51 protein-coding genes (2 of these 51 running past the window's edge) are annotated in these 57671 nt (G+C 26.9%); 14 read left to right on the top strand and 37 right to left on the bottom strand.

The window, feature by feature from the left end; genetic code table 11:
* The 12 genes from nuoM to ndhC all read right to left on the bottom strand — a co-directional run.
* Positions 1 to 233 carry the beginning of an NADH-quinone oxidoreductase subunit M gene (gene nuoM, locus U0T55_00760; protein XBC42952.1) on the bottom strand. Its footprint begins 1306 nt before the window's first position, so the window shows 233 of its 1539 coding nt (coding positions 1-233); its start codon is at positions 231 to 233; its stop codon lies beyond the left edge, outside the window.
* 93 nt (positions 234 to 326) lie between these two features.
* On the bottom strand, positions 327 to 2165 hold the full coding sequence (gene nuoL, locus U0T55_00755) for an NADH-quinone oxidoreductase subunit L (protein ID XBC42951.1): 1839 nt from the start codon (positions 2163 to 2165) through the stop codon (positions 327 to 329).
* Positions 2162 to 2464, bottom strand: coding sequence for an NADH-quinone oxidoreductase subunit NuoK (gene nuoK, locus U0T55_00750; protein ID XBC42950.1), 303 nt, complete (start codon positions 2462 to 2464; stop codon positions 2162 to 2164). Before nuoK ends, nuoL begins: the two co-directional genes overlap by 4 nt.
* Before the next feature lie 19 nt (positions 2465 to 2483).
* A complete protein-coding gene (locus tag U0T55_00745; GenBank protein ID XBC42949.1) occupies positions 2484 to 2963 on the bottom strand; it encodes an NADH-quinone oxidoreductase subunit J in 480 nt (159 codons plus the stop codon).
* Positions 2964 to 3003: 40 nt separating this feature from the next.
* Positions 3004 to 3537, bottom strand: coding sequence for an NADH-quinone oxidoreductase subunit NuoI (gene nuoI, locus U0T55_00740; GenBank protein XBC42948.1), 534 nt, complete (start codon positions 3535 to 3537; stop codon positions 3004 to 3006).
* A 16-nt stretch (positions 3538 to 3553) separates the two neighbouring features.
* A complete protein-coding gene (gene nuoH / locus U0T55_00735; GenBank protein ID XBC42947.1) occupies positions 3554 to 4486 on the bottom strand; it encodes an NADH-quinone oxidoreductase subunit NuoH in 933 nt (310 codons plus the stop codon).
* Positions 4487 to 4526: 40 nt separating this feature from the next.
* Entirely contained in the window at positions 4527 to 7253 is a 2727-nt protein-coding gene (gene nuoG, locus U0T55_00730; GenBank protein ID XBC42946.1) for an NADH-quinone oxidoreductase subunit NuoG, read from the bottom strand.
* A 146-nt stretch (positions 7254 to 7399) separates the two neighbouring features.
* Positions 7400 to 8704 carry an NADH-quinone oxidoreductase subunit NuoF gene (gene nuoF / locus U0T55_00725; GenBank protein XBC42945.1) on the bottom strand — a complete coding sequence of 435 codons (1305 nt, stop codon included), beginning with the start codon at positions 8702 to 8704 and terminating at the stop codon, positions 7400 to 7402.
* A complete protein-coding gene (gene nuoE, locus U0T55_00720; GenBank protein ID XBC43063.1) occupies positions 8701 to 9165 on the bottom strand; it encodes an NADH-quinone oxidoreductase subunit NuoE in 465 nt (154 codons plus the stop codon). The genes nuoF and nuoE overlap by 4 nt, the downstream gene beginning before the upstream one ends.
* Positions 9166 to 9199: 34 nt before the next feature.
* Positions 9200 to 11002 (bottom strand): NADH-quinone oxidoreductase subunit C/D, encoded by a 1803-nt coding sequence (gene nuoC, locus U0T55_00715; protein ID XBC42944.1) that lies wholly within the window; start codon positions 11000 to 11002, stop codon positions 9200 to 9202.
* Positions 11003 to 11093: 91 nt separating this feature from the next.
* A complete protein-coding gene (locus tag U0T55_00710; protein XBC42943.1) occupies positions 11094 to 11768 on the bottom strand; it encodes an NADH-quinone oxidoreductase subunit B family protein in 675 nt (224 codons plus the stop codon).
* A gap of 35 nt (positions 11769 to 11803) precedes the next feature.
* Positions 11804 to 12205 carry an NADH-quinone oxidoreductase subunit A gene (ndhC, locus tag U0T55_00705; GenBank protein XBC42942.1) on the bottom strand — a complete coding sequence of 134 codons (402 nt, stop codon included), beginning with the start codon at positions 12203 to 12205 and terminating at the stop codon, positions 11804 to 11806.
* A 247-nt stretch (positions 12206 to 12452) separates the two neighbouring features.
* Between ndhC and dnaK the strand changes: the two genes are divergently transcribed.
* Positions 12453 to 14366 (top strand): molecular chaperone DnaK, encoded by a 1914-nt coding sequence (dnaK, locus tag U0T55_00700; protein XBC42941.1) that lies wholly within the window; start codon positions 12453 to 12455, stop codon positions 14364 to 14366.
* 93 nt (positions 14367 to 14459) lie between these two features.
* On the top strand, positions 14460 to 15599 hold the full coding sequence (gene dnaJ, locus U0T55_00695; protein ID XBC42940.1) for a molecular chaperone DnaJ: 1140 nt from the start codon (positions 14460 to 14462) through the stop codon (positions 15597 to 15599).
* 87 nt (positions 15600 to 15686) lie between these two features.
* On the opposite strand, the gene rpsT is transcribed toward dnaJ, so the two are convergent.
* The gene (gene rpsT / locus U0T55_00690) at positions 15687 to 15950 is read right to left on the bottom strand and encodes a 30S ribosomal protein S20 (protein XBC42939.1); all 264 of its coding nucleotides are present in this window, start codon (positions 15948 to 15950) and stop codon (positions 15687 to 15689) included.
* A gap of 219 nt (positions 15951 to 16169) precedes the next feature.
* Here rpsT and ribF point away from each other — a divergent pair, with 219 nt between their 5' ends.
* The 8 genes from ribF to folA all read left to right on the top strand — a co-directional run bounded on the left by ribF (position 16170) and on the right by folA (position 27319).
* On the top strand, positions 16170 to 17117 hold the full coding sequence (gene ribF / locus U0T55_00685) for a bifunctional riboflavin kinase/FAD synthetase (protein XBC42938.1): 948 nt from the start codon (positions 16170 to 16172) through the stop codon (positions 17115 to 17117).
* A 25-nt stretch (positions 17118 to 17142) separates the two neighbouring features.
* On the top strand, positions 17143 to 19959 hold the full coding sequence (ileS, locus tag U0T55_00680) for an isoleucine--tRNA ligase (GenBank protein XBC42937.1): 2817 nt from the start codon (positions 17143 to 17145) through the stop codon (positions 19957 to 19959).
* The gene (gene lspA / locus U0T55_00675) at positions 19959 to 20447 is read left to right on the top strand and encodes a signal peptidase II (protein ID XBC42936.1); all 489 of its coding nucleotides are present in this window, start codon (positions 19959 to 19961) and stop codon (positions 20445 to 20447) included. Before ileS ends, lspA begins: the two co-directional genes overlap by 1 nt.
* A 69-nt stretch (positions 20448 to 20516) precedes the next feature.
* Positions 20517 to 21464, top strand: coding sequence for a 4-hydroxy-3-methylbut-2-enyl diphosphate reductase (ispH, locus tag U0T55_00670; protein XBC42935.1), 948 nt, complete (start codon positions 20517 to 20519; stop codon positions 21462 to 21464).
* A 23-nt stretch (positions 21465 to 21487) separates the two neighbouring features.
* A complete protein-coding gene (gene dapB, locus U0T55_00665; GenBank protein ID XBC42934.1) occupies positions 21488 to 22309 on the top strand; it encodes a 4-hydroxy-tetrahydrodipicolinate reductase in 822 nt (273 codons plus the stop codon).
* A gap of 87 nt (positions 22310 to 22396) precedes the next feature.
* Complete coding sequence (carA, locus tag U0T55_00660) at positions 22397 to 23584, top strand: glutamine-hydrolyzing carbamoyl-phosphate synthase small subunit (protein XBC42933.1); 1188 nt, start codon at positions 22397 to 22399, stop codon at positions 23582 to 23584.
* Positions 23568 to 26816: a carbamoyl-phosphate synthase large subunit gene (carB, locus tag U0T55_00655; protein ID XBC42932.1), complete on the top strand. Its 3249-nt coding sequence runs from the start codon at positions 23568 to 23570 to the stop codon at positions 26814 to 26816. Before carA ends, carB begins: the two co-directional genes overlap by 17 nt.
* 8 nt (positions 26817 to 26824) lie before the next feature.
* Positions 26825 to 27319, top strand: coding sequence for a type 3 dihydrofolate reductase (folA, locus tag U0T55_00650; protein ID XBC42931.1), 495 nt, complete (start codon positions 26825 to 26827; stop codon positions 27317 to 27319).
* A 16-nt stretch (positions 27320 to 27335) separates the two neighbouring features.
* Here folA and U0T55_00645 read toward each other — a convergent pair whose 3' ends face one another.
* On the bottom strand, positions 27336 to 28160 hold the full coding sequence (locus tag U0T55_00645; protein ID XBC42930.1) for a symmetrical bis(5'-nucleosyl)-tetraphosphatase: 825 nt from the start codon (positions 28158 to 28160) through the stop codon (positions 27336 to 27338).
* A gap of 63 nt (positions 28161 to 28223) precedes the next feature.
* Positions 28224 to 29018 (bottom strand): 16S rRNA (adenine(1518)-N(6)/adenine(1519)-N(6))-dimethyltransferase RsmA, encoded by a 795-nt coding sequence (gene rsmA / locus U0T55_00640; GenBank protein XBC42929.1) that lies wholly within the window; start codon positions 29016 to 29018, stop codon positions 28224 to 28226.
* Between the two features lie 466 nt (positions 29019 to 29484).
* On the opposite strand from rsmA, the gene U0T55_00635 reads away from it, so the two are divergent.
* Positions 29485 to 30234: a DedA family protein gene (locus tag U0T55_00635; GenBank protein XBC42928.1), complete on the top strand. Its 750-nt coding sequence runs from the start codon at positions 29485 to 29487 to the stop codon at positions 30232 to 30234.
* A gap of 199 nt (positions 30235 to 30433) precedes the next feature.
* Here U0T55_00635 and rplY read toward each other — a convergent pair whose 3' ends face one another.
* Both rplY and nfo read right to left on the bottom strand, forming a co-directional pair.
* Positions 30434 to 30721, bottom strand: a complete 288-nt coding sequence (rplY, locus tag U0T55_00630) for a 50S ribosomal protein L25 (GenBank protein XBC42927.1) — start codon at positions 30719 to 30721, stop codon at positions 30434 to 30436.
* 114 nt (positions 30722 to 30835) lie between these two features.
* Complete coding sequence (nfo, locus tag U0T55_00625) at positions 30836 to 31672, bottom strand: deoxyribonuclease IV (GenBank protein XBC42926.1); 837 nt, start codon at positions 31670 to 31672, stop codon at positions 30836 to 30838.
* 502 nt (positions 31673 to 32174) lie between these two features.
* Between nfo and glyQ the strand changes: the two genes are divergently transcribed.
* A complete protein-coding gene (gene glyQ, locus U0T55_00620) occupies positions 32175 to 33065 on the top strand; it encodes a glycine--tRNA ligase subunit alpha (GenBank protein XBC42925.1) in 891 nt (296 codons plus the stop codon).
* Between the two features lie 31 nt (positions 33066 to 33096).
* The gene (glyS, locus tag U0T55_00615; GenBank protein XBC42924.1) at positions 33097 to 35163 is read left to right on the top strand and encodes a glycine--tRNA ligase subunit beta; all 2067 of its coding nucleotides are present in this window, start codon (positions 33097 to 33099) and stop codon (positions 35161 to 35163) included.
* Between the two features lie 12 nt (positions 35164 to 35175).
* Here glyS and secF read toward each other — a convergent pair whose 3' ends face one another.
* The 11 genes from secF to ydiK all read right to left on the bottom strand — a co-directional run bounded on the left by secF (position 35176) and on the right by ydiK (position 48509).
* Positions 35176 to 36045, bottom strand: a complete 870-nt coding sequence (secF, locus tag U0T55_00610; GenBank protein ID XBC42923.1) for a protein translocase subunit SecF — start codon at positions 36043 to 36045, stop codon at positions 35176 to 35178.
* Positions 36046 to 36110: 65 nt separating this feature from the next.
* The gene (secD, locus tag U0T55_00605; GenBank protein XBC42922.1) at positions 36111 to 37967 is read right to left on the bottom strand and encodes a protein translocase subunit SecD; all 1857 of its coding nucleotides are present in this window, start codon (positions 37965 to 37967) and stop codon (positions 36111 to 36113) included.
* Between the two features lie 33 nt (positions 37968 to 38000).
* Complete coding sequence (yajC, locus tag U0T55_00600; GenBank protein XBC42921.1) at positions 38001 to 38339, bottom strand: preprotein translocase subunit YajC; 339 nt, start codon at positions 38337 to 38339, stop codon at positions 38001 to 38003.
* Between the two features lie 448 nt (positions 38340 to 38787).
* Positions 38788 to 41172, bottom strand: coding sequence for a phenylalanine--tRNA ligase subunit beta (pheT, locus tag U0T55_00595; GenBank protein ID XBC42920.1), 2385 nt, complete (start codon positions 41170 to 41172; stop codon positions 38788 to 38790).
* Between the two features lie 16 nt (positions 41173 to 41188).
* Complete coding sequence (gene pheS, locus U0T55_00590; GenBank protein XBC42919.1) at positions 41189 to 42172, bottom strand: phenylalanine--tRNA ligase subunit alpha; 984 nt, start codon at positions 42170 to 42172, stop codon at positions 41189 to 41191.
* Positions 42173 to 42388: 216 nt separating this feature from the next.
* Positions 42389 to 42742, bottom strand: a complete 354-nt coding sequence (rplT, locus tag U0T55_00585; protein XBC42918.1) for a 50S ribosomal protein L20 — start codon at positions 42740 to 42742, stop codon at positions 42389 to 42391.
* 39 nt (positions 42743 to 42781) lie between these two features.
* Complete coding sequence (gene rpmI, locus U0T55_00580) at positions 42782 to 42979, bottom strand: 50S ribosomal protein L35 (GenBank protein XBC42917.1); 198 nt, start codon at positions 42977 to 42979, stop codon at positions 42782 to 42784.
* 87 nt (positions 42980 to 43066) lie between these two features.
* Complete coding sequence (infC, locus tag U0T55_00575) at positions 43067 to 43606, bottom strand: translation initiation factor IF-3 (GenBank protein ID XBC43062.1); 540 nt, start codon at positions 43604 to 43606, stop codon at positions 43067 to 43069.
* Positions 43607 to 43609: 3 nt separating this feature from the next.
* A complete protein-coding gene (gene thrS, locus U0T55_00570) occupies positions 43610 to 45538 on the bottom strand; it encodes a threonine--tRNA ligase (protein ID XBC42916.1) in 1929 nt (642 codons plus the stop codon).
* A gap of 211 nt (positions 45539 to 45749) precedes the next feature.
* Positions 45750 to 46796 carry a 3-deoxy-7-phosphoheptulonate synthase gene (locus U0T55_00565; GenBank protein ID XBC42915.1) on the bottom strand — a complete coding sequence of 349 codons (1047 nt, stop codon included), beginning with the start codon at positions 46794 to 46796 and terminating at the stop codon, positions 45750 to 45752.
* Between the two features lie 594 nt (positions 46797 to 47390).
* The gene (ydiK, locus tag U0T55_00560) at positions 47391 to 48509 is read right to left on the bottom strand and encodes an AI-2E family transporter YdiK (GenBank protein XBC42914.1); all 1119 of its coding nucleotides are present in this window, start codon (positions 48507 to 48509) and stop codon (positions 47391 to 47393) included.
* 447 nt (positions 48510 to 48956) lie between these two features.
* On the opposite strand from ydiK, the gene U0T55_00555 reads away from it, so the two are divergent.
* Positions 48957 to 49334, top strand: a complete 378-nt coding sequence (locus U0T55_00555; protein XBC42913.1) for an iron-sulfur cluster assembly accessory protein — start codon at positions 48957 to 48959, stop codon at positions 49332 to 49334.
* Positions 49335 to 49382: 48 nt separating this feature from the next.
* Here the strand turns inward: U0T55_00555 and tyrS are convergent, their stop codons facing one another.
* The 9 genes from tyrS to U0T55_00510 all read right to left on the bottom strand — a co-directional run.
* Positions 49383 to 50657 carry a tyrosine--tRNA ligase gene (gene tyrS, locus U0T55_00550; GenBank protein XBC42912.1) on the bottom strand — a complete coding sequence of 425 codons (1275 nt, stop codon included), beginning with the start codon at positions 50655 to 50657 and terminating at the stop codon, positions 49383 to 49385.
* 384 nt (positions 50658 to 51041) lie between these two features.
* The gene (gene nth / locus U0T55_00545; GenBank protein XBC42911.1) at positions 51042 to 51674 is read right to left on the bottom strand and encodes an endonuclease III; all 633 of its coding nucleotides are present in this window, start codon (positions 51672 to 51674) and stop codon (positions 51042 to 51044) included.
* Positions 51675 to 52364 (bottom strand): electron transport complex subunit E, encoded by a 690-nt coding sequence (locus U0T55_00540; protein ID XBC42910.1) that lies wholly within the window; start codon positions 52362 to 52364, stop codon positions 51675 to 51677.
* Positions 52357 to 52986, bottom strand: a complete 630-nt coding sequence (rsxG, locus tag U0T55_00535) for an electron transport complex subunit RsxG (protein XBC42909.1) — start codon at positions 52984 to 52986, stop codon at positions 52357 to 52359. The genes U0T55_00540 and rsxG overlap by 8 nt, the downstream gene beginning before the upstream one ends.
* Before the next feature lie 5 nt (positions 52987 to 52991).
* A complete protein-coding gene (locus tag U0T55_00530; GenBank protein XBC42908.1) occupies positions 52992 to 54050 on the bottom strand; it encodes an RnfABCDGE type electron transport complex subunit D in 1059 nt (352 codons plus the stop codon).
* A 42-nt stretch (positions 54051 to 54092) separates the two neighbouring features.
* Positions 54093 to 55667 (bottom strand): electron transport complex subunit RsxC, encoded by a 1575-nt coding sequence (gene rsxC / locus U0T55_00525; GenBank protein XBC42907.1) that lies wholly within the window; start codon positions 55665 to 55667, stop codon positions 54093 to 54095.
* 88 nt (positions 55668 to 55755) lie between these two features.
* The gene (locus tag U0T55_00520; protein XBC43061.1) at positions 55756 to 56214 is read right to left on the bottom strand and encodes an RnfABCDGE type electron transport complex subunit B; all 459 of its coding nucleotides are present in this window, start codon (positions 56212 to 56214) and stop codon (positions 55756 to 55758) included.
* Positions 56215 to 56275: 61 nt separating this feature from the next.
* Complete coding sequence (gene rsxA / locus U0T55_00515) at positions 56276 to 56857, bottom strand: electron transport complex subunit RsxA (protein XBC43060.1); 582 nt, start codon at positions 56855 to 56857, stop codon at positions 56276 to 56278.
* A 345-nt stretch (positions 56858 to 57202) separates the two neighbouring features.
* A protein-coding gene (locus tag U0T55_00510) for a riboflavin synthase subunit alpha (GenBank protein ID XBC42906.1) crosses the window boundary here: on the bottom strand, positions 57203 to 57671 show its 3' portion. The gene runs 140 nt beyond the window's last position; the window shows 469 of its 609 coding nt (coding positions 141-609); the start codon falls outside the window, past its right edge; the stop codon is at positions 57203 to 57205.

Below are 57671 nucleotides of genomic sequence, written 5' to 3'. Positions count from 1 at the left end.
GTAATTCCAAATCGTGGTATCCAAGGAGTTTCATATTCAAAATTCCAATGAGATCCATATATACTAGGAACATAAACTGTCAAATCGTAAAAAAACAATGAAATAGATAATACAAACACTATACTCATTGATATCAATGCAATATAATGAGAAATTTTTAAACTATATTGATTACATAACAAACACAATATTCCACCTAAAAAAGGAACCATAATAAATATAGGAAGTAACATGTTAATTATATTTTCCTTATTTTAGTTTATTCGTTTAATAAATCGAACTATATCTATAGTTAAAACATTAATTTTATTAATTAAAAAATACAACTATAAAAATAATTTTATAGCGATCAAAAAGATCAAGCAACTAGAAATTACTAATATAAGATATGTCCGTAAGTATCCATTATGCATAGATAACAACCTACGATATAAAATAGGTAACAAATTTTTTGGATAACGAAAAACAATATCAATAGGATCAGGCGTAAAAATTTTAGCAACATAAAAATAAGGTTTTACAAACATAAAATTATATAAAACATCAAATCTCCATGCATTAAACAAAAAAGAATGTATAAACCTTCCAATACTAGTGCATAGTATATTATTAACAATTGTTTTATTTACAACCCACAAGTAATAAGATAAAACTATACCCAATAAAGACACGGAACTAAAAACGATTTCCAAAAATAGGTTAGAATGAAACAATATTTCTTTAGGAAATACAAAAGATAACGGTAAAACTATATAAGATTCAACAAAAGTAGAAAATATCATTAATATTATTAATGGAAAATTATGACTAAATTCTTTAGGAGATTGAAATTTTCTCTTCTCTTTTCCATGAAAAACTACAAAAATCATTCTAAACGTATACAATGTAGTTAGCAGCAAACCTAATAAACCTGATATAAAAAATACTATATAATCATTTTCCCAAGCAAAAATTAAAATGTCTTCTTTACTATAAAAACCAGAAGTAATAAGTGGAAGTGATGATAAGGAAGCTCCACCGATCAAAAAAGATATATATAAAAATGGCAATTGATTTTTTAATCCACCCATCTTAAAAATATCTTTTTCATTTTTTAATAAAAAAATGATAGATCCGGCAGAAAGAAAAAGTAATGCCTTAAAAATAGCATGAACAATTAAATGTCTAATAGTTAAAGTCCAATTTTGCATACTTAATGAAATAAACATATAACCAATCTGACTCATAGTAGAATATGCTAATATGCGCTTTATATCACTTTGAACTAATGCTGAAAAACTAGAAAAAATCAAAGTAAAACTGCCTATTATTCCTAAAAGAAACAGTATATTTGGACACAATGAAAAGAAAAAAAAAGTTCGTGTTATTAAATAAACTCCAGCAGTTACCATGGTAGCTGCGTGTATTAACGCAGATACTGGAGTGGGTCCTACCATTGCATCTGCTAACCAAGTGTGCAACGGAATCTGGGCAGATTTTCCAATAGCCCCAATTAACAAAAAAAGAGTAATCCATTGCATAAAGTCTACATGTTCTTTTACTGTAACTGTTTTTAAAATTAATTTTAATTCTTCAAAATTTGTAGTTCCGAACTCTCGATAAATAAAAAATATAGATAATAATAAAAAAATATCTCCCACGCGAGTAACAATAAATCCTTTTAAAGCAGCATAACCGAAATTAACATTTTTAAAATAAAATCCTACCAATAAATAAGAACAAAGCCCAACACCTTCCCAACCTAAAAACATAAATACTAAATTATCAGATAAAACTAACAAAATCATATTAAAAATAAATAAATTCATATATGCAAAAAAATTTGAAAATCCATTTTTATGATGCATATACCAAGCAGAAAATAAATGAACTAGAAAACCTATGCAAACTACCATTATTAGCATAGTAAGTGATAAACCATCTAATAAAAATCCAAAATTAATTTTAAAATCATCTACAAAAATAAACGTCCATAGTTTTTCAATTAATATATTTTTATCTTGATATAAAAACATTATAACTAAAAAAACCGAAAATAACATTGATATAAAAATAGATCCAATAGAAATTGCTATAACTTGACTATAAGACAATATATCTTTAAAAAAAAGTAATATAAGACAACTTATTAACGGAAATAAAATGATTATATGAATAATGTTCATCCATGCATCTCACTTAACTTGTCAACATTCAAAGTTTTAAACTGTCGATAGCACTGCACCAAAAGAACCAATCCTATTCCTGATTCTGAAGCTCCTAAAGTTAAAATCAATATATACATTATCTGTCCATCTACTTGATTCCAATAACTGCCTACTACTACTAACGCCAAAGCTACTGCATTAATCATAATTTCTAAACTAATTAACATAAATAATACGTTTTTATGCATCATTAAAGAAATCAAACCTAAAATCAATAAAGCTGAAGACAACATTAAACCGTGAGATAAAGGAATCATAGACAATTTTCCTAAATAATTAATCAAATTTATTATATCTTTTTTTATCTTTTCCAATATGAAAAACCACTACTAAAGCACTTAACAATAATATTGATGCTAATTCAACGATTAAAATATATTCACTAAATAATTTTCTACCCACTTCATGCATATCAATAACAACGTTAAACAAATATTTATGATTTAAACTAGACAATATAAAAATCATAAAAAATATTAAAATTAAAAATAACATAAAAAACATTATTAACTTAATTATAGATTTATCAGATATTATTGAATAATTAACAAAATCGTCAAAATTAAACATCATAACAACAAATACAAATAGAACCATAATAGCACCAGAATAAATTATTACTTCTAATGCAGCCACAAACAATGCACCTAATGAAAATAGTACACCTGATATAGATAAAAATGATGTTATCAAGTATATCAATGAATGCATTGGATTTCTGCTAAAAATAGTTAATATAGTGAATACAACTGACATAAGTCCAAAAAAATAAAAAGCAACTTCCACGTTATTATCCTCAAGGTAACAATGTTTTTACATCAATAGGATTCGATTCATAATCTAAATTACCTTTCTTTTTTCCTTCTATTTCTACGCCTGAAAATTGATAAAAATCATAATCAGAATATTTTCCTGGTCCTGAAATTAATAAGTCCTCTTTCTCATATACTAAATCTTGTCTTTTGTATTCCGACAACTCAAAATCAGGAATAAGTTGAATAGCAGCTGTTGGACAAGCTTCTTCACATAATCCGCAAAATATACATCGAGAAAAATTGATGCGAAAAAACTTAGGATACCAACGATTAGTTTTTGAAATAGATTTCTTCAAAGAAATGCAACCAACAGGACATACAGCAGCGCATAAGTTACAAGCAACACAACGTTCTTCACCATTTAAATTACGAGACAATATCACGCGTCCTCTATACCTTGGAGCAAGATAAACAGATTTTTCTGGATACATTATAGTTTCGCGTTTAGAAAATATATTAATAAAAGTTAGCCAAATACTACGTATTTGGCTAACTAAAGTTTTTATAATACTCATATTAATTAATCTCTTACTATGCTTTGCATAACATAAAAAATGCAGTAAATATCAAATTTATTAACGTTAACGGAAAGCAAAATTTCCACCCAAACAACATAATTTTATCATAACGAGGTCGAGGTAGCGAAGCTCGAATCAAGATAAATAAAAACGCAAAAAACATAGTTTTAAAAATAAACCAGAAAATCGCAGACAAACCAAACCCAAACCAACCTCCAAAAAACATAGTAGTAATTAAACTAGACACTATTATGATAGAAATATATTCTCCAATAAAAAATAAACCAAACTTCATTCCTGAATATTCAATATGATAGCCATCCGATAATTCTTGTTCTGATTCAGGTTGATCAAAAGGATGCCTATGACACAAAGCTAAACCTGCTATAAAAAAAGTTATAAAACCAAAAAATTGAGGAATACAATTCCACAATAGTATCTGACTATTGACAATATCAATCATATTAAAAGATTGTGCACGCACTACTACTCCCATCAAAGATAAACCTAAAAAAACTTCATATGTTAAAGTTTGTGCTGTAGCTCTAATAGCTCCTAATAATGCATACTTGTTATTACTAGACCAACCTGCAAATAAAACAGGATATATAGACAACGATGCCATCATTAAAAAAAATAAAATACCTATGTCTAAATTAATAATAACAAAATTAGAACTAATAGGTACAATAGCTATAACCAGTAACAAAGATACAAATGATAACATTGGAGCAAACACAAATATTGCCTTCCTGCTAAACATAGGAATCCAATCTTCCTTAAACAATATTTTAATCATATCTGCTACTATTTGTAATGTTCCTTGCCAACCTACTCTATTAGGTCCATAACGATTTTGTAACAAACCTAATATTCTACGTTCTACAACACTCATTATTGTTGCACATATTAAAGTTAAAAATAATACTAAAATAGATTCTATCATTAACACTTTAGCTTCCAAAAAAAACTTATAAAAAATACAATCATACAGTTATCTTTTGTAGATCTACAACTTTTTTTCTCGATAAAGCAATAGGAAAATTCAAACAACCTAGAGGTAGGCCCAATTGACCAGATGGAATTTTAGAAGAAACATGAATTACAACCGTAAATTTCATACCAATACAACTAAATTTTATTTTAGATCCAGATTGAATAAATAAAGCATCGGCATCACATTTATTCATAATCCCTACAACGTTACGCACGATGTTTTTGACATCTGGAGAGAATTGAGATAATTGTTCGCTACCAAATAAAAGATAATATGGACTAATATAATAACCATCATTATTAACACAAACTGGTTGATATTCAAACCACGGAATAAACTTGTTACAGTCATATTTCAATAAATGTTTACCAGGATTTCCACAATATAATTCTCCGTTGATTTCTTTTTGAAATTTATTCCATGCTTGTAAAGAATTCCAACCGGGACTCCAAGCAAAAGGTATATAAGAAGAATACTTATAAAACTGCTGACAACCTTCCATAGAAAAAGAAAACATAGAATTTTCATCTTGAGGTTGACTAATTTCATGAACATTAATATCAGATCTAACTGACGTTCTACCACTCAACCGATGTGGAGATCTAGCTAATTTTTGCCCAAAAATTTTAAAAGATGAATCAGGAGCTACAAATTGCAACCGTTTCAAAAGATAATTTTCAGCAGACATACTATAAATAACATCATCTAATTTATTCCATATTCGACTCTTATTGTACAATTTACACTCTATATCATGCAACCACATCCAACTATCTAAAACATGAAAATCATCATTATAAAATTTTGGATCATATACTTGAAAAAAACGTTGAGCCCTTCCTTCATAATTTACAACCGTTCCTGAACTTTCAAAACAATTAGTTGCTGGTAACACTATGGTTCCTTTTGTAACAGTCTTAGTGTTGAGATGATCTATTACTATAGTAGTTTTTATAGTACTAAATAATTCTGTAATCTGAATCTTTGATAGATAACGATATAGATCATTTTCTAAAATTATTAAAGAATCGCATTGCTTTTTTAAAGAACTATCAACAACGCTTTCTAAAGACATACCTCCTAATAGTCCAATACCTAAACTATTAGAATTAGATGTTAATAAAATTAATCCTACTTTTTTCTTTTTATTTTTTAACGCTTTAGCTATATTATGCGCAGCTTGAATTAATTCAACACTATTAGAATGAGTACCCGAAATAATAAGAGCATTATTAGAAGACAACAATGCAAAAACGATTTTATTTATTAATAAAATCATACTTTGACTTAAATTTCGAACATGAGGAGAATACTCATCAATTTTATGAGCAATTTCAAAACTTAATTGAACTTGATCATCTATTGTAGAAAAATACGTTTCTTCAGAAATATCATCTAATTTAGTTTTATACACATTAGTAATAAATAACTTATATCTCAAATTTTGCGAAATATTCTTAACCGCTAATGTATGCCATTTGGGAATGTTATTAAATTTTGCTATATCTCGAGATCTTCCTTTTACTGCCTGTCGAATAGATAAAGCCATCATAGGAGATGTTTGTGTAATATCCTCTCCCAAAATAAGAATGACATCATAATCCTCTACTTCTTTTAATGTAGGTACATAAATTCCGCTGTTAGCAATAATTTTTGCGATCAATTGTATACAATCTAATTCTTTTTGTAATAGTCCTACCGAAAAATTATCCGATCCAACCAGCTTTTGAAGAGCATAATTACTTTCTAAACTAGCACGGCTAGAACCAATTCCTATTATCCTAGATGAAGATGTTAAATACTTTGCTGTTAATTTTACAGAATCATTTACATTATATAAAACGCGTTCTTTATTTTCAATTCGATGAACAGAATGTTTAGGTCGATCTTTTAAATTAGAGTAACCATAACTAAATCGACCTAAATCACATAAAAAATAACGATTAATGTTCCCATGATATCGATTTTCTACTTTACATATTTCTCCATATTTTTCACCCGCACTAATATTGCATCCAATGCAACAATGTTGACAAATACTCGGAGCATATTGCAAATCCCACTTTCTTACATATGTTTTTGATTGAATTTTATCAGTAAAAACTCCAGTAGGACAAACATCAATTAAATTTCCAGAAAATTCGCTATCTAATGATCCTTCTTCAAATCTCCCAAAATAAACATTATTACTAATTCCATATACTCCAAAATCAGTACCATCAGCATAACCTTTGTAATAATGAATACATCTATAACAAGCAATACATCGATTCATTTCATGTTTAATAAAATGACCTAAATACTGGTTTTTATGAGTTCTTTTTGCAAACCTATATCGACGAACATAATGTTTGTTCATAACAGTCATATCCTGAAGATGACAACTTCCACCTTCTTCACAAACAGGACAATCATGCGGATGATTAGTCATTAAAAGTTCAGTAATACCTTTTCTAAAATTCGTCGCTTCACTATCATTGACAGAAACAATTAATCCATTTGTAATAGGAGTCATACAAGATACCACTAACCTACCAATTTTATCTTCAAAATTATGATACTGTTTAACCATACACTGACGACATGCACCAAAACTTCCTAATGTGGGATGCCAACAAAAATACGGTATGTCAAATCCAAGAGACAAACAAATGTGCAATAAATTCTCCGAATCACTAACATTATATTCTTTATTATCTATAAAAATTATAGCCATAAACTAATCTTTGTTTCCATTTGGTAAAAGCTTTATGCAACAACGTAATGTTGTAAGCAATAAAACTTATTAATATTCGTCTAAAATAATAATTTCTAACGTATTTTATTAAACTAATCACGCATGTTTCGTTAGATTGAATTCCATTAAATAGATGAGATATTAATGATTGATGTTTTTTTAATACCACTTTCAAATTCTGATCGAAAATATTTGATAGCACTTTTTAATGGTGAAACAGCTCCTGGTGCATGCGCGCAAAATGTTTTTCCCGGACCTAATTTACAGCATAACTCTTCTAAAATATCCATATCATTTTCATGACCTTGATGAACTTCTAAAGATTTTAAAATAGAAACAATCCAAGGCAAACCATCACGACATGGAGTACACCATCCACACGATTCGCGAGAAAAAAATTCTTCGATGTTTCTTACTAAAGAAACTATATTCACAGTATCATCAATTGCCATAGCTAAAGCAGTTCCTAATCGACTACCTGCGTTTTGAATAGTAGAAAAATTCATTGGCAAATCAATATGTTTAAACGTTAATAATTCTGTACTCGCTCCTCCTGGTTGCCATGCTTTCAAATTAAGTCCATTATTCATGCCACCAGCATAGTCTTCTAATATTTCACGCGCCGTAATTCCAAAAGGTAACTCCCATAATCCAGGATTTTTAACTTTTCCTGAAAATCCCATCATTTTAGTACCAGAATCGATACTTTTTGACAAATTTTTATACCATTTTGTTCCATGCAAAATAATAGATGGTATATTAGATAATGTTTCTACATTATTTATGCAAGTGGGTTTCCCCCAAGCTCCAACATAAGCAGGAAATGGGGGTTTATATTTCGGATTAGCACGTTTACCTTCTAAAGAATTAATTAACGCAGTTTCTTCTCCGCAAATATAACGACCAGCACCACTATGCAAAAAAATTTCAAAGTTTAGGCCAGATTTCAATACATTACTTCCTATATATCCGTACTGGGTGGCTTCAAAAATAGCTTTTTTTAAAATGCGTTCAGCTTGAACATATTCGCATCTCAAAAATATATAACTTTTACTAACGTTAAGAGCTAAAGAGCTAATTAAAATACCTTCTATTAATTGATGAGGAATTTTTTCCATTAAAAATTTATCTTTATACGTTCCTGGTTCCATTTCATCTGCATTACATAATAAATAACGAACATCAAAACTACTTTTTTTAGGCATTAAACTCCACTTTATTCCTGTAGGAAAACCTGCTCCACCACGCCCTTTTAATCCTGACTCTTGCACTATACTTATAATATCTACAGGTTGCATAGTTTTAAGTGCCTTCTCAAAAGCCAGATAACCACCATTTTTTTTATATTCTTTAATCCACACTACATCTTCTTTTTCATTTAACCACCAAGTTAATGGATGAGTTTCTGAAGTACGTAATATTCTTTTCACTTATATAATTCCAATAATTCTACTACTTGTTTTAAACTTAAACGAGAATAAGTGTTATCATTAATCATTATAGTAGGAGCGTTATCACAATTTCCTAAACAACATATTGGTAATAAAGTAAAACGGAAATCTTTTGTAGTTCCACCAATAGAAATGTTTAAAGCATTTTCTAAACACGATTTAATATCTTCACAACCATACATGTAACAAACTACACTATCGCAATAACGTATTATATTTCTTCCAACTGGCTTTCTGAAAATCTGACTATAAAATGTAGCAACTTCTTCTAAATTACTTTCAGGTATTTTAAGTACTTTTGAAATTTCACGAATAGCTTGTTTTGACACCCAACCTCTGCTTTTTTGAACAATTTTTAATGCTTCTATAGAACTAGATTGAGCATCTTCATAATTGCTCTTACTTTTTAAAATGTCTATTTCTTCTTCCTTACTTAACATAAAGACATTACTCAACGTATTTTTTAACATTTCTTCAACGATCAACATCAGACATAACAAAATCGATACTACCTAAATAAACTATTAAATCTGATATTAAGCTCCCACGAATAACTGACGGTATCTGTTGTAAATGAGGAAAACTAGGTGTTCGTATTCTAGTTCTATAACTTATAGTGTTACCATCACTAATCAAATAATAACTATTAATTCCTTTAGTTGCTTCAATCATTTGAAAACTTTCATTAGGAGGAAGTATCGGACCCCAAGAAACTTGTAAAAAATGAGTGATCATAGTTTCAATATGTTGCAGCATGTGTTCTTTAGGAGGAGGAGTAGTTAATGGATGATCAGCCTTAAAAGAACCTTCTGGCATATTATTTAAACATTGTTTTAAAATATTAAGACTTTGCCAGATTTCTTCTATTTTTAACATAACTCGAGAATAACAATCACTAATTCCATTTCCTATTGGTATTTCAAATTCAAAATTATGATAACCTGAATAAGGCCGTTTCTTTCTCACGTCAAAATCTAAACCAGTAGCACGTAATCCAGATCCTGTAATGCCCCATTTTAAAGCTTCGTATTGACCATATTGCGCTACGCCCTTCGATCGGCTAATTAAAATACTATTTTTCAATGCAGAATTAGTATATTTAATTAATCTTTTTGGAATCCAATCAAGAAACTGTTTTAATAATTTATTCCATCCTTTAGGTAGATCATGAGCTACTCCTCCAATTCTAAACCATGCTGGATGCATACGAGCACCAGTAATAGCTTCAATAATATCGTAAATCTTTTGACGATCAGTAAAAGCTAAAAAAACAGGAGTCATAGCTCCAACATCTTGAATAAAAGTGGAAATATACAATAAATGACTATTGATTCTAAATAATTCTGATAACATAACACGAATAACTTCTACTTTTTTTGGTACTATAATACCTGCTAATTTTTCCACTGCTAATACATAAGGCATTTCATTAACGCATCCGCCTAAATATTCAATACGATCAGTATATGGAATATAACTGTGCCAAGTTTGGCGTTCCCCTATTTTTTCGGCTCCGCGATGGTGATACCCAATATCTGGTACACAATCTATAATCTTTTCTCCGTCTAATTGTAAAACAATACGAAAAACTCCATGCGCAGAGGGATGATTTGGACCTAGATTTAAAAACATATAATTACTGTTTTTATTTTCTTTTTTCATTCCCCACTCTTCTGGACGAAATCGCAATGCATCCATTTCTCTATCTTCTTTATATTGATTTAAAGTAAAAAAATCAAATTCAGTAGCTCTGCATGGATAATCTTTTCGCAACGGATGACCATTCCAATTCCTTGGCATAATAATTCTGGTTAAATTCGGATGGTTATCAAAAACTATTCCAAACATGTCCCATGTTTCACGCTCATACCAATTAGCATTTGAATACAATTTAGTTAACGTAGGCAAATTAAGTTTATTATTAAATAACGCAATTTTAAACATCACATCATCATTTCGAGAAAAAGATATAAAATGATAAAATACTGAAAAATCAGCTAATGGCAATGTTTGACGATAAGAACGACATCTTTCATCTACACCGTGTAAGTCAAATAAAGTCGTATATGGATTTTGGATGCTGAGTAAAAACTTACCAATTTTTAATAACATGCTACTACTAATCCACAACACAGGTATTCCTATTAAAGTAGATTGAAGTACAAATTGATTTCGTCCAAAAAACTTAAACAATTCTTTCACAATATCGTTATAAACATAATCGCGAGGAATGTTTTGAATCGTATTACTAGCTTTTTCTGAAATGTTTTTTTTCATAAATTACATAACGATCTCATATTATCTCATTAACAAATATAAAGAAATTACTAAAAGCAACGAACGACACACCACAGTGTACATAAGCATTCTAAACTTGATCTAGTGAACGAAGATGTTTAATAGAAATATACTTCTCTCGACGTTTACTTTTTTCTGAAGGCATATTAGCACGATAGACTCCTTGTTCTCCTATCATCCAAGACAATGGACGACGCTCTTTAGAAATAGATTTCTGTAACAGCATTAATGCTTCTATGTATGCTTCCGGTCTAGGTGGACAACCAGGAATATAAACATCTACAGGCAAAAATTTGTCTACTCCTTGAACAACAGAATAAACATCGTACATTCCCCCTGAATTAGCACAAGAGCCCATAGAAATCACCCACTTTGGCTCTAACATTTGATCATACAAACGTTGAATAACAGGAACCATTTTAATAAATGGTGTTCCTGCTATAACCATAAAATCAGCTTGCCTAGGAGATGCGCGTAATACTTCAGATCCAAATCTTGACACATCATGTATAGAAGTAAAAGCAGTTACCATTTCTACATAACAACAAGACAAACCAAAATTGTAAGGCCATAAAGAGTTTTTTCTTCCCCAATTTACTAAGTTATGAATATATTTATTTATATTTCCCATATAAATATTTTTATGTACATAATCTTCAATGGGATCAGATACAACATATTCTTTTTGAGAAGGATAATTTTTATCTTTTTCTGAAATATCTACTTTAGTTAACGTATATTTCATAAAGTAACTCACTCTAAAATCATTCTAATATTACATTAATATTTTTTGCAAAACTCTTTGGAACTCCAATTTAATGAGTTCAAACGAATTAAATAAACTAACCCAGACAATAAGAATAAAACAAAAAATATAACCTCTATAAAAGCGCTCCAGCCTAATTTAATAACATTTATCGACCACAAATATAAATACAATGATTCAACATCAAATAAAACAAAATATATTGCTACTAAATAGAACTTAATACATACATTTAAATACAGATTATCAACAGGATCTATTCCCGATTCAAACGGAGTATGTTTATATCGCGATTGAGACTGTCCACCTAGCATTGAGCTTAATGATAGCATTAGTAAGCTAATTCCAATAGCTATTATGCAAAACATAAAAAAAGCCCAATTTTGATCAGAATGAAATATATTTTCAAAATTCATAAATTTATAATTTTAGTATATCAATTAAAGTATAAATATACTAAGCTAAAAAATAAAAACTTTCTATTCAAATAAAATATTTTAATATTTTTAAACTAGTTTTGTTTTTAACCTTGATGATTGAAAAATTGACCCCATTTATTTATTATTAAACTAAATAATTGATGTTAGATAAATTTTTAAAAAAATTAAAATAATAAAATAGTTGAATCATTTAAAGTATGTTTATTTTAACAAGGAAATTATGATGAGTAAAATAATCGGTATTGACTTAGGAACTACTAATTCTTGCATTGCAATCATGGATGGAAGTAAAACTCGCGTATTAGAAAATGCAGAAGGTGATCGTACAACACCGTCAATTATTGCATATACTAACGATGGAGAAATATTAGTAGGAAAACCTGCTAAACGTCAAGCAATAACAAATCCAAGTAACACACTATTTGCCATCAAGCGTTTAATTGGAAGAAAATTTACTGATGAAGAAGTACAGCGCGATATCAAAATAATGCCATATAAAATTGTCAAATCTGATAATGGAGATGCATGGATTAATGTCAAAAACAAAAAATTAGCACCTCCTCAAATTTCTGCAGAAGTATTAAAAAAAATGAAAAAAACTGCAGAAGATTATTTAGGAGAAGCAATAACAGAAGCAGTCATTACTGTTCCTGCTTATTTTAATGATGCTCAACGACAAGCAACAAAAGATGCAGGAAGAATTGCTGGATTAGACGTAAAAAGAATCATTAATGAACCAACAGCTGCAGCATTAGCTTACGGTTTAGATAAAGACAAAGGTAATAAAATTATAGCTGTATATGATCTAGGTGGAGGAACATTTGATATCTCAATAATAGAAATAGATAACGTTGACAAAGAAAAAACATTTGAAGTACTAGCAACTAATGGAGATACCCATCTCGGAGGAGAAGATTTTGATAGCAGACTAATAAATTATTTATCTGAAGAGTTTAAAAAAGATCAAGGAACTGACCTAAGAAATGATCCATTAGCTATGCAACGTCTCAAAGAAGCAGCAGAAAAAGCAAAAATAGAATTATCTTCGTCCAAACAAACTGACGTAAATTTACCTTATATAACAGCAGATTTACATGGACCTAAACACTTAAATATTAAAGTAACTAGATCCAAATTGGAATCCTTAGTAGAAGATTTAATTAATCGATCTATAGAACCATTAAAAACAGCATTAAAAGACGCAAAATTATCTATTTCAGATATCAATGATGTTATTTTAGTCGGTGGGCAAACAAGAATGCCTATGGTTCAAAAAAAAGTAGCCGATTTTTTCCAGAAAGAACCAAGAAAAGATGTTAATCCAGATGAAGCAGTAGCTGTAGGCGCAGCGGTACAAGGAGGAGTACTATCTGGAGAAGTAAAAGACGTATTATTATTAGATGTTACACCGCTATCATTAGGTATTGAAACTATGGGCGGCATAATGACTTCATTAATTAATAAAAATACTACTATTCCAACTAAGCACAGTCAAATATTTTCTACTGCAGAAGATAATCAATCAGCTGTCACAATACATGTACTTCAAGGAGAACGAAAAAGATCCATAGATAATAAATCGTTAGGTCAATTTAACTTAGATGGAATTCAACCTGCACCAAGAGGAATGGCACAAATTGAAGTAACATTTGATATAGATGCAGATGGTATTCTACATGTATCAGCAAAAGATAAAAACACAGGAAAAGAACAAAAAATTACAATTAAATCATCGTCTGGATTAAACGAAGATGAAATCAAAAAAATGGTTTCTGATGCAGAAGCTAATTCTGAATCAGACAAACAATTTGAAGAATTAGTAAAAATTAGAAATCAAGGAGATCAAATCTCTCATAGTACCAAAAAACAACTAAAAAACGCAGAAAAAAATATAGATAAAAAAGACAAAGATAATATTACAAAATCTTTAGAAGAGTTAGACATAGCTTTAAGAGGAGAAAACAAAACCGATATAGAAGAAAAAATACAAAATGTATTGAAATTTTCTTCAAAATTAATGGAAAATGCTAAAACAAACACGCAATCTAATGCTTCTAATAATAACGAAAACTCTGCAAAGCCTGAAGATAACGTTGTAGACGCAGAATTCGAAGAAATCAAAGAACCAAAAAAATAATGTTTTCTAAAAACCATACAAAATAACGAACAAAACGAGCATAAAATACTTATTATGCTCGTTAACATATATGTGAAATTGGGAAAAGAACGAATGCCAAAACAAGATTATTACCAAATTTTAGGAGTTAATCAATCATCCGAAGAAAGAGAAATAAAAAAAGCATACAAAAAATTAGCTATGAAGTATCATCCTGATCGAAATCCAGGTAATAAAACAGCTGAAGAAAAGTTTAAAAAAATTAAAGAAGCGTATGAAGTTCTAAATGATTCGAAAAAAAGAGCTGCATATGATCAATATGGACATACTGCATTCGAACAAGGAAATACAAACAACAATACGTTCACTCATAGTTTTAATACTAACTCAGACTTTAGTGACATATTTGGTGACGTATTCGGCGATATATTTAGTGGGAATAGAACACAACGATCTTCTAAAGGATCTGATTTACGTTACAATATGGTGCTAACTTTAGAAGAAGCTGTTCGAGGAACAATAAAAGAAATTCATATTCCAGTTTTACAAACTTGTCAATCATGTTATGGATATGGAACTCAATCTGGATCCAAACCCACAAATTGCCCAAAATGCTATGGAAGCGGACAAATACAAACAAGAAAAGGATTTTTTACTGTTCAACAAACATGTCCGAAATGTCAAGGTAAAGGAAATGTAATACAATTTCCTTGTCATACCTGTAACGGACATGGAAGAACGGAAAAATCTAAAATTCTATCAGTTAAAATCCCTCCTGGAGTAAATACAGACGATCGCATTCGCTTAAATAACGAAGGCGAAGCAGGAGAAAATGGAGCTGCTTCTGGAGACTTATACGTTCAAATAACAGTAAAAAAACATCCTATATTTGAACGCGAAGACAATAATTTGTATTGCGAAGTACCAATAAATTTTTCTATGGCTGCTTTAGGCGGTGAAATTGAAGTTCCAACATTAGATGGAAAAGTTAAATTAAAAGTACCATCAGAAACACAATCAGGGAAATTATTTAGAATAAAAGCCAAAGGAGTACAATCCATAAGAAACAAAAAACAAGGAGATTTATTATGTAGAGTAGTTGTAGAAACACCAGTAAATCTAAGCGAAAAACAAAAATATCTTTTATACCAATTAGGAGAAAGTTTCGGTGGTTTTAAAGGAGAAAAAAATAGTCCTCGATCAAAACGGTTTTTCGAAGGAGTAAAAAGGTTCTTTGATGATCTTACTAAATAAACTTTAAAAAATTTGCTTCTATATTACTAACCGTATGGAAGCAAATTTTAAAAAATAAATATTTAAATGTTATAAGCCTTAATAATATTAAACTATCAACTTTATTTTACGCTCTAAATTTGATTTATGTCGTGCTGCTTTATTTTTGTGAATTATACCTTTAGTAGCATATCTGTCTAAAATAGATTGAGCTTTTTTAAATTCTAACTTAGCTTTTTCTTTATTTTTCAATAATATTTCAACATTTACTTTCTTTATAAAAGTTTTTATTTTAGATTTTTTACTAGAATTAAAACATCTTTTGTTTTCAGATGTTACTGCACTTTTTTTGGATGCTTTCAAATTTGCCAAAATAACTCCCATATAAATTTTTATAAAATAATTTAAAATAAATTCATAAACATTATATGATATTGTAAAATAAAGTAAAATACATAATATCCATATATTATTGTAACACAATCACTTATGATTCTAAATAGTCCCACGAATCAATGATTAATAACATGAAATATTATTTTTTAACTTTAAAAAATTAACATAATAATTGTATTGTAAAGAACCATGACTATGAAACTAATACGTAACATAAATAACATTAAATTTCAAACTAACCCTTGTATATTAACAATAGGAAACTTTGATGGAATACATTTAGGCCATCAAAAACTATTAAATTTAATGTGCAAGAAAAAAGAAGAATACAAAAAACCTATTACTATTGCTATTTTTGAACCGCAACCTCAAGAATTTTTTTGTCCTAAAAATCCTCCTATTCGTCTCATGCAGTTTCGAGAAAAAGTAAAATACTTATCTCAATGGAATATCGATACAATATTATGTATTTATTTTAATCGAATTTTTTCTTGCATTAGTCCTATAGATTTTGTTACTAACATAATAATAAAAAAACTAAATGTATGTTTTTTAGCAATTGGAAAAAATTTTTGTTTTGGAGCTAAAAGAAAAGGAAATATTATTTTTTTAAAAAACATGGGGAAAAATTACAACTTTGAAGTTTATACAACTAAAATTCTTACAACACATGGTATAGAAATTAGTAGTACAGCTATCAGATCAGCGCTAAAAAATAATAATTTAAAATTAGCTAAAATACTATTGGGACGTTCTTTTAGCATTTCAGGAAGAGTTATTAATGGAAAAAAAAATGGATCTTTAATAGGATTTCCAACAGCTAACATTATACTACATAAAAATGCAGCTCCAATTAATGGCGTTTTTATAGTAAAGATATCCATACCCTCATCACAAAAAATATTCCTAGGAGTAGCAAATATTGGAACTCAACCCACCATGTCTGGAACTAAAAAAACACTCGAAGTACATTTAATAAATGTTTCGATAAATCTATACAAAACATACATAGAAGTCATATTTATTAAAAAAATTCGCGACGAATTTTGTTTTTCTTCTATAGAAGAACTAAAGACGCAAATTCAATGTGACATTAAAACAGCAAATTTGTATTTTAATAGTCATCCTCAAAGCACATCATAAATATGATAAAAAATAAGAGAAAACAATGACCGATTATAAATCAACCTTAAATCTACCCCAAACTAACTTTTCAATGAAAGGAAATCTATCTAAAAAAGAACCAGATATTCTTAAAAAATGGAACAAAAACAAAATTTATGAAGTCATTAGAAAAATAAAAAAAAGCAAAAAAAAATTTTTTTTACATGACGGACCTCCATATGCCAATGGAAAAATTCATATTGGACACGCAGTAAACAAAATATTAAAAGACATTATAGTTAAATCAAAAAATATGTCAGGATTTGATGCTCCCTACACTCCATCTTGGGATTGTCATGGATTGCCTATAGAGCACAAAATTGAAAAAAAAAATAAGAAAAAGAAAAAAAATAATACTGTAAATGATTTTCAAAATCAATGTAGAGAATATGCAAATGATCAAGTAAAAAACCAAAAACAAGAATTTACTAGGTTAGGAGTTCTAGGAGATTGGAATAATTCATATCTAACAATGAGTTTTAAAAATGAAGCAAACATAATGCAAACTTGCGTTAAAATGATTGAATTAGGGTATATTTACCAAGATTTTAAGCCAGTTAATTGGTGTATTAATTGTCGCTCAGCATTAGCAGAAGCAGAAATTGAATATTATTTAAAACCATCTCTTTCTGCTTTTGTAAAATTTAAAATTATTGATAATAATATAATAAAAAATATATTTAATGTTACTACCCTTAATAATATAACACATATAGTTATTTGGACTACTACACTTTGGAGTTTACCAGCAAGTAGAGCCATTACACTTAATCCTAATTTTTACTATCAACTTATTCAAACACCTGACGACATATTAATATTAGAAAAAACTCTAGTTCAAAAAACTATGGAGAAATGTAAAATTAAAAAATGGAAAATTTTGAATACAGTATCCGGAAAACTTCTTGAAAACATAAAATTTATTCACCCTTTCTTAAATATTATCATTCCCATAATTTTATCAGAACATGTAACTCTAGAATTAGGAACAGGAGCTGTACATACAGCTTCAGAATTCGGAAATGATGATTATAATGTAAGCAAAAAATACAACATTAATATAACCAAAACAATTGATGGAAGTGGAAATTTTAAAAATGATATTCATCCTAAATTAAACGGAATCAACATTGCAAAATCCATAGAAATTATCCTAGAACTATTAAAACAAAACAATTCTTTACTAAAAACCGAACTTTTTAATCATAGTTATCCGCATTGTTGGAGACATAAAACACCAATTATTTTCCGAGCTACTCAACAATGGTTTATTAACATGAACCATAGAAACTTGAAAGAAAATTGCATAAAACAAATACAAAAAGTAAAATGGATACCTAACTGGGGTAAAGAAAAAATGATTAGTTTAATATCTAATCGACCAGATTGGTGCATATCTAGGCAAAGAACTTGGGGAGTCCCTATCCCTATTTTTTTTCACAAAAAAACAAGAAAAATACATCCAAAACTATTTCTAATTATCAAAGATATTATCAAAAAGGTAAAAAACATAGGTATTAAAGCGTGGTTCGAAGTAGATCTAAAAATATTATTAGGTGATGAATCAAAAAACTATATTAAGGTAACAGATATTTTAGATATTTGGTTTGAATCTGGATCCATAACGCTATCTGACATATACCAAAATAAATTTCATCATAACAATATTTCCGATCTATATATAGAAGGATCAGATCAACATAGAGGTTGGTTTATGTCTTCTTTAATAATATCCACAGCCATTAACAATATACCCCCGTATCACGCGGTAATTACACATGGATTTATTGTAGACGAAAAAGGAAAAAAAATGTCTAAGTCTATTGGAAATACTGTTCATCCTAACAATATAATTCAGACATTTGGATCTGATATATTAAGATTATGGACAGCTTCCATTGACTATTCCAAAGAAATATCTATTTCTGAAAACATACTTAAAAAAACATCAGAAATTTATAGAAAAATTCGAAATACAGCAAAGTTTCTTCTTGCAAATTTATATGATTTCAACCCTGAAAAAGAGCTAGTTTCTCCTAAAAACATGATAATATTAGATCAATGGGCAATAGGAAAAACTCTTGACACGCAGAATAAAATCATTAATAGTTATGACAATTATAAATTTCACGACGTAATAAAAAATATAGTATACTTTTGCTCTATAGAAATGAGTGCTTTCTATTTAGACATAATAAAAGATAGGCAATATTTAATAACATCTAATCACATTTCAAGAAAAAGTTGCCAAAGTGCTATATATTTAATTTTAAATTCGCTTGTAAGATGGATAGCTCCTATTTTATCTTTTACTGCAGACGAATTATGGGATTATTTACCAGGAAAAAAAAGCGAATTTATATTTACTGAAGAATGGTTAAAAAAGCTATTTCCTTTAAACCATAACAATGTTATGAACAACACGTACTGGAATGAATTGATTACTGTCAAAAGTGAAGTAAACAAAGTTTTAGATCATGTAAGAAAAAATAAAATAATAGGAAATTCTTTAGAATCATTCATTCAACTATACGTTGACGATAATATTCAAGAAAAACTAAAGTTATTAAACCATGAATTACAATTTTTATTCTTAACATCAAAAATTCAAATAAAAAATTATTCTTCTGCTCCTAAGTATGCTATAAAAAGCAAATTAGTAAAAAACCTTAAAATACACATTACTAAAATGCATGGAAAAAAATGTATGCGATGCTGGCATATTATTTCTAACTCTAATGACATCAATATTGAATCAAAAATATGTAAAAGATGTATCTCAAATATTACCGGATTAGGAGAAATACGTAAATTTCTATAATGAAAAAATTACTAACTTTAAATAAAGTATTTTTATTCAGTATCTTTTTTATAATAATATTACTAGATATTTCAAGCAAAAGATGGATAATCAATAATTTATTATTATTTGAAATGCGAACACTAAACCCGATATTAAATATTTTTCATATACATAATTATGGTTTGGCGTTTGGTTTTTTTTCTGAAATAAGTCAAAAATATAAATATTTTCTACTCTTAGTAGGTATCATTACGATAACTGTAATATTTAAAATAATCTATCTCATACAAATAAACAAAAAATATTATAGTTTTGCTTGTACTCTAATAATTAGTGGAGCAATAGGTAATATGATAGATCGACTATACTTTGGATTTGTAATAGACTTTATTGATATCCATTTTAATAATTGGCACTTTGCGACATTTAATGTAGCAGATATTAGTATTTTTCTAGGCAGTATTTTAGTAATATATATTTATTTTTTAAAAAAAGAAAAAAAATAACATATATGTATACCACATATATAAATTCTAATAATCATATATGAAAATTATGTTGCATCCTAAACACATATGAATATTTTTTTAGCAAATCCAAGAGGTTTTTGCGCAGGCGTAAAACGAGCCATTAACATTGTTAATACTGCATTAAAAATCTGGGGAAAACCTATTTACGTAAATCACGAAATAGTACATAATACTCATGTAACTAACTTTTTAAAATCTCAAGGAGTAATTTTTAGTCCAGATATTGATCTTATTCCAGTTGGATCAATATTAATTATTTCAGCGCATGGGGTATCTAAAAACTTTAAGAATAGAGCTATAAAAAGAAGATTAAAAATAATTGATGCAACTTGTCCACTCGTCAAAAAAGTACACAAAGAGGTATCAAAAGCAAGCAATTTAGGATTTGAAGTAATACTTATAGGAACTTCCAAACACCCAGAAATAAAAGGTACAATTGGACAATATAATAATACCAACGGCAATATTTATCTTATAGAATCAATTCAAGACATTTCGCAATTAAAAATTAAACAACCAAATCACTTAACATTTATGACTCAAACTACGCTATCTTTAGAAGTTATTAACCCTATTATTTCAGAATTGCGAAAAAAATACCCTAATATTACTAGTCCTAAAAATCCAGATGTTTGTTATGCTACTATTAATCGTCAAACAGCAGTAAAAGAACTATCAAAAATATCTGATGCTATTGTAATCATAGGATCTAAACATTCTTCTAATTCCAATCAGCTTTTTAAATTAGCAAAAAAAACAAAAAAACATTCTATTTTGATAGATTCTAAAAATGATATTAATATAAATAATTGGGGTAATAATATAAAATCTATTGGAATAGCAGCCGGAGCTTCAACTCCCGATATTGTTATAGAACAAGTAATAAAAAAACTAAAAAAAATAACAAATTCCACTATCACAGAAATATCTGGAATAAAAGAAAATATCACATTTCATATGCCTAAAGAACTAAAAAATAAAAGATATTACTAACCTTTAATTAAAAGAAACATAAAATGCAGCATAAACCATTTAGAATTGCCATATCAGGCGCACTTGGAAAGATGGGAGTAAGTTTAATAAAAGAAATATGTAATGGAAATTACACAAATATATCTCTCAGCTCTGTCATAGTAAAACCAGGGAACGTATTAATTAAACAAGATATAGGAAGCGTGATAGGAATAAAAAAAACTGGTATTTTTATTTCCGATTCTTTAGAAAAAGAAATTAATAATTTCGACATTCTAATAGATTTTACCAACCCGAAAAATACAATGAAAAACCTCAATCTTTGTTCTATGAACAATAAAAACATTGTAATCGGGACAACGGGATTATCTGATGCCGACATAAAAAAAATTAAACTGTCATCTAAAAATATTGGTATTATTCTTTCACCCAATTACAGCATAGGAATTAACTTAATACTAAATTTATTACGAACAACTACTAAAGTTCTTGGAAAATACTCTGATATTGAAATTATAGAAGCACATCATCGTGCAAAGAAAGATGCTCCTTCTGGAACAGCAATAGAAATGGGAAAAACAATATCTAACGAAATGAATTGGAACTTACAAAAAAACGCTGTATATTTTAGAAAAGGTCTAATAGGGCAACGAAAAAATAACGAAATTGGTTTCTCCACTATCCGAGCTGGTGATATAGTTGGAGATCACACAGTAATTTTCGCTAATCCTGGAGAACGTATAGAAATTACTCATAAAGCAACTAATAGATTAACTTTTTCAAGAGGAGCAATAAAAGCTGCAATATGGTTAATGTTGCAAAAAAAAACAGGATTGTTTAACATGTCAAATGTGTTAAACATATAACCATATAAACATAACATATACTGCATTAAAATAAATATTTACTAAAAACAATGTAATTATATAATACCATTGGAGAATTTTCAGAACATGACAACCATGTCATCGTCAGAAGCAGTATTAGTTCTAAGTGATGGAACCACTTTTTATGGTAAATCAATAGGAATACCAGGAGAAGCACTAGGTGAAGTGGTATTCAACACATCCATGACGGGATACCAAGAAATTTTAACAGATCCTTCCTATTTTAATCAAATTATTACTTTCACTTATCCACATATAGGCAATGTTGGAATTAACAAAAACGATTGCGAATCTGACACTATTCATGCAAATGGATTAATTATCCGCGATCTTTCAATTAGATTTAGTAACTATAGAAGTGAAATAAGTTTGTCTCAATATTTAATAAAAAATAAAATTATAGCAATTTCTGATGTTGATACAAGGAAATTAACCAGAATACTTAGAATTTCTGGATCTCAATATGGTTGTATTATTACAAAAAAAACATTTGACTTTTCTGAAACATTAAATAAAATTTGTAACTTAAAAAACTTAAAAAATCAAGACCTAGCAAAAATAGTAAGTACCAAATCTGCTTATACATGGAATGAAGGACAAGTTTCCATCAAATACCATTCCAAAAAATCATCTCTTAAAAAAAAACCAATGTTTCATATTATAGTATATGATTTTGGAGTCAAAAGAAATATATTGCGAATGTTAGTAAGCCGAAAATGTCATCTAACAGTTGTACCGGCAAATACTTCTGCTCAAGAAGTTTTTAAACTATCACCAGATGGAATTTTTTTATCTAATGGACCAGGCGATCCGAGACCATGCCATTATGCTATTAATTCGATTAAAAAATTCTTAAAAATTAATATTCCAATATTCGGGATTTGTCTAGGACATCAATTATTAGCATTAGCTAACGGAGCACAAATAATAAAAATGAAGTTTGGACATCATGGAGGAAATCATCCTGTTAAAGAATTGCACTCTAATATCGTTATGATTACTTCGCAAAATCATAATTTTACAGTCAATCCTAACAATCTCCCAAATAATATCCAAATAACACATACTTCTCTATTTGATGGAAGTATACAAGGATTACGAGTAATAAATAAAAACGCCTTTAGCTTTCAAGGACATCCCGAAGCAAGTCCAGGACCTCATGATGCCATAACACTATTCGATCAATTCATAACCCTTATCAAAAACCATAAATATAACATTACACTTGAAGGGAAAAATGCCAAAACGTACTGATATAAAATCTATTTTAATACTTGGATCTGGACCAATTGTCATTGGACAAGCATGTGAATTTGATTACTCCGGAACTCAAGCATGTAAATCCCTGAAAGAGCTAGGATACAAAATTATTTTAATTAATTCTAATCCAGCAACTATTATGACTGATCCTGACATAGCTGACTCTACATATATTGAGCCTATTCACTGGAAAATAATTAAAAAAATAATTCAAAAAGAAAAACCAGATGCTATTTTACCCACTATGGGAGGACAAACTGCTTTAAATTGCGTTTTGGACCTAGAAAAAAACGGAATACTTGATGAATTTGAAGTAAAAATAATAGGAGCTACTATTGAAGCTATTCAAAAAGCAGAAAACAGAAAACTATTTGAAAAATCTATAAGAAAAATAGGATTACATACTGCAAAATCAGAAATTGTATGCAATATACAAACAGCACTAAAAGCTATAAAAAAAATAGGATTTCCAGCAATAATTCGTCCATCTTTTACTATGGGAGGCAGCGGCGGCGGAATAGCTTATAATTACGAAGAGTTTAAAAAAATTTGCGAACAAGGATTGAATTTATCTCCATCAAAACAATTGATCATTGATGAATCTTTAATCGGGTGGAAAGAATATGAAATGGAAGTAATACGAGATAAAAATGATAATTGTATAATTGTTTGTTCTATCGAAAACATAGATCCTATGGGAATACACACCGGTGATTCTATAACTGTGTCTCCAGCTCAAACTCTAACTGATAAAGAATATCAAATAATGCGAAATGCATCAATTTTAATTTTAAGAGAAATTGGGGTAGAAACAGGTGGAGCTAACGTTCAATTTGCTGTCAATCCAAAAAATGGACACATGATTGTTATTGAAATGAATCCAAGAGTATCTAGATCATCTGCACTAGCATCTAAAGCAACTGGTTTTCCAATCGCTAAAATTGCAGCAAAATTAGCCGTAGGATATACATTAGATGAATTAAATAATGATTTAATAGGATTAAATACAACAGCTTCTTTCGAACCAACTATGGACTATATAGTTACTAAAATACCAAGATTTAATTTTGAAAAATTTATAGGTTGTAATGATAGACTAACAACACAAATGAAATCTGTAGGAGAAGTCATGGCTATTGGAAGAACTTTTCAAGAATCCATACAAAAAGCTATAATAGGACTAGAAATTGGAGCAAGCGGTTTTGATAAAAAAATAAAAAAAAATACAAAAAAAAACATAAAACAAATTCATCACGAATTACGAGAAGCAGGATCTGATAGATTGTGGTACATAGGAGATGCATTTCGTATAGGAATGTCTGTCAACGAAATTTTTAACTTAACGTTAATTGATAAATGGTTTTTGACTCAAATAAAAGACATAATAGAAACAGAAATAAAAATAGAAAAAATGAATATAGAAAATATTGACTATGCTTCTTTAAGAAAACTCAAAAGAAAAGGATTTTCTGATTTAAGAATATCTATCTTAACCAAAAAATCTGAAAAAGAAATTAGACATATTAGACACAAATTAAATTTACATCCAATATATAAAAGAATTGATACTTGCGCTGCGGAATTTGAAAGTGAAACAGCATATATGTATTCTACATGGGAAGATGAATGCGAATCCAAACCGATTCATCACGAAAAAAAAATCATCATTTTAGGAGGAGGACCTAATAGAATTGGGCAGGGTATCGAATTCGATTACTGCTGCGTACATGCATCACTAGCATTAAGAGAAAATGGATTTAAAACTATTATTATTAATTGTAATCCAGAAACAGTATCGACTGATTATGACATATCAGATAGATTATATTTTGAACCAATATCGCTAGAAACAATTCTTGAAATTACAAAAATAGAAAAACCTGATGGTGTAATTATACAATATGGAGGTCAAACGCCGTTAAAATTAGCAAAAGAACTTGAAAAAGAAGGCATTCCTATTATAGGAACTAATTCTCATTCAATTGATAAAGCAGAAAACCGTAAAAAATTTCAAAAAATCATATCTAATTTAGGACTATTGCAAACAGCTAATGCTACTGTTACAAATTTACAAGATGCTGTTTTACAATCTAAAATTATAAAATATCCAATTATGATTAGACCATCATATGTGTTAGGTGGACGTTCCATGGAAGTAATTTACGACGAAAAAGCTTTAAAGACCTACTTTGAAAATTCTATCACTTCTAAAACTCAAGAACCAGTTTTATTAGATCATTATTTAGAAAACGCAATTGAAATTGATGTAGATGCTATTTGTGATGGAAAAAATGTTTTAATTGGCGGAATCATGGAACATATTGAACAAGCTGGTGTACATTCTGGTGATTCTGCATGTTCTTTACCTGCACATACCTTAGATACAACAATTCAAAACATTATTAGATCTCAAGTAAAACAACTAGCGTTTGCGTTATCTATAAAAGGATTAATGAACATACAATTTGCCGTAAAAAATAAAAAAGTATACGTATTAGAAGTAAATCCCAGAGCGGCTAGAACTATTCCTTTTATTTCAAAATCTACTGGAATAGCATTAGCAAAAATTGCTGCCAAAGTCATGATTGGAACTACTTTATTACAACAAGGTTATATAAAAGAAATTATTCCACCTTATTATTCAGTAAAAGAAGTAGTACTTCCTTTTAACAAATTTCAAGGATCCATTCCTATTCTTGGACCAGAAATGAAATCTACCGGAGAAGTTATGGGAATAGGAAAAAATTTTTCTGAAGCTTTTTCAAAGGCCATGTTAGGCACGCAAATAAATATAAAAAAATCAGGAAGAATTCTAATTTCTGTAAAAAACAGTGATAAAAATAAAATTTCTCATTTAGCTAATATACTTAACAATCTTGGATTTAAATTAGATGCAACAATAGGAACTGCAAAAGTGCTACAACAAAATGGAATAAAAGTTAGAATAGTAAGTAAAGTTCACGAAAGAAGACCGCATATAAAAGACAGACTAAAAAACGGAGAATACATATATATTATAAATACCAGTGACTGCAATCAAGCTATCATAGATTCTAAATCAATTTGCCAAAATGCTTTACAATATCAAGTACATTATGATACTACATTAAATGGTGCTTTAGCTACAATTATGGCTATTAACGAATGTCCTATAAAAAATGTAATATCTTTACAAGATAGACATAAAACTATTTTAAATGTATTTAATAAAAACATTGAAAACTAGACGGATATATGAATATTAGTATTATAGTAGCTATGTCAGAAAACTACGTAATTGGAAATAAAAATTCTATACCTTGGTATTTACCATTAGACTTAATGTGGTTTAAAAAAAACACAATTAACAAAAGCGTAATAATGGGTAGAATTACTTGGAATTCTATTAAGTTTGCATTACCAATGAGACAAAATATAGTATTAACTCATAAAAATATAAAAAATTACGATAATAATGTATACTTTGTGAATTCTATCCAAAAAGCAATGAAATTAGCAATTCATAAAGATGAAATCATGATTATTGGAGGTAGCCAATTATATTCTCAAATACTACCTATTACTAACAAAATTTATTTAACAAAAATAAAAATTCATGTCCTAGGAGATACTTATTTTCCAAAATATGAGCATATGAATTGGAACACAGTATTTAAAGAAAATCACAACATAAACTATCACAATAAATACAATTTTCAATTTCAAATTTTAGAACGTACATTAAAATAAAATAAAAAATTCTTTATCAAATACGCATTTCAGACTTTTGACGAAACCATTTTTTATCTTCAAGTCGGAACATACTAAGTGATCCACCCCAACAACATCCAGTATCCAAAGAAATGAATCTTTGTGGAGTAACACTACTGTCTAAAGAAGCCCAATGACCGAAAAATATAAAATAATCTTTTAAATTATCATTTCTCATTGAAAACCAAGGCAACATAGGAAATGTATCCATAGAAGGAGATTTTTTATTTATCATATCTAACGTACCATCACAATAACAATATCTCATTCTCGTAAAAACATTTAAACTAAACTTCAAACTATCTAAATCTAGAGATGAATTATCAATATATTTTACTACAGAACTATTAAATATACTCTTGAACAAGATGTCATAATTTTTGTGACATAAAATTGATTCTAACTTCTTAGCATAATTTTTAGCTATGTTAATATTCCAAAAAGGATGAATTCCAGCATGAACCATAATAATTTTTCTAGTCTCATCAATTTTTAATAATGATTGTTTACGCAACCAACTCATTAAATAATCGATATCTTTAAATTTTAATATATTCGAAATAATATCATTTTTAGATTTTTTGTTTTTAATGTTTGCATGAATAGCAATCAAATTAAGATCATGATTACCTAATACTAAATGTAAATTAGACCCTAAGGAAGAAACAAAACGCATAACTTCAATAGATTTAGATCCTCTATTAACCAAATCCCCGGTTAACCATAAATGATCTGATTTTTCATTAAAAGAAACTTGTTCTAATAACTTCATAAATTCATTATAACAGCCATGAATATCACCGACGAAATATGTACTCATATATTTTCCCATACATCTTTTGTTGTAAAAATTGTTATATTACATCACAAATTATAATTATAATTAACTTATATAATTTGATAGTATACAATACTGCATAATAGATATGTTTTCAGCACGCAACATAGGATCAATTGAAAGATTTTTTAAAATATCTTCGCTAAATAATTCAGACAAACTATTTCTTATAGTTTTTCTTCTTTTACTAAAAGCTAACGTAATGACTTTTTTAAAATTAATCATATTTTTAATACAGTACCGCTTTTGTTTATAAGGCACCAATCTCAAGAAAGTAGAACAGACTTTTGGAACCGGTCTAAAAGATTGAGGAAAAACATCAAATAAACGCGTTATTTTACAAAAATACTGAGACATGATACTTAACCTACTATAATATTTAGTACCTGGTAAAGCTAACAATCGATTTGCTACTTCTTTTTGAAACATAAAATGCATATCAAAAATATTATTATATCTAAAAAGATAAAATAACAAAGTAACGGAAATATTATATGGTAAGTTTCCAAAAATACGTATAGAATTATAAAAATTATTTTCTATGCACGAAAAATCAAATGTTAAAACATCTTTAGAAAAAATTTTTAAATTTTTGATTCCACATGAAGATGCATGTAATCGAGTTACTAAATCTTTATCGTATTCTATTACAAATAACTTATGTAACAATCTACACAAACCAAAAGTTAATGCACCTAATCCAGGTCCAATTTCTATCATTATATCTTTTTTTTTAGGACTTATACTATTAATAATATTATCAATGATATGACTATCTATTAAAAAATTTTGACCTAACTGCTTTTTTACAATATGTTTGTTATATTTAAACTGAATCATGATATCTTCACATTAAATTTTAAACATTATACATATAATCGAAAATTCTTTTTTTAGTTAATAACAATATTAGCATGTTACATTATAATAGGATATTGTGCATTTTACACATTTAATTCTTTTATTTTAACTAATATAATTTATCTTAAAAAATTTAATTAAAGAAAATAAAAAATCATATATAATACTACTTGAGATTACGAATGGTTTTATATACTATAAATGCAATAAATATTGCACACAACTTGAATGATTTATTCAAAAAATTAATTTTTTTAAAAAAGTTATAGTATTAGAAAATAAACAAAATATATTAGTATACGTAAAAATCGTTAAAAATAATATGATATGATAACTATTTAGTATTAAACATTAATATAATACTTTTTAAAAATTTCCAAAAATAATTCATAATCTAAAAAATTCTTATATTATTTAATTTTTTATAAATAGAAAACGAGAAAGTATGGAAGACTGGTTTTTATATTTAATAACACAATCTATTTTTTATTCATTACCTATAATAACATTAGTAGCATTTTTAGAATCTTTAGCTTTAGTAGGTTTGTTTCTTCCTGGAATGATACTTATGGCAGCTTTAGGTACATTAATCGGTAACGGAACATTGAATTTTTATCCTGCTTGGATAGCAGGATTTATTGGTTGTATATTCGGAGATTCAATTTCATATTATCTTGGATGGAAATTTAAAAAATACTTAAACAATCTTCATTTATTAAAAAAAAATAAAACAATTTTGAAAAAGATAACAGCTACTTTAAATAATTATACTGCTATTACAATATTAATAGGAAAATTTATTGGCCCTACTCGGCCATTAATCCCTATGACGTGTGGAATGCTAAACTTATCTCTAAAAAAATTCTTTTCTTCTACAATATTCGGATGCATATTATGGCCACCGGTATACTTTCTTCCAGGGATCATTACTGGATTAGCCATCAACACTACACAAATGAAAGAAAATACAAATTTTAAACTCTTGCTTTTTGCTTCTATTTCATTAATTTGGTTAAGTTTATGGTTAATTTGGACGATGTTTAAATCAAAAAAAAATAATACAATTTCAAAAAATCAATTTTTCAATATAAAACTCTTAGTTTTCCTATTTAAATTAAGTTTAGTATTAGGACTAATTAACATATTTATTTTATACCTATATCCAAAAATAATTATCATACTTAAACTATTATAAAAAATATACTTCTACACAATATAAAATTAACTTAAATAAAATAATTTAATTATACTAAATGATTTACTATAAACATAACTTATATAATGCAATAAATTACTAATACTAATTTTTATCGGCACGATATATTATAATCTTTAATTTACTAATTTTATTACATTTATATATTTCATCACTTTTTCGTGCCGATACTCTAAAATTATTGTATTTGACAAAAATCCATATGCATAATTCTAGGTTTAAAAACATGATGTTGTATCGATTTTACCTGTACTTTATATGTAATGCTATCCATTATTAAAAAAAATTGTTCTTTATAAATGTCAAATTTAAAGATAATATTTGAGATGATATTATGATCTAATTCTATGCAAACATTCGATTCAGAATCACAATATATTACCGCTGGAAATTTATTATTTAAACGTAGTCGACGACTAGAACTTTTACCTTTTTTTTGACGTTTAGTTACATTAATAGTTATCATATATTATTCCATGTATTCAGTTAAACAAACAAAAATGTATTATAAAAAATATAAAAACTATGTTTTTATCTCTTGTCACATTGTCTTTACTTACATAAGTTTAAAATATAACTTTCATAATGAATTAAGCCACTTAATTTCCTGTTTCCATAAACTTGGATCTGTAGTTTCTAATATAATTGGAAAATCATCACAGTTTACATTCTTTATAATCCAAGAAAAAGCTAACGTTCCAATACTTCCTTTTCCTAAACTATAATGTCTATCAATGTTACTATTAAAAACTGATTTAGAATCATTAAAATGCATTCCACATAAATAATTAAATCCTACAATGTCATCAAAATATTTGAAAGTTTTTTCGCACGAATGTTTTGTACGTAAATCGTATCCAGAAGAAAATAAATGACACGTATCTAAACAAACTCCAATACGAGTTTTATCTTCTATTCTATCAATAATTGATATTAAATGTTCAAAAGAATAACCAACGTTTGTCCCTTGTCCAGCTGTATTTTCTATCACTAATTTAACCGCAACAGTTTTTTCTAATGCTAAATTAATTGAATCAGAAATTCGCTCTAAACATTTTTTCTCGCTAATTTTATTTAAATGACTTCCTGGATGAAGATTTAATAGTTTTAACTCTAATTGCTGACATCTTTTTATTTCATCAATAAACGCCATTCTAGATTTATTTAAACAATCGTCAAACGGGTGACCTAAATTAATCAAATAACCACTATGAGGTAAAATTTGATTTGAACTATAATTTAAAGTTTTGCATGCAACTTTAAATTTTTCAATATGTTCATCTTTTAACATCATTGTAGTCCATCTCAAAGGGTTATTAGTAAACAATGCAAAAGCAGTAGCTTCTAATTTTTTAGCTCTCATTACTGCTTTATCTAAACCTCCTACAATACTAACATGAGCTCCTATATATCTCATTTTCGTTCCTATACTATATTTCTTTAATTTGTCTTAAACAAAAAAATAAATAAAAAAATTTATTTCAGATATCATTGGAATATAATGATATTTCAAATTCATGAAATAAAAATGTGATCTAATTTCTATATATAAATTCCATATCATATAAATTATGATTAAAACCACAATATTTTTTATTAATATTATTCCAAACGTTTAAAACTAAAATATTTAAAATACGCGTAAAAACTCATTACATGTTTTATTAAATATATTTAATAGAATCAAATTAAAAAAATAAAGATCCTTAATTTAAATTAATAATAATATTTATAACATTAAAAATCTTGCTATTTTTAGTAACTTACTTATAGCTTACTTCTTAAATAATTAGTATGATCTTAAATTACCACAAAAATTTTTAAAGTTCATCACTATTAATAGAATAACTCGATTATAAATTAATAAATACATTTTTATGAAATAATTTAATCTTAGGCAATAAAATTGGAAGAATATAATGAATGATATAACAACGTTTAATCAAATAATTTTTAAACTAAAAAACTATTGGAAAAATCAAGATTGTACGATTATTCAACCACTAGACATACCTGTAGGAGCTGGAACTTTTCACCACAAAACGTTTTTTGGAACAATTGGGCCTGAGCCAACTTCTATTGCATACGTACAAGCATCAAGAAGACCATCCGATGGAAGATATGGAAAAAATCCTAATCGATTGCAACATTATTATCAATTTCAAGTCATTGTTAAACCTGCACCAAACAATATTCAAAATTTATATTTAAAATCATTAAAATCTTTAAATATAAATTTTAAAAATAATGATATACGTTTTATAGAAGATAATTGGGAAAATCCAACATTAGGAGCATGTGGACAAGGATGGGAAGTATGGATTAATGGTATGGAAATTACGCAATTTACTTATTTTCAACAAATGGGAGGAATAAATTGCGATCCAATTGCCATAGAAATAACATACGGTTTAGAGCGAATAGCTATGCATATACAAAATCAAGATAGTATATATCAAATTATCTGGGACAATAATAAAGAATATATTACTTATGGTGATTTATTTTTACAAAACGAATTTGAAAATTCTATATACAATTTTGAATATTCTAACGTTGATATTTGTTTGAACTTATTTAAAACACATATGAAAGAAGCACAAAAGATAATATGTTTGTCTCGTCCATTACTCATCCCAGCATACGAACATGCACTATACGGGATACATTACTTTAATTTGTTAGATGCAAAGAAATCTTTTTCTACTACCGAACGTCAGCAGCATATTTTGAATATTCGAAAAATAGTCAACACTATTGCTAAACAATACTATCATTTAAGCAAAAAATCAGAATTTCCTATCTTATAATAAACATCAAGAAAAGGTGATAAAAATAAAAATGAACACAACATTTTTAATAGAAATTGGAACTGAAGAACTACCTCCAAAATCATTACGAACTATGGCTGAATCTTTTAAAAATAATATGATTATTTTATTAATTAAAAATCATATAAAATATGATGAAATATCATGGTACGCTACGCCAAGAAGAATAGCTATAAAAATAGAAAAATTAAATATAACACCACGCAAAAAAAAATATAAAGGACCTTCTATTTCTAATGCATTTGATTCATTAGGATGCCCAACTCATTCCACCCAATGCTGGATAAAAAAACTAGGCATTAAAATAAATCAAGTATCTCGTGTAAAAGAAAAAAAAAGAGAATGGCTTTTTTATGAACACTTTATTAACAATTTTCAAATAGAAGAAAAACTTGTAGAAATATCTATTTCTTCTATTAAGAATATTACTATTCCTAGTTTTATGAAATGGAACGAAAATAATATACAATTTTCTCGACCAATTCGAAATATAGTTATGTTATTAAATAACAAAATAGTAAAACAAAAATTATTAGGAATACAAACTAATAGATTACTTTCTGGACATATGTTCATGAAAAACACTAAAATTAAAATTTTTCACGCAAAAGAATATCCTGAAATATTATTACAATCTGGAAAAGTTATTGCTGATTACAATATAAGAAAAACAAAAATCAAAAATGAATCTCAAAAAATAGTCAATCTTGCTGGAGGATATTTAAAAATAAACGATTTCTTACTAGAAGAAATAACTTCATTAGTCGAATGGCCAACTATCCTTATTGCTAGTTTTGAAGAAAAATTTCTTAATATTCCAAATGAAATACTAATATATATTATGGAAAATCAGCAAAAATATTTTTCTATATACGATATAAATAGTAATAAACTTACAAATAAATTTATTATTATTTCTAACATCGAAACAAAAAATCCTCAAAACATTATTTTAGGCAACGAAAAAGTATTAAATACTCGATTTTCTGATGCAGAATTTTTTTTTCATAAAGATCAAAAGATACCATTTAATGAATATCAACCATTATTAAAAAATATTATTTTTCAACACTCTTTGGGAACTTTGCACGATAAAACTAATAGAATAAAAAAACTAATTGCTTGGATAACACAATTTACTCGAGCTAACATTAATAATTGTATTCAAGCAGCTAACTTATGTAAATGCGATTTAGTTACCGACATGGTATTTGAATTTCCTGAAATGCAAGGAATAATAGGAATGTATTATGCATTATATAATAATGAACTAGAAAACGTAGCAATAGCCATAAAAGAACACTATTTACCTCGATTTTCTAACGATATTATTCCATCAGATCCTACTTCTTATTCCTTAGCCTTATCAGATAAAACTGATACGTTAGTTGGTCTTTTCATTATTGGAAAAAATTCTACTGCTAAAGATAAAGATCCATTTTCTTTGAGACGGCTAACTATTGCAATTATTCGTATTATCTTAGAAAAAACAATATCTATCGACTTAGTTTTATTACTTAAAAAATCATTAAAAACATATAGTAATATTAAAAACGACAAAGTTATATTGAATAACATAATACGATTTATTTTAGAAAGAATTTATTTTATATACGTTAAAAAAAACTATGCTCCCGCCATAATAAAATCAGTATTAAAATGTAATATTACACATCCAATAGACATAGATTTACGTATAAAAGCTATTACTAATATGTACAACTCAAATACTCTCAAATCATTAATTTTAATGCACAAAAGAATTTCAAAAATCTTAATACTATCTCAAGAAATATTGCATACAAGCATAAATTACGAGCTTATACAAGAAACTGAAGAAAAAATTATAATATCACTGTATAAATGTATATATAAAAAAATACAATACTTTCTTTTAAAAAAAGATTACAACTCTATATTAGAAGAACTATATAATTTATATGAACCAATTTGTAATTTCTTTAAAAAAATAAAAATACACGACAAAAACATTTCTATTAAAAAAAATAGATTAGTTATATTAAAAAAAATACACATGCTATTTTTTACAACAGCCGACTTTTCACTTCTTTACTAAAACATAATAATTTTATAGTTTTATTTTGATTCCTGTTGTCTTATAAAATTGAAATGAAAAAGACGAAGAAATATAAATAGAAGATAATGTTCCAATAAATATACCAATCATCATAGTTAAAGAAAAATTTTTTATTATTTCATTACCAAAATAATATAATATTGCTGCTACTGAAAATGTAGTAGCTGAAGTCATTAATGTTCTACTATACACCTGAGTTAACGATAAGTTTAAAATATCTAGGAACAACAAATTTTTAAATTTTTTAGTATTTTCTCGAATGCGATCTGATACTACAATACTATCATTTAAAGAATATCCTATAATAGATAACAAAGAAACTATAATGATAGGACTAACTTCTATTCTAAAAATAGAAATACAACCCAAAGTCAAAAGTAAATCATGCAGTAACGATAATATAATTCCCACAGATAAATTCCACGAAAACCTGATAGTAATATAAAAAAAAATGAAACAAAGTGCTAAAAGTAAGGCGATAAAAAACATTTGTAACAAACCATTATCTGAATTAGGTCCAACATACTGAATAGAAGTAATATTATATTTAGATACTGAATATTGATCTAAAGCTAAAAGAACTTTTTTAGAAAAAAACATTATAGATGCGTTAGAAAAATAGGACGAACGTACAATAACATCATTTATTCCCCCCAAATAGTTAACTTGAATATTCTGCAATCCTATACTTTTTAATGCAAAAATCACTTTATCGATATTTATTAGTGTATCGCAATGAATATTGATTAACATTCCGCCTGTAAAATCAATGCTCCAGTTAAAACCAAACATTATAATACTAATCACTGAACATAACACACAAATTATTGATATAAAAAAAGATATATTTTTCCAATACATAAAATTATAAATTAACTTTTTTTTTTAATATATTTATATAATATAAATAAGACACCAATCAATCCTCATATAGACAACTTATTAATTCTATGTTTATGATAAAAAAGTTGAATTATAGTGCGCGTAACGAATAGAGAACTAAATAATGAAGTAAAAATACCTACTATAGTAGTTACAGCAAAATTTCTTATAATATCCGTTCCAATAATATATAAAACTATGGATATAATTAACATAGACACATTAGCATCAAATATACTAAAATATGCTTGAAAATAACCTTTTCGGACTGCTTCAAGGATATATAAATTATTTTTTATTTCTTCTCGTATACGCTCATTAATTAATACATTAGCATCAATAGAAAATGCTAACATCAATAATATACTGGCTATTCCAGGCATGGTTAAAACTATACCTGGTAATATAGACATTATTGCTATTATTAATAGTAAATTCGAAACTAGAGATATAGACACAATTAATCCAGATTTTTTATAACGCGTTATCATAATTAATATACATAACGCAACACTGATCATACAACTTAATATACCATTCTTTATATTTTCTTTTCCGATTGAAGGACCAATAACATTTTCTTCTATAATTGTTATAGGAGCGATAAAAGATCCTGTTTTAAGCAAAACAGATAATTTTTTAGCATCAGAAACATCGCGCATTCCAACAATTTTAAATGAACTACCTAATATGGAATTAATTTTAGCTATATTAATAACAGTCTCGCGCTTTTTAAACAATGAATTTTTACTATGCACATTTATATTCTTATTGACATACTCTATCCAAAGTATAGCTATGTATTCTCCAATATGATTTTTTGTAATATTAGTCATAGCTTCACCACCAAAGCGATTTAATTGTACATTCACTTCAATTTGATCGAGATTATTTATTATATAATCCGCATCTAAAATATATTTCCCTGACATAAATGCATCATTATAAAGTAATACTGAATCAAAACCATTTACGCGATATAACGTAGAACCATGAACAATATGATTGCCATTTTTTTGAAATTCTATATCTTTACTAGTATTAACTAAATGAAATTCTATCTTAAAATTAGAGCTAAGAATTTCTTTTACTTGAATACTATTTTTAAAATCAGGTAATTCTACAATAATGCAATTATTATTAGTCTGTTGTATGATAGGTTCTGCAATACCCAATTGATATATACGATTTTTTAATATATATATATTTCTTTCAATAGCCGATTGAATCATAGATTTTATGTATGAACTACTGTAATTTACTAATAATACATTTTTAGTATTACGACTAAACAATAAATCAGGATTTTTCGCAGTAAGTTCGTTTTGTATTTTATCTAGTAAAAAAAAATGTTTAGAAACAAGTTGTACACCGTAATGTTGTGTTTCTCTTATATTTATATCTGTATAATTATTTTGAGAAATGTAATCTAAAAAATATTTTTTTATATTAGATTGACATTCATGAAATATATAATTAGTATCCATTTTTAATAAAAAATGAGTTCCACCTTTTAAATCCAATCCTAAACGCATGGGTTTAGCCCCAAAAAATTTCAATAATTGAGGATAATTTATATTAGAAGAAAGTGATATAATAACTTTCTTATCTAAAAATATTTTGTTTAACTTATTAAAAGCATCAAACTGCTCATTTGTTGTATTAAAATATAAAAATATACTTTTATGTTTTATTTGAAATTTAACATAATGAATTTTCTCATTCTTCAAAATATTCAATAATTCTAGTACGCAATTATTAAAAGAACTATTATTATTTTTGACATAATTGAGTTCTATTGATAGAGTATTTTGATAAAAATTTGGACATGCATAAATGAATCCTAATAATAAAACTATTACTATAGTACATAACTTCAAAACAAAAATGCGAGTAAACATACGTTAGAAGAAACCTTTATATTTTACATAATTTCAATAATCAAGCTTTTTGATAGTATTTTTTGGTAATACCAATGATATATAATCGCTTTTTATTAATACCTCAACATTATCGTTTAATACTAACAAAATATATCCTTGTTTAGTAATATTTTTTATTTTTCCTATAAAACCGCTAGTAGTAAGAACTTCATCATCTTTGGAAAGAGAATCAATAAGCGCTCTATGTGCTTTAATTTTATTTTTTTGAGGACGAAAAATTATAAAATAAAAAATCGCTACAAAAAACAATAACATACATATAAAAGAATATGGATTATTTTGATGTACAGCGCTACTTGAAGCAAACGCTTCAGAAATTAATAAATTCACGAAATATTCCTTTTATTATAAAATGAACAATAAAAAATGTTAATATAATCATTTGATATAAATAAATGTCTATAAAAAATTTCTAGTTCAATTACTTATCTAACAATTTTAAAACTATTAAAATAAAACATATACATTTAATTAAAGTTAAAAATTAAAAAATCTTTAGAATATTAATTAATATAAAATACTGTTACAAAATAAAAAACATCAAAATAATTAAATTTCAAATATATAAATTTCTTAAAAACTATTACTTCATTACACATAACAATATTTAAAAACAATTATAAATTAGTTCTAAATTACTTTCAAGTAAATCTGATTTTAAAATCACATGAAAAATATTCCAAAATTTTTATTAAATTAAAAATTCATAATATATATATATTAATTTCCTGAGTTATAGTAATAACTATTATGCTTTTTTAAATTTAATATATATATTTTATCTTAATTGCGCATTAAATTTCAGTTTTAATGTTTCAATACATTTTTGCAAAATTTTTGAAACTTCTTGTTCTGTAAAAGTTTTATTCTTATTTTCAAATGTCAAACGTAATGCCAAACTTTTTTTTCCTATTCCTATTTGACTTCCACGAAAAATATCAAATAAATTGATTTCAACAATTGCTTCGAAAGAAGATTTTTTACACGCTAAAATAATATCTCTAACCGGGACCACTTCATCTACAATTATAGAAATATCTCTAATACTTCTTGGATATTCAGAAATAGTTGTTATTTTCGTGTAATTTAAAGAAGAAATTTTGTTCCACATAAGTTCAAATACAACCGTTCTATATTTTAAATCTAATTTTTTTTCTAAATTTGGACTAATACTGCCCATAAAACCAATTATTTTATTTTTAAGATAAATAGCAACACTTTGACTAGGATGTAATCCTGGAATATAAAATTTTTTAAACGTTACTAGATGTAATTTTCCTAATACATCTAATACAGATTCTACATTACCTTTTAAATCATAAAAATCACTTTTTTTTTCTAATACGTCCCAATGAAATTCATCTCTATATCCACTTAATATTCCGGAAAAATACAAAATTTGTTCAACTCCTAAATTTTTTTTAGAATTCTGTAAAAAACATAATCCACTTTCAAAAAAGCGCAATCTATTTTCTTGACGATTTTGATTATAAATAATACTTGATAATAATCCAGGCCATAAAGAAACTCGCATAGATGACATATCTCTCGAAATAGGATTAGACAAATGCAAAGGAACTATATCAGGAAATAATAATTGTTGTAACTTGGGATCAACAAATCCATATGTAATTATTTCATGATATCCTTGATCTACTAAAAATAGTTTAGCTCTATTTAACAAAGTGTACGCTTGATCATCGCATATAACGTGCGAACGCGTAGATATAGGAACTGAAAAAATTTTTTTATATCCAATAATACGTAATAATTCACCAATGACATCTTCTTCTATATTAATATCTAATCTCCAACTAGGAGGGAATATTGATAAATATTGATCATTAACAATTACTTTAAAACCTAATTTTGTTAAATTATAGATAATTGATTCATCACTAATAACATGTCCAATAATTTTATATAATTTTTTTCGATACAACTTAATTCTTATTTGGTTAAATATCTTTGTACTGCTAATTTTGGATGTAATAACGCTAGCTTCTCCACAACACAATTTTAAAATTAAATAAGTAGCATATTCCAATACTTCATGTTGTATAGTTGCATCAACTCCTCTTGCGTAACAGTTTGTAAAAGCATTTTTACATCCATATTTAAAAGATTTTTTCGAAATATCTGGATTAGCATACAATCCGCATCCTAAAAATAAACTTTTAGAATCAAAGTCTATTTTTGAAATACAAGAATTCACATGCCCACCTAAAACTAATATTTTTTCTTCATCTGATACTACTAACGTATCGCTATCTATCAATATTTTTTGATTACTATCGCTAACAAAATTTTCATTCTTATAAGATTTTCTTATAATAATTTTATCAGAAATACTACTTAAATTAATAACATACAACGGCTGCCCTAATTCTATTAATACATAGTTTATAATATTCACAATAACATTAGAAGATTTTATGGAAGAACGTTTAAGTCTTTCTAACATCCAAAATGGAGTATTAACTGTAGCATCAATATTAGTCATAATCCTTCCAAAAAAACGATGACAAATGTCTGGAATATTAATTAATATTTCTAACTTTTCTGTGCTCTTGACTAAATTAAAATATTTTTGTAAATGCGGAAGAGGCAAATTATTCCATGCTGCAAGATCTCGTGCTATACCTAATATACTTAATGCATCTGAACGATTAGGAGTACTGCTAATTTTAATAATATGATCATCTAAAGACAAATATTCACATGCATTCGAACCCACTACAGCATAAAATGGTAACATAATGATACTACTATCGATATTTGTTATACCTAAATCTTCATGAAAACAAATGATTCCATCATTTTTTATTGCTTGTAATTCAACTAACTTGAAAAACGTATTGTCAAATAATCTAGAATTTGTAGTAGCTATAACTACTTTATCACCTTTTGTAAAACTAACATACCTGGATACCACTTGAATACATACATTATTCCCAATACTAATTTTTACTAATAGCAATTGAGCAGTATTGTAATGTACCAAACATTTAATTATCTCACCAACAATCAAATTAGTGCACATACTTGAAATTTTAGTCACTTTTTCTACTTCTAATCCTAGTTCCGTCATTTGATTGCATAACAATCGAACATTTACATCTGGATTTATCCATTCTCGTAACCATCTTTCACTAAATTCCATTACTACATACTCACTTTTATTTAAATTGTTTAAGAAATTTTAAATCATTTTCAAAAAATGTGCGAATATCTGAAATTCCATAACGTAACATAGCAATTCTTTCTACTCCTAAACCAAAAGCATAACCAGAATATTCCTCTGAATCAATATTAACATTTTTTAATACATTTGGATGAACCATACCACAACCTAATATTTCTAACCATTTTTTATTGTTTCCTAAAATATCTACTTCAGTTGATATGAAAGTGAAAGGGAAATATGACGGTCTAAATCGAATTTTAATACTATTTTCAAAAAAATAATTCAAAAATAATTCAATTATCCATTTTAAATTAGAAAAATTCACATTTTTGTTAATTACTAACCCTTCAATTTGATGAAACATAGGTGTATGAGTACTATCGCAATCATTTCTATATACCTTTCCTGGTACAATAATTGTAATTGGTAATTGCATTTTTTTCATAGATCTAATTTGCATATTAGAAGTTTGAGTTCGTAATAAACGATGAGAATCAAACCAAAAAGTATCATGATCAGTTCTAGACGGATGATTCTTCGAAATATTTAACGCATCAAAATTATGATAATCATCATCTATTTCTTGCCCTCTAACAATTTCAAATCCTAATTTTAAAAAAAAACTTTCTACATCACTAATTACTTGGGTTATTGGATGTAATGCACCAACATTATTACGACGTCCAGGCAATGATATATCAATAATATCTTCCTGTAATAATTTGTCGTAAGATGATCTTTCTAACTGTTGCTGATATCTACGAAACAAAATTTTTAAATCAGTTTTAACTTTGTTTAACATTTCACCAAATTTTCTTTTTTCATTTTTTGAAACATGACGTAATTGAAATATTTTAGAAGAAACATATCCTTTTTTTCCTAAATACTTGACTTTTAATATATTTAATTCTTGTACAGTTGTAATATTTTTTATCTCTGTATTTACTAATTGCATTAATTTCACAGAATCAAACACGATTTTTCCTTAGTTCTCTATTACATACCATAAAATAGTAACAACACCAGCCATATCAAAAAGCTTCCTTACTTGGAAGCTTTTTAAAATTATCTCAATTTTTAAATGATACGAATTATAATTTGAGCTATATTATATATTTTACATAACTTCATCATTACAAAACAATTTTACATTAGGAGAGATTAGTTACTCCCTCCTAAATATTCATTCTTATTATAATGAACTTTTTGAATGTTGTACTAATAAATTAAAAGCATCGCTGTCAAAAAGTGCAATGTCAGATAATATTTTTCGATCAATGTTTATAGACGATTGTTTTAAACCATACATAAATTGACTATAAGACATCTGGTTAGCACGTGCAGCAGAATTGATGCGAGAAATCCATAGTTTTCTAAATTGACGCTTTTTTTGACGACGATCGCGATAAGAATATTGTCCTGACTTAATAACAGCTTGACAAGCCGACCTATAGGTTCTTGATCGTGCACCATAATAACCTTTGGCTTTCTTCAAAACTTTTTTATGACGAGCATGAGAAATTACCCCACGTTTTACGCGAGCCATGGTGTTTTTCTCCTTTTCTTAAAATAAATTTCAATTAGTTCATAAATAAGGTAAAAATAGACGCACCCTATTGTTATCTTTTTGAGATACCACTATTTTTGAACGCAAATTTCTTTTACGATCAGTAGATTTTTTTGTTAAAATATGTCTTAAGTTAGCTTGTTTTCTCTTAAATCTACCAGATGCAGTTTTTTTAAAACGCTTAGCTGCACTACGTAAAGTTTTAATTCTAGGCATTATAATATTCCAATTTAAAATTAACATAGGAATGTAATAAAAAACAACAAAATAATATTAATTATAATTTATATTATAACAATTTTGTTACTTTCTTTTAGGTGCTAAAACCATGATCATTTGACGACCTTCAATTTTAGATGGAAAAGTTTCTATCAAAGCTAATTCTATTAAATCATTTTTGATACGATTCAATACTTGTATACCAATTTGTTGATGAACCATTTCACGTCCACGAAAACGCAAAGTAATTTTTACTTTATGTCCATCTTTTAAAAAACGAATCAAACTACGTAATTTAACTTGATAATCACCTTCATCGGTTCCAGGACGAAATTTCACTTCCTTAACATGAATTATTTTTTGCTTTTTCCGTTGTTCCTTGATAGATTTACTTTTTTTATATAAAAATTTTCCATAATTCATAATACGACATACTGGAGGTTCAGCATTTGGACTAATCTCAACTAAATCTGCTCCTATTTCTTTTGCTTTATTTAAAGCGTCTTTTAAAGTAACAATACCAATCTGTTCTCCATTAAAACCAGAAAGACGAACTTTCAAAGCACGAATTTCATGATTTATTCGATTAGGTTTTATGATTTGTACTCTCTTTCCACCTTTAATACTTTATTCCTCCGATAAATGTAAACTTCGATTTATAATTTCTGTATTTAGCTTTTTAATAAAATATTGTGTATCTACTAATACAACATTTTTCCCAGAACGCATTCTAAAAGTAATTTTATTACTCATTACTTCTTTATCACCGCAAATAACAATATATGGAATTTTCTTTAAAATTTGCTCTCTAATCTTAAAACCAATTTTTTCATTTCTTATATCTACTTCAACTCGTATACCTAAATTAAGCCAACTATTAAATAACGTTGTAATATATTTTACATGTTGCTTGTTTACACTAATCAAAACTACCTGTACCGGAGCTAACCACACTGGAAAATTACCAGAATATTCTTCTATTAAAATCCCTATAAATCGTTCAATTGATCCTAATACTGCTCTATGAATTATTATAGGTTCTTTTTTTTCATTATTTTTATCAATGTAAAAAGCACCTAAACGCTTAGGCAAATAAAAATCTAGTTGTATAGTTGCGCATTGCCAAATTCTTCCTAAACAATCACGTAAAGACAATTCGATCTTAGGACCGTAAAATGCTCCTTCTCCTTGTTGATATTCAAATGATACACCACTTTCTTTCAATGACGTTGCTAAATCATTTTCAGCTCTATCCCATGTCTCGTCACTTCCAATTCTATTGCTAGGTCGAGTAGATAACCTTACCAAAATTTTTTTAAAACCAAAAATTGCATAAACATCATATATCATCTTTATGCAATTACCGATTTCACTTCGAATTTGATCTTTTCTACAAAAAATATGAGCGTCATCTTGCGTAAAATTTCTAATCCTCATTAATCCATGTAAAGAACCTGATGGTTCATTGCGATGACAACTTCCAAATTCCGACATACGAATAGGAAGATCTCGATAAGAATGTAAAATACAATTGAAAATTTGAACATGACCAGGACAATTCATAGGTTTTATTCCATAAACATTGTTTTCCGAATGCGTCATAAACATAAATTCTCGATAATTATCTAAATGACCACTATCTTTCCAAACTTTTTGATTCATAATCAACGGTGTTTGAACTTCCTGATATCTGTACTTCCATAGTTTCTCACGCATAAATTTTTTTAATTCTCGGAAAACAACCAAACCATTATGATGCCAAAAAATCATACCTGGAGATTCTTCTTGAATATGATACAAACTTAATTTCTTAGATATTTTTCTATGATCTCTTTTCTCAGACTGATGTACATATTCCAAATGCATTTTTAATTCATTCGATGTACTCCACGCCGTTCCATAAATTCTTTGTAAGATTTTATTTTCTGTTTTTCCATTCCAATATACACCAGAAAATTTTTGTAATTTAAAATAACGACAAACAGAAATATTAGGAATTGCAATTCCGCATTGAAAATCAACATACGTTTGATGAAAACATAAAGAAACGATTTGATTAATATCAAAATCATTTTTTAAAATTAGTAATTTATATATTTCAGAACATTTTTCAAATATTTCGTACGCTTTCTTCCATGTTACTTTCTGCACACAAACATCATATTTTCTTTGAATTATATCTAACATACGACTTTCTAATAAAGTTAAATCTGTATCTCTAAACGTGAAGTTTACATCTATATCGCAATAAAATCCATTTTCTATAACAGACTTCTTACCAATTTTAGCATTAGGCCACAACTCTTTTACAGCATACCCCAAAACGCAAGTAAGAGCGTTACGAATAATATTTAAATAAACTTTATCATGATTATAAATTATTCTAATGTCAGCATCGTAATCTATAATAGTATACTTATTTACGCTTATACCATTAACATATCCAAAACAACAATTTTTTACTAAACTAGGAGAAATATTTTTTACAATATCTAAGACTGAAATAGCATTTTTATATATTAGTTTACTTCCGTCTAACAACGTAATAACGGGCATGTCCAATCCTTAACTTCAACATTGCTCTATTTGCTTACTGTATTCATCAAAATTTAAATATAAAACTTAATGTATTGATATAAAAAATAAAAAACTAAATATACATATATTAACATCCATATCAAAAAAATTGATTTTTAAAAATAATTAATTAAATATACAATTTTATATAAAAATACTAGCAAAAAAATTAAAGTTAACATTACAACGATTAAAATCTACTATTTACAGCATTAGCTAGTTTTTGAATAAGATATACACTATCATTCCATCCTAAACAAGGATCAGTTATTGATTTTCCATAAGTTAATGGTTTATTATGTATAACTTTTTGAGATCCTTCTTCTATGAAACTTTCAATCATAACACCAAAAATGGCAGTAGAACCATCTCTAATTTGTTTCGATATAGATTCTCCTACATCACACTGACGTCTATGTTGCTTTAAGCAATTTCCATGACTAAAATCTATCATTAAATATTCTAAAAGATTAAACTCTTGCAAATATCTCACAGTTAAATCTATATCTTTAGCATGATAATTAGGAGATTTTCCTCCTCTCATAATAACATGTCCAAATGGATTTCCACTAGTATGATTTATCGTCATTTGTCCATGTTTATCAGGTGCTAAAAATAAATGTTTAACACTTGCAGCACGAATAGCATCTATTGCAATTCGTATGTTTCCATCAGTTCCATTCTTAAATCCTACTGGACAAGATAATGCTGATGCCATTTCGCGATGAATCTGACTTTCAGTAGTTCTTGCTCCTATTGCACCCCAACTTATTAAATCTGCTATAAATTGTCCGATTACTATATCTAAAAATTCAGTTGCAGCAGGCAATCCTAATTCATTAATATCTAATAATAATTTTCTGGCGATTGATAAACCATGATTTACTCGAAAACTACCATTTAAATCAGGATCAGAAATAAGTCCTTTCCATCCTATTACAGTACGTGGTTTTTCAAAATAAGTACGCATTACAATTTCTAAACGAGAAGAATACTTTTTACGCAAGTCATTCAATTTTCTTGCATATTCTACTGCAGCTAAAGGATCATGAACTGAACAAGGCCCTATGACAACTAATAAACGTAAATCAGTTCCTGTCATAATATTGGCTATATTTTTTCTAGCTTGAATAACAGTATCCATAATAGAAGAAGTAATGGGATAACGTTTTGCTAATTCAAATGGAGTAATTAGTGGATCGATTCGTATTGTTCTTAATTCGTCTGTTTTTTTCATGTTTTTCTCTAAATATGTACTATATTATAATATATAATAAAATTATAATCAGCATAATGAAGCATCAATTATAAAATTTAAAATAAGGAAAATACGTTATATAAAAAAATAATTTAAAATAAATATTATTTTTACATGCTCTAACATCAAAAATATATTAAATAAAAGATATCAATGTTCTAAAAAATAATCATTAAGTCATTATATAAAGAATAAATATAACTAATAATTTATTTAAAATATCTTTAAAAATAATTAAATATATTTTTATGCGTGGTATTTAAAATTTTCAACAATAATATTAAAGTAATTACAAAAAGTTTTATTCAAAAATAATTTATAATGCAAAAATATATTAATAATTAACGCAATGAACTTTGTTTAAAAAAACTAATAAAATACTTACACTAATAATTCACAACATTAATATCATCAATAATTATATTACAAAGTTATTTTAATAATATTATGTAAATTTAGAATAAAATATTAAAAATCTAAAAAATATAATCACTAAAACATTCAAAACAACTCAACTATTTTTTATAAATTGTTATTATTAAAAAACAAATATAAATTATTTAATTAATATTATTAATCTTTATTTTTAATTTTATTTTTTAATAAAAAATGTTTTATCGATTCTTTTGATAAAGAACTAGGAGCTGGTATTTCATCCATCCAAGAAGAAATAAGACGATATGATATTACTAATACTACTGGACCAATAAATAAACCAATCATACCAAACGCAATCAAACCGCCTATTACTCCTGATAAAATTAATACAGTTGGAAAATCAGCACCTATTCGTATAAGAACAAGACGCAATACGTGATCTAATACACATACAATGAAGCTCCAAATGAATAGAACGGTTCCCCAAGTAGTATTACCATGCCAGTACAACCATATAATGGCAGGAATTAATACAGGCAATGGTCCTAATTGAACTAAACATAAAAGAATCATCAACATCATTAACAAAGAAGAATATGGAATACCAGAAATAGCTAATCCTATTCCTCCTAAAATTCCTTGAACTAATGCAGTAACAACAACTCCTAAAGCCACTGCTCTAACTGCTTGCCCAGCTAAAGAAACAACCGAATCTCCAGAATGCGAACCCAAACGAACCGCAAAATGTCTAATGATGTTTCTCATTCTCTCACCATTCCAATATAAAAGAGAACTAAAAATTAACATTAAAATTAAATGAATAATAAATCGACTAACATGACCTACTTGAGCAACAAAAAATTCAGTAGTTTTACCCATATATGGTTGTACTTTAGTAATTAATTCAGAACCACCTTCGTCTAATAGTTTTTGATAACTAGAAAACAATTTTACTCCAATAATGGGAATATCTTGTAACCAATAAAGATCAGGAAATCTTAAATTTTCTGAACTTAACCAACTAATTACTGAAGTACTATTGTCGATTAAACTATTCACTAAACAAAAAATTGGAATGATAAAAATTAACAATAAAATAATAATCATTGTGATGACAGCACATGCTCGATTGCCCCATAATAAAGATTGCAATTTTAAAAAAACTGGCCATGTTGCTATTACTACCATACTAGCCCAAGAAAATCCTAAAAAAAATGGACGCATGATCCATAGACTAGAAAAAATCATAATAATAATAAATATTAGAGAAAAAATAGCTTGCGGTAAATCCATACTTTCTCGCTTATTTTGCATATAAACATTATACCTTTATATTTCCTTAAGCATTATATGTACAAAAAATTATAAAAATAAATCTAAAAAGTTTTTAATACTAAAAAATTGAATAATAATCTATTTTTTAGAACTTGAAATTGTAAACAATTATAGAACCTAAAATGTAAAAATAATGTTGTATATTTTATATAATATATTTATGATACATACTAATGTTACTAAATAAATCCATTGAATTTTTTTAGCCAATACAATACAATAAATCTATATTTATAGATAATAAAAAAAATTAAAATATCTTATTTCTATTAAAATAATAGATAACAATTAATTATACTACTTAATGCTATATATTTACATACATAAATTTTATTTGTATTTTAATGTTTAAAAACGTATTATGTTTTGTCCTTCATTAAAATAAAAACCAACATCATACAAAATATATAAACATGAGAATATAAAATGAATGAAAATACTTATATAACCTTATTTTCCACAAAAAAATACACTAAAAATATTCAAGGAATAAAAATAAGCTACCATGCAGAAAAACAAATCTATAAATTAATAAAAAAAGAAAATAAAAAGGGAATTAAATTAGGAATAAAAAAATCAGGATGTGCTGGAATGAAATATTTCATGGAACCAATAAAAACAATATGCGATACCGATATTAGTTTTATTTCTAAAAAAATATTAATATTAATACATTTTCAACACATATTAATATTAGACGGAATAAAAATAGATTTCGTTAAAAAAGGTATAAATTATATATTTCAATTCAAAAATGACAAAATAAGAAATTTTTGTGGTTGCGGAGAAAGTTTTGATATATAATTTCTATATTTTAAAAAAGACGTTTTATCAAAATACATATAAATATTATCATTTATTCCAACATATCAAACAAAAATTTTTTTTTCCTCGAGACAACAACGTATATCTTCTAAATAAGATATCATTATTTGAAAGAATGTACATTACATCATTCTTTATAACATCATTAATAGAAATAGAATTAGATAGAATCATATTTCTAGCTTGAGTACGAGATTGGGCTAAACAAGAGTCAACTAATACTTGCTGTAAATCTCGAACACCTGATACATTAATTGAAGGAATACCGTCTTGTTCTAATTGAAAAAAATCAGATTCTTTCATATTAGAAAAATTACCATAAAACAAACACGAAGAAATACGCTGAGCTGCTTGAATTCCGTGTTGACCATGTACTATTTTAGTAAGGTACTTTGCCAAAAATAATTTAGCTTCATTTAACTTAATACTAGAAGTAAAAACTTCCATAGCATCTATTTCAGATATATTTAAAACAGTAAAAAACTTTAAAAATTTATATACATCACTATCAGATATGTTAATCCAATATTGATAAAATTTATAAGGACTAGTTTTATTTGAATCTAACCATACTGTATTATTTTCTGTTTTTCCAAATTTCATTCCATTTTTTTGTGTTAGTAAGGGCAACGTTAAACCAAATGCCTCATTTTTATATAATTTTCGAATTAATTCAATTCCAGATACAATATTTCCCCATTGATCAGATCCACCAATTTGTAATATTATATTATACTTATGATGTAAAAAAGAAAAATCATAAGCTTGCAACAAATTGTAAGAAAATTCTGTAAACGAAATTCCTGTTCCTTCGCGATTAATTCGTTTCTTGACTGCATCTCGAGTAATCATTTTTTTAATAGAAAACTTTTTTCCTACAACGCGTAAAAATGTTAATAAAGATAAATCTTCGAACCATTCATAATTATTTACAATCATTGCACTACTAAAACTTAAATTAAAATCTAAAAATAAAGAAATCTGATCAGTAATTGTTTTTTTCCAAACATTAATCCGTGCTATTGAATTCAATTGTCTTTCGGAATTTTTAAAACTTGGATCTCCAATTAAACTTGTTGCGCCTCCTAATAAAACAACAGGCTTATGACCAAATGTCTGAAATCGTTTTAAGCATAATAATGGCAGAATATGACCTATATGCAAACTTTCCGCAGTTATATCGAAACCGCAATACAAAGAAATATTGTCATTCTGAACTAAGCACATTAATTTTTGTTCATTAGTTATTTGGGCTATTAAATTTCTTTGTTTAAATTCATGAATTAAATTAACTCGATGCATAAAATTTCCTGATACTAAAATACAACATAAATTAATTTTTAATATAGTAAAATTATTAATTGTGTTAAACTAAACCTCCTACTTAATTATTTACTATCATTGATTTCTACCTAAAAAATTTTATCTAATATAGTAGCAATACTCGAAAAAAATACATTGCAAAAATGTTTAAAAACATGCATAAAGCATATATATGAAATAGTCAAAACAAATAAAATATATAACATAAATTGCATAAAAACCTTACGACGCGATAAATAAACAATATATGCTATACAAAAAAACGCATGACTTTAATTTCATTGTCTATGATTGCTACATTCCGTATAAAATAAAAATGATAATATAAACAACATTTAATTAACATTACAAGCATAACTTATACTAAATGTTTTTATACTCGAACTTACATAAATGTTTCACCAAACATATAGAACATTTTGGACGTTTAGACATACATACATAACGGCCATGAAGAACAAACCAATTATGAAAATGTAGCTTAAACGCTTCAGGCACTATATTCAATAATTTTTGTTCTGTTTTTATTTCTGTTGTTTCTTGTATAAACCCTATTCTATTACAAACTCTGAATACATGGGTATCTACTGCAATAGTTTTTTTTTGAAATGCACAATTTAAAACTACATTGGCAGTTTTCCTTCCTACTCCCGGCAAAGATTGTAAATCAATAAAACTATTAGGAACTTGTCCGTTATACCTATTTAATAAAATATCACAAGTTCTAATAATATTAAAAGATTTTTTATTAAATAAACCTAATTCTTTTATATAATTCTTTAAACCGTATATACCTATTGATAAAATAGATAAAGGTGTATTAGCAACGCTATACAAGCGCTTAGTAACTTTATTTACCATACGATCAGTAGATCGTGCTGATAACATTACTGAAATCAATAATTCAAAATTTGAAGAAAAATTTAGTTCTGTTTTCGGTTCAGGATTGATTTTAGAAAAAATAAATAAAATTTCATTAAGTGAATTACAATGCAACTATTTTTTTCCTTGACGCGATGAAGACTTATTTACACATAACGAACAATCGTTCGAACTAATTTTTTTATCTATAAAATTTTTTCCAGCTAAAATAAATCCTAAAACCATAAATGCACCTGACGGATATAAAAAAAACAACATTGTATGATTGGAATTAATTATTTTTACATAAAGCAACTTCGACCAAGACCCAAATAAATTTTCAATACCAAAGAAAAGCGTTCCATTTCCAATAATTTCTCTAATAGATCCAATTATAAAAATAGCTAAGGTAGATCCTAATCCTATAAATAGTCCATCTATAAACGAAATAAATACAGAATTCTTTATAGCAACAAAATCAGCTCGGCTACATATAACGCAATTAGTAATAATTAAAGGAATAAACATACCTAAAGACTGATATAAGTTCAATGAATACGCATTAATTAAACAATCAAAACAACTTACAACAGCACTAATAATCATTATGTAAATAGGAATACGAACGTTTTTAGGGATCCAATATCTACATGCTGATATAATAACATTAGTACAAACTAAAACTAATGTTGTTATCAAACCTAATCCTAATGCATTAGTAGCGTTAATAGTTACTGCCAAAATAGGACACAATCCAAGTAATTGCACCAAAGAAGAATTATTAGTCCATATTCCATAATTTAAAATTTTAAAAAAACTATTCATAATAAGAACTACAATTATCAAATTTTTTATTTTTAAATGCTACATGTTTTACTAAACTAACAGTTCTCTTTACAGCGTTCACTACAGCTAACGGAGTAATAGTAGCTCCTGTAAATTGATCAATATTACCTCCATATTTTTTTAAAGAAAAACGAGAATCATTCAAACCTGAGACAACAACACCTGAAAATCTAGTGATCCAATCTGAAATGTGAATATCAATTTTATCTCCTAATCCAGGAGTTTCATGATGATCCAATATACGTACACCTAAAATTTTGTTGTTTAAATCAGAAGATACAATCATTTTTATATTTCCTGAATATCCATCTGGTGCTATTGTCTCAAAAATTACTGCTTTTATTTTATTATTTTTTTTAACTATCCAAAACCGATGATTTTTATTATCCCCTAAAAGTTTATGATTCATAATAAAACACGAAGTAGCTGTATTGTGCAAAAGATCTTTAGGCAAAATAGTATCTAAAATAATTTTTTGATGATATTCTTTTTGCAACATTATTATAGGTTTAGTTAACAAATATACTATAATTACACTACTGGCTGTAACAATAGAAAACATAAATAACGTTATTGGAATTGAATAATTTTTTTTTAACATAATAATTATTTTATTTTCCCATAAATACGTGGTTGAGTATAATGATCTATTAACGGAACAAGGGAATTAGCAAGCAATATGGAAAACGATATAGCATCAGGATATCCTCCAAAAGTCCTAATAATCCATATTAAAACTCCAATAAACCCCCCAAATATTATACGTCCTATCTTAGTTATTGATGTCGTAACAGGATCTGTTGCAATAAAAAAAACACTTATCATAGTGCTTCCTAGAAATAATTGAATTAATGGAGAAATACTGTCATGTTTTAAATAAAAAAAATCAAATAAATAGCAAGAAAAAAGAGATAATAAAATGCTAAACGAAATTCTCCAACAAATAATTTTTTTAATCAATAAAAAAATACCTCCTATAAAAAAACCAAAATTAATTAATATCCAATGACGATACATTGTTATTTCATCTACAAAAGACATAACAGAAGCGACATTAACTAAAACATTTTTATTGTGTATTCTAATTTGTTCTAAAGGTGTAACTTGAGTTATAAAGGTCGGTATATCACAAAATTGAGACATTATTTTATAATAATCGTCTAAATTAGTAAAAAAAATAATTGACATTACGTCTTTAAAACTTAGTGTATCCAGTAATATTAAATTATTTTGAAAGGACCAATTAGTCATTAACACAGGAAACGAAACTAGTAATATTGCATATCCTGCCATCGCAGGATTAAATATGTTATATCCCAAACCTCCATACAATTGTTTTGTTATCACAATAGAAAAAAATGACCCTATAATAGACATCCACCACGGTGAATAAGCAGGCAAACTTAATCCCAACAAAATTCCAGTTAAAAGTGGAGAAAAATCAAAATAATATGTATAAATATCTTTTTTCCGCAATTTCAAAACAAATAGTTCAAATATTACTGATGCAAAACTAGCAAGTAATATTTGAATTAATATCGCTATTTTGAAATAATAACATTCTATTATTATTCCAGGAACAATAGCTAATATTACTAATAACATAATATCATTAGTACTTCTGAAGAAAAAAATACCATTAACTTTAGTATATTGATAATCCATAATTTAATTTTGCAAAGTTAATTTCAAAAAAATATAATAGCATTATTGTCTATCTATTAAACATTTATTCAATTTTTGCTTCTGTTTAGCTCGATTTATAGCAGCTTCTAACTCTACTTTCCTTATATTTTGAGACTTGTTCGTAATCAAATTCTCAATTTTTTTATCCAAAATGAGATTTTCTTCAAATTTTTTATCTAAAATACTATTAGACAATATAATATTTTCATTAATTGATTCTAAAGAACGTAATCTAGATTGACGAGACAAAAATAACTTTTTAAATTTGGTAGATAGATTTTCTTTCAAAATTATTTTGTTTATTTTTAGTTTTTCTTTTCTAAAATAAGTTAACAAAGGGATATTACTAGGACATACTTGCTCACAAATTCCGCATTCAATACACTCTTGGATAGAATATTCTTTAGATTTATCATGATCACGCGATTTGCTATAAAAATATAATTGTTCCGGTAATAAATTCATTGGACATGCTCTAGAACACATTGTACAACGTATACAGGGTTGTTCTAACTCATATTTCAAAAGTGAAGATTTTAAAAATAAAACACTGTTACTAGTTTTCAAAATTGGAAAATTAACATTATCAACTATAAATCCAGTTATCGGACCTCCTAAAATAATACTATTGCTCTTAAAATTAATATTATTTTCCAGCAATATATGTTTAACAGGAGTACCTATTCGAACTAAAAAATTTTTCTGATATAATGCGTCTTTATCTGAAAGAGTGACAATTCTTTCGGTTAAAGGTTCACCATTTAATATAGCTCGTTTGATAGAAAAAATAGTAGCAACATTAAATAAAATTATTCCCAAATGTATTGAATGTTTTCCTGAAGGAATCTCTTGATCAAATAACGTTTTTATTAATTGTTTACTACTACCAGATGGATATTTTTTTTTGATTTTTCGTATTTCAAAACCAGAAAGATGATTTATTGCATCATGAACTTTGATATATGCTAAATGTTTATCATCTTCTATAGCAATTAAAACAAACTTAATTTTCAAAATCCACATCACAATTTGACATCCTTGTACAATTTCTGTAGCAAAATTTTGCATCAAACAATCATCAGATGTAACATACGGTTCACTTTCAGCAGCATTTACTACTAAAGTATGTACTTTTTTAATAGAATATTTTAATTTTTTAGAAGATAAAAATCCAGCTCCACCTAATCCAACAATTCCAGCATTATAAATAAACTGAATAATTTTATTGACACTTAAATCTTTATAATTATGAATTGGAGTACGATTAATCCATCGATCTTTTCCATCAGACTGTATATTAATGACACTATAGCGTTTATTAGAAAAAAATTTAAATTCTTCATTTGTAATTTGAGTAATTAAACCGGATGCAGGGGAATGCATGGGAGCAATATTTTTATATCCTAATGCTAATACTTGACCACGTAATACTATCTGTCCAATATTAACTACTATTTTATTTTTTATAACTACTACATCATCTACTAAAATAGTAAATATTTTTGGAGTATTGAGGACATTCAATTTAGACGATGTTTGATTGGATTTCATAGACATAAAATCTATTCCTCCATCAAAATCATTTGATTTTCGCAATATAAGTATATTTTCAATATACGAAAAAAAAATTTTAATAATGTTTATCACGTAATTAACATATTTATATATATTTCTTTTGAAACCATCAATAAAGACTATCATATAATATTTTTTTTTCTTTAATACAATTCGTAGGACACAAAGGTACACATAAACCACAACCAGTGCACATACTTGGCAACACTGTATGCATAAAATTGTATGATCCTACTATAGCATCAACAGGACATACTAATCTACATTTTGAACAACCAACACAATTATTTTCATCAATAATTACTATTTTTTGGAGTATATTTGTAGAAGAACATAAATTTTTGTATTTCAATTCATCATGGTTTAGTAAGTTCGCAATTTTAAAAACAATTTCGTTACCGCCAGGAATACATTTATCTATACTTTCACCGTCATTTCCAATCGCACTAGCATAAGCATAACATCCAGGATAATTACATTGCGCACATTGCGTTTGAGGTAATAATGCATCAATTTTATCTACAATAGGATCAGAATCAATATTAAATTTATGTGAAACATAATTTATTAACGACCCTAAAAAAATACTTAAAAAACCAAAAAAAAAATCGCATACAACATAAAAAAAATCATACGTTTAATAATCCATTAAATCCCATAAACGAAACCGACATCAAACTAGCAGTAATTAATGCAATAGGATTCCCTTTAAAAGGATAGGGAACATCAGATAAAAATAAACGTTCTCTTATTCTAGAAAACATTACTAACACCAGTAAAAAACCTATAGAAGAACTAAGACCATACAAAAATGATTGTAAAAAATGGAAATTTAAACGTATATTTAATAAAGGAATAGCTAATACCGAACAATTGCTAGTAATTAATGGCAAATATATACCTAATGATCTGTATAAGACAGGGCTAACTTTTTTTATTATCGTTTCAATAATTTGCACACTAACTGAAATAACTAGCATATAGGTCATAATTCTAAGACATACCAAATCTAATGGAACTAATACACAGTAATTAATTATCCACGATATAATAGAGATACATGTTATCACTCCAACAGTAGCACATCCCAACCCAATTGCTGAATTAACTGTTTTAGAAGTTCCCATAAAAGGACATAGTCCTAAAAACTGTACTAAAATCAGGTTATTAACTAACATATTATTTAAAAAAAATAACACGTAACTCACTATAATACCTATATTTTACCGATGAAAACAAAAAATGTTTAAATATATCTTTTTTAAAAAAAATCTAACTTTTATATACATATTCGTAAAACTATTAGTAATAGAGAAAAACAAAATTTATGCAATGTACTTTTTAAAATTTAAGCAAAACATTACAATTATACATATTACATTGATAGTAAAAGATATAATACAACTTACAATAAACTATTTTAAGAACTATAAAAAATTTAATTATCATTAGTTAAAAATTATATACATACTATAATTTTATGTTTATATAAATGTCTTAAGAATTATCATACATTAAATGTAATAATATCTAATATACAGAATATAATTTTTTCGCTACATTTTTGACATAAATCTATCTACACTATCAACGATAACTTTAGTAAGAAAATCTATTTCTAAATTTACTAGATCTCCAACCATTTTACTTCCAATAGTAGTATTTAATATAGTTTCCGGAATTAAAAATACACAAAACATATTTTTTTGAACATGACCAATAGTCAAACTAACACCATCAATACATATAAACCCTTTATAAAAAATATACTTCATAAAAGATACTTGATTCAATTTTATCCATAAAGTTTTGTTATAATTATACGTTATACTTTTATATATTGTAGCAGTAGTCATGATATGTCCAGAAACTAAATGTCCTCCAATTTCTTCTCCAAATTTTACTGATCTTTCAACATTAATTTTTTGTCCTATATGCAAAAATCTCAAATTCGTAATTTTTAGAGTTTCCTGTATGAGATCAACACAAACTGTATTATTCGTAATAGATTTAATTGTCAAACAA

Source organism: Buchnera aphidicola (Kaburagia rhusicola ensigallis), from assembly GCA_039830025.1.
GTDB classification, from domain to species: domain Bacteria; phylum Pseudomonadota; class Gammaproteobacteria; order Enterobacterales; family Enterobacteriaceae; genus Buchnera_B; species Buchnera_B aphidicola_AW.
This window is presented reverse-complemented; position numbering and strand designations above follow the sequence as displayed.

What these genes read in the sequence shown, in the direction of transcription:
- rsxG (XBC42909.1), bottom strand. Translation starts at nt 52,986, where the DNA reads ATGTTAAAAAAAAATTATTCAATTCCAATAACGTTATTTATGTTTTCT.
- nuoH (XBC42947.1), bottom strand. Translation starts at nt 4,486, where the DNA reads ATGATAGAATCTATTTTAGTATTATTTTTAACTTTAATATGTGCAACA.
- ydiK (XBC42914.1), bottom strand. Translation starts at nt 48,509, where the DNA reads ATGCAAAATAAGCGAGAAAGTATGGATTTACCGCAAGCTATTTTTTCT.
- ribF (XBC42938.1), top strand. Translation starts at nt 16,170, where the DNA reads ATGAAACTAATACGTAACATAAATAACATTAAATTTCAAACTAACCCT.
- ndhC (XBC42942.1), bottom strand. Translation starts at nt 12,205, where the DNA reads ATGAATTTTGAAAATATATTTCATTCTGATCAAAATTGGGCTTTTTTT.
- nfo (XBC42926.1), bottom strand. Translation starts at nt 31,672, where the DNA reads ATGAGATATATAGGAGCTCATGTTAGTATTGTAGGAGGTTTAGATAAA.
- thrS (XBC42916.1), bottom strand. Translation starts at nt 45,538, where the DNA reads ATGCCCGTTATTACGTTGTTAGACGGAAGTAAACTAATATATAAAAAT.
- glyQ (XBC42925.1), top strand. Translation starts at nt 32,175, where the DNA reads ATGAATGATATAACAACGTTTAATCAAATAATTTTTAAACTAAAAAAC.
- ispH (XBC42935.1), top strand. Translation starts at nt 20,517, where the DNA reads ATGAATATTTTTTTAGCAAATCCAAGAGGTTTTTGCGCAGGCGTAAAA.
- tyrS (XBC42912.1), bottom strand. Translation starts at nt 50,657, where the DNA reads ATGCATCGAGTTAATTTAATTCATGAATTTAAACAAAGAAATTTAATA.
- dnaJ (XBC42940.1), top strand. Translation starts at nt 14,460, where the DNA reads ATGCCAAAACAAGATTATTACCAAATTTTAGGAGTTAATCAATCATCC.
- secD (XBC42922.1), bottom strand. Translation starts at nt 37,967, where the DNA reads ATGTTTACTCGCATTTTTGTTTTGAAGTTATGTACTATAGTAATAGTT.
- ileS (XBC42937.1), top strand. Translation starts at nt 17,143, where the DNA reads ATGACCGATTATAAATCAACCTTAAATCTACCCCAAACTAACTTTTCA.
- lspA (XBC42936.1), top strand. Translation starts at nt 19,959, where the DNA reads ATGAAAAAATTACTAACTTTAAATAAAGTATTTTTATTCAGTATCTTT.
- dapB (XBC42934.1), top strand. Translation starts at nt 21,488, where the DNA reads ATGCAGCATAAACCATTTAGAATTGCCATATCAGGCGCACTTGGAAAG.
- pheT (XBC42920.1), bottom strand. Translation starts at nt 41,172, where the DNA reads ATGGAATTTAGTGAAAGATGGTTACGAGAATGGATAAATCCAGATGTA.
- nuoL (XBC42951.1), bottom strand. Translation starts at nt 2,165, where the DNA reads ATGAACATTATTCATATAATCATTTTATTTCCGTTAATAAGTTGTCTT.
- U0T55_00540 (XBC42910.1), bottom strand. Translation starts at nt 52,364, where the DNA reads ATGAATAGTTTTTTTAAAATTTTAAATTATGGAATATGGACTAATAAT.
- carA (XBC42933.1), top strand. Translation starts at nt 22,397, where the DNA reads ATGACAACCATGTCATCGTCAGAAGCAGTATTAGTTCTAAGTGATGGA.
- secF (XBC42923.1), bottom strand. Translation starts at nt 36,045, where the DNA reads ATGTATTGGAAAAATATATCTTTTTTTATATCAATAATTTGTGTGTTA.
- U0T55_00530 (XBC42908.1), bottom strand. Translation starts at nt 54,050, where the DNA reads ATGGATTATCAATATACTAAAGTTAATGGTATTTTTTTCTTCAGAAGT.
- U0T55_00635 (XBC42928.1), top strand. Translation starts at nt 29,485, where the DNA reads ATGGAAGACTGGTTTTTATATTTAATAACACAATCTATTTTTTATTCA.
- rsmA (XBC42929.1), bottom strand. Translation starts at nt 29,018, where the DNA reads ATGATTCAGTTTAAATATAACAAACATATTGTAAAAAAGCAGTTAGGT.
- rpmI (XBC42917.1), bottom strand. Translation starts at nt 42,979, where the DNA reads ATGCCTAGAATTAAAACTTTACGTAGTGCAGCTAAGCGTTTTAAAAAA.
- U0T55_00645 (XBC42930.1), bottom strand. Translation starts at nt 28,160, where the DNA reads ATGAGTACATATTTCGTCGGTGATATTCATGGCTGTTATAATGAATTT.
- U0T55_00710 (XBC42943.1), bottom strand. Translation starts at nt 11,768, where the DNA reads ATGAAATATACGTTAACTAAAGTAGATATTTCAGAAAAAGATAAAAAT.
- nuoG (XBC42946.1), bottom strand. Translation starts at nt 7,253, where the DNA reads ATGGCTATAATTTTTATAGATAATAAAGAATATAATGTTAGTGATTCG.
- nuoI (XBC42948.1), bottom strand. Translation starts at nt 3,537, where the DNA reads ATGAGTATTATAAAAACTTTAGTTAGCCAAATACGTAGTATTTGGCTA.
- U0T55_00565 (XBC42915.1), bottom strand. Translation starts at nt 46,796, where the DNA reads ATGAAAAAAACAGACGAATTAAGAACAATACGAATCGATCCACTAATT.
- glyS (XBC42924.1), top strand. Translation starts at nt 33,097, where the DNA reads ATGAACACAACATTTTTAATAGAAATTGGAACTGAAGAACTACCTCCA.
- nuoE (XBC43063.1), bottom strand. Translation starts at nt 9,165, where the DNA reads ATGTTAAGTAAGGAAGAAGAAATAGACATTTTAAAAAGTAAGAGCAAT.
- rplY (XBC42927.1), bottom strand. Translation starts at nt 30,721, where the DNA reads ATGATAACTATTAATGTAACTAAACGTCAAAAAAAAGGTAAAAGTTCT.
- nuoK (XBC42950.1), bottom strand. Translation starts at nt 2,464, where the DNA reads ATGATTCCTTTATCTCACGGTTTAATGTTGTCTTCAGCTTTATTGATT.
- U0T55_00745 (XBC42949.1), bottom strand. Translation starts at nt 2,963, where the DNA reads ATGTCAGTTGTATTCACTATATTAACTATTTTTAGCAGAAATCCAATG.
- carB (XBC42932.1), top strand. Translation starts at nt 23,568, where the DNA reads ATGCCAAAACGTACTGATATAAAATCTATTTTAATACTTGGATCTGGA.
- nuoC (XBC42944.1), bottom strand. Translation starts at nt 11,002, where the DNA reads ATGAAAAAAAACATTTCAGAAAAAGCTAGTAATACGATTCAAAACATT.
- rplT (XBC42918.1), bottom strand. Translation starts at nt 42,742, where the DNA reads ATGGCTCGCGTAAAACGTGGGGTAATTTCTCATGCTCGTCATAAAAAA.
- U0T55_00555 (XBC42913.1), top strand. Translation starts at nt 48,957, where the DNA reads ATGAATGAAAATACTTATATAACCTTATTTTCCACAAAAAAATACACT.
- folA (XBC42931.1), top strand. Translation starts at nt 26,825, where the DNA reads ATGAATATTAGTATTATAGTAGCTATGTCAGAAAACTACGTAATTGGA.
- dnaK (XBC42941.1), top strand. Translation starts at nt 12,453, where the DNA reads ATGAGTAAAATAATCGGTATTGACTTAGGAACTACTAATTCTTGCATT.